This window comes from Cryobacterium sp. Y57, from assembly GCF_002929505.1.
Lineage (GTDB): Bacteria > Actinomycetota > Actinomycetes > Actinomycetales > Microbacteriaceae > Cryobacterium.
This window is the reverse complement of record NZ_PJJL01000052.1, coordinates 1-50,147: the sequence shown is the minus strand read 5'-3', so window position 1 is coordinate 50,147 and position 50,147 is coordinate 1. Positions and strand designations below refer to the sequence as shown.

The window sequence follows — 50,147 nt, the reverse complement described above, 5'->3', positions numbered from 1 at the left end:
CGGCGTGGCGGCGTGGCGGCGTGGCGGGGAACTGACCGACTATTTGCTCCCCAATCGAGAGCGCGTCGGGGTGCGTCGAGGCCATCGAGAGCGCTATTAGAAATCGGACTATGCATCTCTATATATATAGTGATAGTTTCACTTCATGGTTCCTCTCAGTCGTGTCACTCCGGCCACCGTCGATGTGCTGAATGCCTTTCTTAGTGGCGAAGCGCCCATCTGGGGGCTGTTCGTCGTGAAAAGGACGGGGCGTCCGGCAGGCAGTGTGTACCCCATTTTGGAGCGGTTGGAAGGATCAGGATGGGTGACATCAAATTGGGAGGACGATTCCGAACGGACTGGTCCACGTCGACGCCTTTACGAGTTGACTTCAGAGGGAGCTGCGGCCGCGAGGGAAGTGGTCGCCGCGGCTGAATTGCGCGATCACGCACGGGCGGCCCGAGTCGTTGCCGTCCCGAGTGAGATCGCGGCTGGGACTCTCGCATGAAGAGCGACGTGGTCCTTCGCATCATTGCGCTTATGCTGCCCGGCCCCGTACGAGCCCGCTATCTCGAGGAATGGCGCACAGACTCACTGGCCGCGGCGGATGCCGGTCTCCGGCGACGCGACATCGCTCGCGGCGCTGCAGTGCTCACTTTGACGATTGACCGCGATCTGCCCGCACACACACAGGAGCCTCGCGGCGCGGTGCCGCGCCGTCTCACACGCCGAGGACTTGGACTTTTCGCGGCCGCGGCGGTTGTTCTCACGGGAGCGTGGCTCACCAACGGTGGAATCGTGCCGGACGGACGCGATATCTCTGCGCAGGCGCTCGACACACTCAGCGCAGTTGCGTGGATCAGCCTTCGTCTGGCGATACTGGCCGTCTTGGTCGGCGTGCTGTACTTTAGCTGTGCTGCGGTCATGGCCCAATCAACCCTGGCCAGAATTGCTACAGCGGCTGCCGTGACAGGCCCCGTTACAATCGCCCTTGCCGTCACCTTCGACCCCCACTGGACCGTGATGCTGGCCGGAATCCTCTTGTTAGCATTCGGGTTCCTGGTGGGGCTCGTGGTGGTGACCGGGCAATCCCCGATCTCACTAGAACGACGTGTAGCCAGCCGTTCACAGAGGATCCCCGTCGCTGTGCTCGGTGTTGCTGCAGTTGGCGTGGTGATCGTGATTGGTGCGGTCGATCTTCTGGTGTGGAACCCGCAGGCGAAAGTGCCGGCGCTGAGTTTCGACGCTATCTCTGCGCGGATGATTGAGGTCGATCAGTTCAGTCCATCGACGGCAATAGTCGGCGTGACGTTGTGGGCGGCATTCTGGGCTGGTTTAGCGGTGACTGTCTTTATTCTCGCGGCACGACGGAGCCAGATGTGGATGATACCAAGACGAGTGTCGATGCTCTTGCTGAGCATCATCGGGGGCGCGGTCTTCTTCCGCTTCTCCGCGGGTTTCAGTATTGGGATGTCGATAGCTGACACCTTCGGAACGAATGGCGTTAGTTCGTCGATCGTTTCGGCAGTCCTGCCGTACGTCGGTCAATTGGCACTAGCTACTGCAGCCGTCCTCTCAGGATGGGCACCCAAGATTCGCAACGCCGATACCCCTGCAGCCGGCGACGTTGCGGTTGCGTAGCCCGGCGCGGACCGTCTCCGCAACCGATGTCAGTTCCCACGATTTGGTTCCAGTTCGTTGGTACCACCCAACGCCCATCGGCCCGACAGCGGCTGGGCCAACCGTGCTCTGGCTGCATGGAGGCGGTTTTTTCCGAGGCGGTCTCGATCAGCCTGAAGCACATGCCGTTGCACAGTCGCTCGCCCGGCACGGGATGACGGTCGCGACAGTGGACTACCGACTTGCTCCGCCTCCGGGTTTGAGCTGGATGAAGACACGTACGGGCCTGCCCAAGGGGCGCTTTCCGTTGCCCCTCAACGATGTGCTCGCCGCGTACCGCAAGGTGGGTGCGCGGTCACCCTAGGGAGTGATTCTGGGTGGAGCGAGCGCTGGCGCCTGCCTCGCCGCTGCCGCAACCCTGCGCGCCATCGACGACGGCCTACCCCCGGTCGGTGCCGTGCTTGCATACGGGTTCTTCCATGCCAGGCATCAGCGAACAGATGACGTCCAGCAGCGGGCTCGCGGTCACCGCCGGATCACACATTCCGTCTGGGGCCTGAATACGATGAATCGCAACTACGCCGGTTCAGAGGCCGCACTCGCCAATAGACTCGCGTTCCCCGGCGGTCACGACCTTCACCGGTTTCCGAGAACCCTCTCAATCAACGCAGAGAAGGACAACATGCGCGCGTCCGGCGACACATTCGCATTAGAACTTTCCACCTACGGAGTGGACGTACAGCACCACGTCCTGCAGGGCACTCGTCATGCATTCTTGAACAGACCCGATCACGATGCATTCGCGACGGCCGTCTCATTGATCGCGAAGTGGAGTCTCGGCGGGTAGCTTCATTCCGATTCGGTTCAGACGGGCGGTGTCTCGTGCCCTCAGTGTGGCGAAACACATCGGTGATAAAACAGATTGCACTTCGGGGACCGTGAGGAATATGACTGGTGTCCGACGCGCAACTACGTCGAAGTGTTTATCGTCTATCGGGGCTGTCTTCTGTCAATGATGGGGCAGCCCAAGTTTCGAGAGACGGGTTTCGGGACCATGGAATTTGATTCTCCTATTGTTGTCAAGCGCTGACTTTCGGTTGTTCACTGAGCCATGTGCGGTAGCGCTCAGAAAGGACGCGATCTTGGGTGGCGCCGCGTTCAATCCGCGAGATGGCTTTGGGCCAGGCGCTCAGTTCGAGTGCTACTGCGGTCTGGGTGAGGTGCAATGCGAGGCGCCGTGGACGCAGGTCGTTGGTTAGCAGGCCGGGCCGTGGGTTCTGCAGGACGCGGTATATTTCGCGGGCGACGTAGCGCCTGAGGCAGCGCCTGATCTCCTTTTTGCTTTTGCCCTCGCTGGTGCGTTTGACGACGTAATCCTGGGTGCGTTGGTCCTTCGCCATGCGCACTAGAACGATGCGGTGAATCGCGGAGTTCGCGGCGCGGTCGCCACCGCGGGAGAGCCGGTGCCGACATCTTTGATCAGGGTCAGGGCTGGGGCGTGCTCGGCGATAATGCGGGCGAGCTCGGCGTCGCAGTCATCGATCTCGGTGGTGAGGTAGGCATGGCGGGCGGCCATGCGTTTGAGCGTGATGGCGTTCGCGACGAGGGGGTCTGTGATGTCTCCGGTCGGGTGCGAGGTGGCCATCTTTTGGCACGGGATTCGCTGGTTTTGCCCCGATATTTGGCGTGGATACTCTCCGGGGCCGATGTCAGTACGGCGCTGATCTGCGTTAGTACCGCGGTGCGTGCCTTCATCGCGCTGGTGCGCGCGGTGCGCAGCACCCGGAGGGCTTCGACGTTACCGTCGCGGGCTTTTGGTGTAGAGGTGCCGCGGTGGGCGAGGACAGATTCGGCGGCCTGATAGGAATGCGTTTGATACAGGCCGCGGAACGGTGGACGGATCAAATTAAGGACAGCTTCAAGAAGTGTCAGTCAAGGTTGGAGTCACACCATTCCACGGCCTACTTCCATCATCACCGTCAAAGTGAATGTGACCAATGGGATTTTATGCGGCTAGTTCGAGGCGGTCATTCTCGGAGGGTTTATTGATCCATGCCGTTGGGGGAATGGACAGGATCACCGGTGCCTGGGTCGTGCTGAATCGCTGGGGAATCATGCGCGTGCCGCGTCTAGCGTCGCGCCCCATTCGACGGTCTTCGCCTCGGCGAGGCCGTAGTGGACGTCTGCTGGGGTGTTCGGGCCGATCCCAATCGCGACCACATTCCCAAATGAATTTGTGGTGCCACGCGCGGTGCGAGACTAAGACGACCACCGCGTTGATTTTTCATTACTGCGCATACTTCACAGAGAAAGCGACACCCCACCATGAACATCACCACAAAAGTGAGCGTTGCCACCATGGTGGTCCTTGCGACTATCCTGATCGCCGGCTGCTCCACAACCCCGTCCGTAAACGACACGGCGACTCCGTCCACTGACGGAGTCCACCCCACGTCCAACGCCGCGGCAGATGCGTCTGAAGCTAAGAATGGTGAAGAAGCCTTCGTTAATGCAATTGCTGAGGGCTATGTGGCCGTGAAGATCGTTGACTTCATCGACACTCACACGGCCCTCATCACGCCGAACCCTGCCGTACCGGGAAATGCCAAATTCTCAGGAGAAGCGACTGTCAAATTGTGGACATCACGCAGCATCGTCGTACCGAGTGTTGGTGAGTGCGGTTACGACGAGGCCCTCGCAGCAACGAAACAGTACTTCGCCGATACCAATGACGTCGCGTCGTCCCCCGAGGGACTTCAGTCGGTCGGTTATTGGTCGAACATGCTCCATGCGGGCCTTGCTTACATCGCAGATTCAGAGGACGGAGAGTTTAACCGTCAAGAGCTCATCAAGTCCAATCAAACTGGACTCTGGGGCACCTGCCCCGGTTTCGGCGTCTAACTGTAGCCTGTGGGCGCAGCCGGTCCACGCTGGCTCAACCCAGCACAAGTAACCCGAAGACGGAGAGGATGACTATGACTGACAAGATCACTTCCGGTCGCCCGAACGCGGCTGCTTCAGCAGCGTCCCAGACTGCTACCGCATCAGCAGATGTTGCGCTGGTTCTCGTTCAACACGCGGTACATCGTTGAAATGGAGTACAAGTACGTGCCGGCAGCCGGCAGCTGCGCGTAGATCTGGATCGGTGGCAGGTCCACGAACGACTCCGAATTGACGATGTCGAAAATTTGCCGGCGGTCGACACTACCGATCTTGTTCGCCGGGATCGACGCCGGCCCGGCCACCGGAATGCGTGGTTTTCGGGTCGCGGTCGCTCGAGGGATCCCGACCAGGTCGGCCGCGACGCGTGTCGAGATCCCTCGGCTGGCTAGTTCGCGGTAGGCGATCATTACGGCAACGCATGCGGTGTTTCGTCCCGCGAGCTGTTCGAAAGACTTACGAGTAGCTCGTGCATTTTTGACATGATCTCCAACGTCCCCCCCCCCGTCGTTTCGAGGCGCTGCTCGGTCTTGCTCAGCTGGCGGCGCAGCTGGGCGATTTCAGCTTGCTCCGGCGTTAACCGGCCAATCTTCTCCCCGGGTTTTTTCCCCGCAAGATTACCGGCGTCACGAAGCTTTCGCCACTCCGTGACCTGCGAGGTATAGAGCCGTTCGGTGCGCAGATACGCTCCGCCCGCGTTGTTCTTGTTCGCCGCGTCATACGCAGCCAAATGGGCAAGCTTCTGCACTGGGCTGAACGACCTTCTCGACGTCGGACCACCAGCTCGGGGTCCGGGACTACTCATAGGACTATCCACCACGTCGTCGTCTCACGCCTCGCGACCGACTCCCGTACGAGAGACTATGCGGCCCGACGAACGGCTCAAGGCGAGACCAAAAAGGAAATCATGCGCTGCCTCAAACGATACGTCGCCCGAGGGCTCTACCGTCAATTCACCAACCCACAAGCGGCGCCCTCGATCACCGACGCACGCACCGCGCGCGAAGACCTCCACATCACCCTCCGCGAAGCGGCCGGATACTTCAACACCTGGCCGGACACCCTCTCCCGACGAACGAGGACTCAGCCGAGACGACAGCCTCGCGAGCCAATTCCGGGACTGGCTCCACGAGCAAAAAGAAGCCCAAAAAATCAATTGACGACTATAAGAGCATCACGTGGAAACATCGCCAGGTGTGAAATTGCGGATGAGATGCAATCGACTGATGGCCCAGATAACTGCAGCAAAGACGACAGTTGCGATAGCAATGGCCAGAGCGTAGATCATGACGACGCCGTAGCCCTGTGTGGGATCGAGGAATGGGTAGGGCACCCATCCGTCGGTTGCCCCGCGAATGGTGACGACGATGATCCACACGATGGGGTAGACCAGCGCAACCCATATTTTATTGAGCGGAAGGGCACTGCGGTCGCTGAAAATCACCCAATCCAGTGCGGCATAGAGGGGCAGGATTACGTGCAAGACGGAGTTGGCCCACGCGAGGGACACGCCACCTTCAAGTCCAGCCAGCAAAACGTTATACACGACGCCGGTGATGACTATGTAGGTTGTTGCACAACCTCGCGCCAACATCAACGACCGGGATTGGGGTCGTCCGGAGAAGGACACGACCGCGGCGACCAGCAGCACAACGACCAGAATAATGTTGCTTTGCATGGTGAAAAACCCGAAGAAGTTGAACGGGTTGATCGTCGCGCGCGTGGCCGTGTCGAAAAATGTCGACAGAATCGCCACCGTGCCCAGTGCCGCGACAGATAGTCGGACCGTAGCTACAAGATATTTCACGATTTGCCTTCGATCAGTGGTGTCAGTAGCGGAAAATCCGTAATTCGCCTAAATCTTAGGGGTCCAATCTTTTTTTAAGTGGAAGATTCCCACGCCACGGAATCTGACACCGTTGGTGCCGAGAACACGGCCCGCTCTGTGTGTGCCGGATTCGAACCAGCCGGGGCGCCCTGCACGGTGGGCGAGAATGATTGGCCGCCGATCCCGTTCACAAACGCGATGCTCCCGGCAGAAATTTCCGTGCGAGACTGATCGTGACTGATGGTGGGTGTGCCGTCCCCGTCCTGACGCCCGTAGTCTCCGAAGAACGCGTGAACTCCGCCTTCCATCATGAGATAGCGGGCGGTGGCCGGGAGTGCCGGCTTCGCTGCAGCAATTTTGGCTGGGGTCGACAAGCCATCGTTCGACCCCGAGATCTACAACACGGCGACGTTCATCTGAGCTATGTTCATCGCTGGGTAGGATGCAAAGAGCAACAGCCCGACGACCGGGTCGCGAGCGGTCTCGGCAAAAGTTTCAGCGTCTGTCGCCGCCACAAGTCCGCCGAGGGAGTGACCGCCAACAACCCAGCGAGTGACCGGATGATGCGCGGTGCGGGTGAGGACCACGACCCCACTGCGGCAGCCAAACTCATGACGAGAGACGCCGCGAGCAGAACGATGTACGCCGGATGCCCGTGAATCAGCAGCGCTCCAGTTGCGAAGGCGGCGCCGGCGGTGACGATGACTCCGCAAATCGCCATAATACGCTTGACCCAGAGGTGCCAAGGTCAAACGTCGTGATCTATCACATGCAGATGATACCGACGACTTGGGATGGGATCAGAAAACGTGCTACAAATCCTGAGCAGTCGCGATGATGTGGGATCGTGCGCGCAAAATCCGTCAGATTTGAAAGCAATCACATATCGCGTATCCATGGGATACGAGACGCGATTCTCACCGGAGATACGCCGATGATATCGAGATCGCGAAGGATGTATTGATACCAGACTCGCTGCCTGTTAGAGTTTTGTCGGCGCTGGGGGAGTTGCTATGTCACACCCCTGGCCCGAAACAATTGGGCGATTTATCCGGGGGAACAACACGCGTGATTCACGTTAGTCATTTATCCAAGAGTTTTGGATCGCTCAAGGCCGTAAAAGACCTGTCTTTCTCAGTATCGAAGGGCAGAATATTTGCTTTTCTCGGCACAAACGGTGCTGGAAAAAGTACAACTATTTCGTGTTTGACGACGATGTCGTCTGCCGACTCCGGAACGATCAAGATCGCTGGCTTGACGGTTGGCCGTGATGATGATCAGATCCGTCGAAAGATCGGCGTCGTTTTTCAAGCGTCCCTTTTGGACCCCAGTCTGACAGTCCGGGAGAACCTCGCCGATCGAGCAGCCTTTTATGCAATGCGGAGAGTCGACCGCGCGCGACGAATCGCAGAACTCGCCGACATGATCGACCTGGGAGACTTCCTTGACCGCCCGTATGGGCTGCTCTCAGGCGGCCAGAAGCGCCGGGTCGACATTGCGCGAGCGCTCATACATGAGCCCGTTTTACTGTTCTTAGACGAGCCAACAGCGGGGCTCGATCCGCAAAGCCGCGAGCAGGTATGGGAGACAATCCGTTCCCTGCGTTCAACTCACGGTATGACTGTGTTTCTCACAACGCATTACATGGAGGAGACAGAAGAGGCGGATCAAATTTCAATTATTCATGCAGGCGAATTAGTTGTCCAGGGCACCCCTGCTGATCTCCGCAAGACGTACAGCTCGAGTATTCTTTCCGTTACGTCCGACGATGTGGAGCAACTGCACGAGGCGTGCGCAAGCCACGGATTTGCGGTCACCCGTGCAGCCGGAGCTGCGCGCATCGCGGTTGGCGGATCCGCGGAAGCTTTTAAATTTTTGCATGACAACCGACTGATCGTGGATGACTTCGAGTTCCGGCACGGAACGATGGACGATGTATTCCTGTCTGTGACCGCGAATCGAGCGACCGCATGAGTGCACTGATTCTCGCTCGCCGTAACTTGCGCATTTTTTTCCGGGATCGGACCGCGGTTTTCTTTTCGCTGCTTTCTGCGCTGATCCTCATCGGTCTTTATGCACTGGTTTTGGGCAGTCTGCAGGTCGACAACCTGCAATCGCGCTTTCCAACTGCAACAAATGCTCAGGTTCAGGCTTTCGTTGACGCGTGGGTCTTTGCTGGAATCACAATGATCACAATCCTGACGACCGGACTCGCTGCGTTGAGTGTTTTCATTGAAGATTCCTCGAGCGGTCGCTTCAAAGACTTTCTCGTCTCGCCTATTCGGCGCGCCAGCCTGATCTTCGGCTACATGACCTCTAGCTTCATCGTTGCTATCGTCATGACCGTGGTTGTCGTCGCGATAGCGCAGGGATATACGGCCATTCGCGGCAACGCTATGATGACGCCGACCGAACTGCTTCTTACCCTTGGCTATGTCGTTGTCGCTGCCGCCGCGTTCTCTGCTCTCTCGGGATTTATCGTGACGTTGGTTCGGTCCAATAGCGCCTTCGCAGCGATGAGCACCATTGTTGGAACAGTCATTGGTTTTCTGGCGGGCGCCTATATTCCTGCCGGCACTCTTCCGGCAGGCGTCGTGAATGTGATGAACGCGATGCCTTTCGCCCAGGCGGCGATGCTCCTTCGGCAGCCGTTCACCGCGCATTCGGCGGACGCCCTCACTGACGGGCAATCCGAGGCAGTATCCGCGCTGAACGATTTTTACGGAATAGCCATCTCTGTCGGGGACTTTGATGTTTCGAGCGCGGGAGCATCCACCGCGCTGGCCATAATATGCCTTGTTTTTGCATTGCTCTCGTCTTTCCGTCTCTCGCGGCGCATTCGCTGAGCGGCGGAATATCGAACAGGCCGACCGCAACAATTGCACCGTTATATACATGCCGAACCTACAATCTGAAATGTGAGGCAGTTGCTAAAATATATATAGGCTTTTTGAGTCCTGCCTTGTGTTCTAACCGTCAAGCGCAGGCCGCACAATTTCCATAAAACCACGCCGTGGGCGTGACCGGATCGATGGCACGAAAATCGAGTGCATGATGCACTCGGATTCACGGCATGACAGTGAACTTGCGACCGCGCGGTCGTCCTAAAGATCGCCACGCGCGGCTTGGACATGCCTGGTGGGTTTGATTGGGCGGTAGGTGGCCCATTCTGTGTGTTTCGATGACCGGGAGCGGCGCGTTTGCGGAAGATCATCGGTCGATGGTCCTCCGTGTTCTGCTATTTCAAAGGAACGATCTGTTGATAAATGCACGTGTTGTGACAGTTGTTCTTCGTCACGAGGAAGCCTCCCGCGCGCCCTCGATCGTTCTGGTCCGGGTCAACCAGTTCGGACACGTTCCTGCTGTGCTTATCGACCCGATAGACCGTAAGGGCCTTGTTGTTGACGGAATCTGGCTGGGCGCGGATCTCGACGACCATGCTCACGGCACCTTGTACATCAGAGTCCGAACTGGGAAATGGGGTCCGAGAAAGGCTAGGAGTGTTGCGCCCGAACTCATTCATCTAATTTGTCGGTGCAAAACATGCGGGAAAGAGGCGAGGTTCCGTCGGAATCCATTCTTCGGGCGCGGTTTATCTGTTCACGAATTCATTATTCAATGTTCGGTGTATTCCCATGTCGAACTCGTGCGGACACCCGCATCATCAACTCTTGCCGCACCTCTAGCGGTCGAAAACCAAACACGCCGAACACGGCGCCGTCGCTTTCTCTTCAGTCGCGCACGCGAGGTCGACTAACCCAGAATTCGATGGTGAAAATGTACCTGGCTGGTCGTGTTCACGTCTGGTTTCCACCAGTGGGCATCACGGCTTGAGTCAGCAGCCCAACCGGAGCGCTCTTATCTATCGCTGCGGGCACACTTTGCCTTTACCTGAATCGCACTGTCCTCGAGGCATCACCCTGTGGGCGGCGCGAGTCCGAGGCGCGGGTAGAGCACGGCGAATGCCTCGTCGAGACCGTCGGTGAAGGCAGGAAGTGCGTGCCCACCGTTGGGAGATTCCCAATACGTGACCGTCATACCTGCTGCCGAGGCAGCGGAGGCCATCCGTTGCTGTCCGGGTATGAATCCTGCATCGTTAGACCCCACGGTGAATACCGCGACCGTGTCGGAGAATTTCTTCGATGCGAGCAGGTTGAGAGGCTTCACCGCGTCATAGGCGGCTTGGTCACCATGGAAGACATCGGCCAGCGTCGATGCCTCAATCTCTGATCCGGGGAATTCTTCGCCGGAAATGTCCACGACGTTGGCAAAGAGATCTGGGTGCTTGACGGCGAGGGAGATAGCGCACTGTCCGCCGTTCGAGTACCCGGCGATGGTCCAATATCGAGGGTCGTTGATGACGTTCAGGTGCGCCCTCGCCCAGTTGACGACATCCGTCGTGATAAAGGTCTCGGCGCTGCCGTAGTTCGGGGTATCAAGACACAGCGGGTCTTTCGACGGTTCGCCAAGCTGGTCCGCGACGATGACTATCGGTGCCAGACCGCTGTGAGTGGCAGCCTCACGGTCGAGCGTCGCCGCGACGAAGGACGGATCGGGGTTACCGGGCTGCCCCATAAGGAGAATGACCAGTGGTAGCGCTGGCGCGTCGGAGATGAGCGCTGCGGGCGGCAGATAAATCCCGGCCGGCCGAGAGGTGAATCCTGAGACTATGTTTGGAATGACTTGGCTACCGGTAGTGCCCTTTACGGGTAGGCCAGCCGAAGCCACCCAGCGCTGATAGAGCGGCCCACTTCCCTTGGCCCCGCTGACGGCGGGTAGCGCAATTGCCGACTCTGTCGTGATCCCGAAGAGCGAACCCAACGTGCGGTTTAGCCCAAAGCCCGCATTGATTGCTAGCGTCCCAGCCGCAACGAAGAGCACCACGGAGGCCGCGGCGATGAACTTGCGATGAAGGCGCGACTTCCGAAGATTTGCCAGAGCAATTGCGACCGCCGTGCACGTCCCGGCAAACCAGAGGAAGCTGACCAGCCCGGGCGACATTCCGAAAGCGTCAACAATCGTCACCACAACGAACCATGTCACACCGGCGATACCGACGCCGCCGGCGATCGCGATCGCGACCGTCACGATCCACGTTCTGGTCGGGGCGCGGAGTAAAAGAAACACGAGCAGCACACCGGCCAGGCCGAGCACGACGTAGAGCAGTGGGCCAGTGACAATGTCGATGCGCAACAGGGCTGTACTGAGATCGTTCATGAGTCTCCTATCTGCGTTGTCGTTTGTGAGTTCAGTTCCCCTGGTTGAAAGATGGCTCGCGGGAACCCTACTGCCGTGCGCTGCAATTCAGGACTTTTCCATCGCAGACCAGGAGCAACCGTAAGGTCACTCGTTGGAGTTTGGTGTTGGGTTCGCATGGGCTTGGTCAGCTGACGTGCACATGGGGGCGGCGTTTGGCGTTGGGTTCCGATTCGCGCAGGACCTCGCGGGTTACCGGGGCGATCTCGCCATGGCCGGTGAAGAGGAATTTGAACATGTTGGAAATGGGGTTGTCCTGGGTCCATTCGAAGTAGATCTCCGGGATGGTCCCGGTCTGGTCGCGGATCTCCAGCAGTACGGCTGCGATCGTGTTGGGCACGTTACCGCTGGTCACTTGGAGGACCCGGTACCCGTGTTTCACCACGCCGCGTACGAGGAGGTCTTCTTCGAAGTCTGACGGGTCGGAGGGCAACACCTCCAGGAAGATGATGGGTGAGTTGCCCGGGATGTTGCCGAATCGGTGTTCATCGCGGCTCTTGTTGCGGTACTCGACTTCGGTGTCTTCGTCAGGTTCATGGGAGATGAGACGGATGACGTCGTAGTCCTCGGCGTCATTGGTCACGAAATCGAGAGCAGAAGGATCCAGAACGATGGACGTCGCCCTGAGCTCGAAGGATCGACGTACGCGCGAGATAAGGGAGGTCACCATGATGCCGAGGATGAAGAGCGCTGCGATACGCACCCCGTCAGGGCGTTCGACGACGTTCGCGACGGTCGTGTATGCCATGATCGCCGCGATGGCACCGAAACCGATGGTCGGCCAGCGCTGCCTTTTGCTCCGGGCCGAGAGGGTGACGGCGACCGAGGCAGACGTCATCAGCACGAGAACACCCGTTGCGTACGCGCCACCCTGAGCGTCGACGCTGGCTTGAAAGGCAATCGTGATCACGAAATCGATCCCGACGAACACCAGCACGAGGGGACCGGTGGCACGGGCCCATTGCGGAGCCAATCCATACCGCGGTAGATATCGGGGTACGAGGTTGAGCAGGCCGGCCAGGGCCGACGCCCCCGCGAACCAGAGGATACAGATGGTGCTGACATCGTAGGCGGATCCAAAAAGTGGCCCGAGGAATTCGTGGGCGAGGTAGGCCAGAGCGCGACCATTGGCTGGCCCACCGGGTTGGAAGTCGGCTAGCGGGATCAAAAGTGTGGTGACGATGCTGGAGGTGATCAGGAAACCGCTCATGATGAGTGCCGCCGTGGTGAGGAGCCGCTTCGTGCCGCGGATGCGGCCCGCCGGATCATCGTCAGTGTCGGTCGGGCTGCCTTTGATCTGCGGCATGACAGCCACCCCGGTCTCGAATCCGGACAGGCCAAGGCCAGTTTAGGAAACACCAGCAGCGCGATTCCCACCATGACGAGCGGATTTCCGTGCTGCACGGTCAGCGCCGCCCACCAGTCCGTGATCAGAACACTGTTCATGGCTACATGCGCGATTGCGACCAGGATGACGACGGAGTTGAGCAGTAGGTACACCGCGACGAGGATGACGGCGATGCCGATGGCGTCTTTGAAGCCACGGAGGAAGACAATCCCCAGCAACGCGATTATGAATAATGTGACGGGTACCTCCTGGCCCTGCAGCCACGGTGGTGTAAACGGATTCTCAATTGCGTGAGCCGTGGCGTCGGCCGCCGACAGGGTGATGGTGATCATAAAGTCTGTCGCAGCGAATCCGAGCAGAACCAGCACGAAGATCTTGCCGGACCACCACGGCAGCAGTTTTTCCAGCATATGAATGGAGCCGGATCCGCGGAAGCTTTCGGCAGCCACCCGCCGGTACACCGGCAAAGCACCGAACAGGGTGAGGGCGACCAGCACGATGGTGGCGATGGGCGAGACTAGTCCCGCGGCTAGCGCCGCGATCGCCGGCTGATAACCCAACGTGGAGAAATAGTCGACACCGGTCAGGCACATCACACGCCACCATGAATGAGTCTTGTCGGTCGTGGCCGCGTGGGGACCCACCTGGACACCCTGCCGGTCTCCACTGTCTTGCAGGAGCCAGGCTTTGAAGCTCCCGGCCGAAGCCCGCGGTATGTTCACGAGCACACCTTACGCCTCAAAAATTATTGTGAATTCCGACCGAACGTCATCAGCGCTCGTCGCATCTGGTCCTGGCATGCTGGGTGGATGCTTCTCGTGTCGTCGAGCGATTTTAGGGCTGGATTCTATCGGCGATCATGGATTGTCACCCGTCGCGTTTTTGACGATGACCGCATCATATCCGAAGCCGATCTGGGGTGTGAAAAAGCCCCACCGGAAGATTCCGGCGGGGCTTCCATCAGGATGTCGACATGGTTACCGTCAGCGGCCGAGCGTTGACAGGGTGAGCGAGGGCATCCTCAGCTGACTCGGAGAGTGGCGGTCAGGCCATTCAGCGTGACGTTTCCGACGATGGCGGCTGCCGCAATCGGGCTGTCGAGCGTGGACCAGTCGGTGGGAGAGGTTACCGCGGGCGTTCGTGCCTCGCATGCCTCCGATAAGGTTAAAAGCGTCCCCGCCATACCCGGCACCCGTCGATCGGAGGAGCTCCATGTCCACCACAGTCACCGGCGTCATCGCCCGCTCGAAGGGCGCGCCAGTCGAACTGGTCGAAATCGTCATTCCCGATCCCGGTCCCGGCGAAGTCATCGTGGACATCGAAACGTGTGGCGTCTGCCATACCGACTTCCACTATACAGAGGGTGGCATCAATGACGACTTCCCCTTCTTGCTCGGGCATGAAGCCGCCGGACGCGTCAGCGTCATCGGCGAAGGCGTCACGCACGTCGCGGTCGGCGACTTCGTGGTGCTCAACTGGCGCGCCGTCTGCGGCGAATGCCGAGCCTGTAAGCGGGCCGAACCCTGGTACTGCTTCAACACCTTCAACGCCACCCAGAAGATGACCCTCACCGACGGCACCGAGCTCAGCCCGGCCCTCGGCATCGGCGCTTTTGCCGAGAAGACCCTCGTACACGCCAAGCAGTGCACCAAGGTGAATCCGGATGCCGACCCTGCGGCCGTCGGCCTCCTGGGCTGCGGCATCATGGCGGGCATCGGCGCGGCCATGAACACGGGCAATGTCAGCCGAGGCGACTCGGTGGCCGTGATCGGCTGCGGCGGAGTGGGGGATGCTGCGATTGTGGGATCACGCCTGGCTGGCGCATCCGTCATCATCGCCATTGACCGCGACCCCAAGAAGCTCGCCCAGGCCAAACAGCTCGGGGCCACGCACGCCATCGATTCGTTGAACCTGGATGAGGCTGGCGTCGTCGCAGCCGTGCAGGCACTGACCGGTGGATTCGGCGCCAACGTCGTCATCGACGCGGTCGGGCGTCCCGAAACCTGGCGGCAAGCGTTCTATGCCAGGGACCTCGCCGGAACGGTCGTGCTGGTCGGGGTGCCCAACCCCGAGATGATGCTCGAAATCCCACTGATCGACGTCTTTGGGCGCGGCGGCTCGCTCAAATCGAGTTGGTACGGCGACTGCCTGCCGGAGCGCGACTTTCCCATGCTGACCGACCTGTACCTGCAGGGACGGCTACCGCTTGACGAATTCGTCAGCGAGAAGATCGGCATCGGCGAAATCGAAGCTGCATTTGAAAAAATGGCACGCGGCGACGTGCTGCGCTCGGTGGTGGTGCTCTGATGACCGCACGCGTCGACCACCTCGTCACCGTCGGCACCTTCAGCCTCGACGGCGGCACCTGGGACCTCGACAATAACGTCTGGATCGTCGGCGATGACACCGAATGCGTCGTCATTGATGCCGCGCACGACGCCGACGCGATCCTGAAGGCAGTAGGCGACCGTAAACTGCTGGCCATTCTGTGCACCCACGGGCACAACGACCACATCGATGCAGCCGTCAGCGTGAGCGCCGCAACGGGCGCACCGGTCTGGCTGCACCCAGCTGACACCATGCTGTGGGAGATGGTCTTTCCCGGGGATGCTGCTGCGGCGGCCACGCAACCGAACGCGCTGAAAAATGGCCAGCGCATCGCCGTCGCCGGCATCGAACTCGAAGTGCTGCACACACCCGGGCACTCGCCCGGAGCGGTCTGCTTCTCTGCGCCGGCACTCGGCACGGTATTTAGCGGCGACACGCTCTTCCACGGTGGGCCGGGTGCAACCGGCCGGTCGTTCAGCGATTTCCCGACGATCATCGACTCGATCACCACCACCCTGCTCACGCTGCCGGCTGCCACCGTGGTGCGTACCGGGCACGGTCAGTCCACCCTGATCGGCGACGAGGCGGGCCACGTCGAAGAGTGGATCGCCCGCGGGCACTGAGCAAGAAGGAACTCGCTCGAGTTCGCTTTGCACTTTGTGCGTCGTTGCACTTAGTGTAAGTACATGATGTCGCTTGACGCCGGACCCGATCGCCGCGCCGACCTCAAGGCGCGGTACCGCCAGGCCATTTTGGATGCCGCCGACTCGCTCATTCGCGAGCGGGGCAAACCACAATTCAGCGTCGACGAACTCGCGGAGCGCGCCGACGTCTCCCGGCGCACGGTTTTCAATCATTTCTCATCGCTCGACGATGTGATCATGACCACCTGCACGCAGGTGCTCAGTGCCACCGTCGACGAATTTCGGGCGGCAACGGCATCCACCCCACTCGGAGACGGACGTCGCGACGGCCTGTTCGACCAGATCACGACGGCACTGCGCGCCATCGACCTGCCGCCCGTGGTCGCCTACCTCGCCGGCGTGCTCACGGTCGAGGGCGAGAACGGTCGCTCCCGGCACAGTATCGGCGACGTCTTTACCCGCACGACCGAACAGCTCTCAGCGGAGATCGCCGGTCGCACGAGCGCGATCGACGATTTCGAGGTTTCCATCCTGGTCAGTTCGGTGATGAACGGCATCGCCATCGTATCGGCGCACTGGTTGGCTCGAACGGGCGGCACGCTCGACGCATCCTCCCGAACTGTCTGGTACGAACTGCTCGACCGCCTCATCGTCACGATCCGTATCGGATACGCCCCGTCCAACTGACCAAACGCATTCCGCTGGTGATCCACCACCTCGACTCCCGATGACGGGATGCACGACGCCACTTCGGTCATCCGACCACACCTTGCTCATACACAGAAATTGAGAATATGGCATCGCTTCTCTACCGACTGGGTCGGTTCTCCGCCCGCCGAGCGTGGTTGGTCATCGTTGCGTGGGTGGTCGTTCTCGGTTTCGCCGTCGGTGCATTCTCTGCCTTCGGCGGAACACTCACGTCGTCCGTCAGCATCCCCGGTACCGCCACCCAGAAGGTCAGCGACGAGCTCAAGGCTAAGTTCCCGGCGGCCAGCGGCGGGCGAGGAACGGTCCTGTTCACCACGACCGACAACTCCATCTTCACCGGCGCGCAGAAAACCGCCATCGGCGCCCTCCTGACACGCACGATCGGTCTCGACAGCGTGAAATCGGTGACGAATCCCTTCGACACCCAAGCCCAGATCGATGACCAGACGCAGCAGGTCGTCGACGGACGGCAGAAGATCGCCGCTGGAACGGCGCAGATCGATGCGGGGCAGGCGCAGATCGATGCGGCAACGGCTGAGGCCGCGGCGGCACAGAGCCAGCTCGATGCCGGCCGCGCGCAGGCCGAGGCGGCGGGTCAACTCGCTGGTGCTGGGCGGATGCTCGATGCCCAGCAGGCGCAGATCGATGCGGGTCGCACTGCGATTGCCGGGCAACAGACGGCACTCACGGCAAGCCGTAGCGAGCTCGAGGCCTCGAGCACCACGCTCGAACAGGGAGCCGACCTGCTCGACCTGGCCGCGGGCATCCGTCAGGTTTCGACTGACGAGACGACAGCAGTCGCGAGTATCCAGTTCGACACGTCGCTCAACCAGGTTTCGCCCGAGTCGAAGAAGGCGGTCGTTGCGGAGATGAACGATGCCGGCATTGCCGGCGTCAGGGCTGAGGTCTCCAACGACATTGCTGCGAGCCTCCCCGAGATCCTCGGTCCCGGAGAGATCGGCGGCGTCATCTTCGCGGCCATCGTGTTGTGGGTCATGCTGGGCACCCTGATCGGTGCAGGGCTGCCATTATTGAACGCGTTGATCGGCGTGGGCGTTGGCGTGCTCGCTTCACTCGCATTGTCCGGGGCCGTCGAAATGCTCTCCGTCACTCCGGTTCTGGGAGTGATGCTCGGGCTCGCCGTCGGCATCGACTACTCACTCTTCATTCTCAACCGGCATCGAACGCAACTGCGTAACGGGCTGCCCCTGCAGGAATCGATCGGGCTGGCCAACGGCACCTCCGGCAACGCGGTCGTGTTCGCGGGCGCCACCGTGCTCATCGCTTTGCTCGCCCTCAACCTCACCGGCATCCCCTTTCTCGGGCTCATGGGCACGGTCGGTGCCGTCTGCGTCTTCGTCGCCATTCTCATAGCGATCACGCTCACACCGGCGGTGCTGGGCCTGGTCGGCACAAAGATCCTCACGAAGAAGGCCCGCGCCCGGGTCGGCCACGCCAGCAACCATGCCCGGGTGCCGGTCAAGCCGATGAACTCCCTCCGCGCCGTCGTCACGGTGGTCGTAGGCATCGTCGTTCTTCTTGTCGTGGCCATCCCGGCGCTCTCGATGCGCCTCGGACTCCCTGCCGGTTCGTCCGAACCGCTGGGCTCGAGCGCGTACAACGCTTACAAACTCGCCGACGACAAATTCGGGCCGGGTGTGAACGGCCCGCTGCTCGTCGTTGCCGATCTTGAGACCGCCGTCACGGATGACGACCTGCTCGCTGAACAGGTACGCATCGGAACAGCGCTGCGTGCCGAGAACGACGTCGTCGCTGTCGCGCCGATCGGAGCATCCGATGACGACCTGCTTCTCGCTTTCCAGGTCATTCCCGCCGAGGGGCCGAACAGCGAATCGACCGAGCAGCTCGTACGTGACCTCCGAGGAATCGACCTCGTCGGAGTCGCTTCCCTCGGTGTCGCCGGCAACGCCTCCGGAAACATCGATGTGAGTGAAAAACTCGCCGCCGCGCTCCCGCTGTACCTTCTCGTTGTCGTGGGGCTCTCCCTGATTATTCTGATCTTCGTGTTCCGATCGATCCTGGTGCCCGTAACTGCGACGCTGGGCTTTGTCTTGTCGCTGTTCGCATCCTTTGGGGCGATCACGGCGGTCTTCCAATGGGGCTGGCTGGGTGCCGTGTTCGGCATCCATGATCCCGGGCCGATCTTGAGCTTCCTGCCTATTCTCGTTGTCGGGGTTCTGTTCGGGCTGGCGATGGACTACCAGCTATTTCTGGTTAGTGGGATGCGCGAATCGTACGTGCATGGTGCATCGGCGCGCCTCGCCGTGCAGCGCGGGGTGCACGCCGGGCACACGGTGGTCATCGCTGCCGCGCTCATCATGGCCTCGGTCTTTTCCGGATTCATCTTCTCGAACTCGGTCATGATCCAGTCGATCGGTTTCGGGCTCGCCGGCGGCGTGCTGCTTGACGCGTTCGTGGTGCGGCTGCTGATCATCCCGGCCGTGATGCACTTGCTGGGGGACGCAGCGTGGTGGTTGCCGAAATGGCTTGATCGCATGCTGCCCAACGTTGACGTGGAGGGTGCCTCGCTCGAACGAACGCACCCGGATGCCGCTCGGGGCGGCATTGAGCTACCGCCTATTCGGTGACCTGCACGTCTTTCGAGAACGCCACGTAGCCACTGAAGTCCTTGCCGACGCGTTCGAACGCCGTCGGGTACGGGTGCGGGTAGCTGAAGGCACGATCCTGCAGCACGGTGTCACCGTCTTTCACGCTGAAGTACTGGCATTCGCCCTTCCACGGGCAGGTGTACGGGGTGTCGCTCTCGACGAACAGATCGCTCTTCACGCTCGCGGGCGGAAAGTACCAATTTCCCTCGATGCGGATCAGATCCTGCTCGGGTGCCTCGGCGATGACGGTGTCGTTCAGTACGGCTTTCATGACAAACCTCCTAGTATTTTGCAACGTTACCCGCGGAAGCCGAATTCTCCCAGCATTGGAATCATTTCGCCCGGCGCAGCGGTTCCGCGACCGCACGGTACCTCGAGCTAGCACACGCTGGCGACATGACTGTCGGTGAAACGAATGCGACCCGCCACCGAGCACACGTCGACGACCGATGCTGTGAAAGTGCGATTCATCCGCTCTCCCGAGGGCCGGTGTATTAAACGGAAGAACGTGCTCTAAAATAAGGGCGTGCCGTAGTTTGCACCGAGCCGAGGAGACACCATGACCGCCGAACCGATCCGTATCACTGCCGGGCCGAACGCCCATGAGCGCGAACCCGCCGCGGCCCCATGTACCTGCGGTCACGACGACAGCGAATCGATTGTTCTTGACAGCCGCACCATCCCGCACGCGATCCGCCACGCCGCGATTTTCGGTGCATTGGAGGCGATTCAGCCCGGAATATCGCTCGACCTCATGGCGTCGCACGACCCGCTGCCGCTACTGGCCCAGCTCGAGCGAAACCACCCGAACGCTTTCAGCATCACCTACCTCGAGAGTGGTCCCGATGTGTGGACTCTGCACCTGACCCGCATTCTGTAGCGGTTCGAGATGAAACCGAGCCTCAAGCGCCGGCTGTGGCACCAGATCACCGGCATGCTCGTGCCCGTCTGGTTGATCCTCGGGATCGTCAGCGTCATCCTCTACCGAGGATCGTCGTTTGGCCCCTGGCTCATGGTGCATCTGCTGCTGGGGGCCCTCTCGACTGCGATCCTGGTCTGGAGCCAGCATTTCGCCGACAGCCTGCTGAAGAACGTGGCGCCCGGCGGCCGGTACTGGCTGGGCGTTCGACTGACCGTTCACACGGTCGGTGCGGCGCTGGTGATGATCGGGATCACCGGCGCGTGGTGGCATGTCGTACTCACCGGAGGAATCCTGGTCGGGCTCAATGCCGTCGTGCACGCCACCATTCTCGTGCGGCAACTGCGCGGCGCACTCCCGGCCCGGTTCGCTCCGCTCGTGCGGTACTACATTGCTGCAGCCGGATGCCTCGTGGTCGGTGTCACTCTCGGAATTTGGATGGCCCACCCCGACAGTGCGGCGTCGAGTGACTCTTACGACCGGCTCTACATCACGCATATCGGGCTGAACCTGCTCGGCTGGGTCGGCCTGACCGTCATCGGCACCGTCGCCCTGCTGCTCCCGACCGTGCTGCGTTCCCGAGTGCTGTCCGCCACGCGGGCGGCCGCACGCCCCACCCTGCCGACTCTTCTGGCCGGACTGGTGGTTTTGGGCGCTGGGGCCTACGCCGACTCGCGAATCATCACTGCGGCGGGTGTACTCATCTACCTGGTCGGCTTCGCCCGGGTGCTCGGGGAGTTGGCCGGGCACGTGCGCCGTTCGCCCGCCGTCAGCTACGCCGGGTGGTCTATCACCGCAGCCCTTGCCTGGTTTGCGGTGTGCGCGCTCGGTTTTGGCACCGTCGTCGTCACCGCTGCCAGCTGGGCGAATGCCGCGGCCGGCCTCAAAACGCTCGTGCCGTACTTCGCGGTCGGCTTCGGCGGCCAGATCATGATCGGCGCGTTGAGCTTTCTCATTCCGGTCGTGCTCGGCGGCGGACCGCGGGCGTCCAAGGCCACCGCGCACGAACTCGATCGGGCCGGCCTGTTCCGAGTCAGCGTCGTCAATGGCGCACTCGTTCTCACCCTTCTGCCGGTGCCCGACGTCGTCGCCGCTCTGCTCTGGGCCGTTCTGCTCACGACCCTTGCGGCGTTCATCATTCTGATGGTGCGGGCGCTGCGCATCAATCGAAAGAACCGCACCCCTCCGGGGGCGCAGCTTCCGCCCTTGGTGCGTGACGTCGCGGAGAGTCCCGCGCCGCAGCCGACCCCTCGCGCCAGCATGCTCATCGCGGCGGCGGCGACCCTGGCTTTGACCCTCGCCGTCGGCGTCGCCCTCGAGCCTTCCAACACGAGCCTCGGCTCGGGCGCGGGCGCGACCGGCCACACAACGACCGTCGATGTCACGATGATTGACACCCGGTTTAGTCCCGACACGATCAACGTTCCGGTGGGCGACAACCTGGTGATCACCCTCACCAACGCCGACGGCATGCTCCACGATCTGGTATTCGACAACGGAGTGGAGTCCGGCTCGGTCGAGCCCCAGGCCACGACGAGCGTCGACGTCGGCATGATCGGCGCCGACCTGGGCGGTTGGTGTTCCCTGGGGGGCCACCGGCTGCTCGGAATGCTGCTGACCGTGAACGCGATCGGTGCGGAGTCGACCGCCACTGCCGATTCGCACGCAAACCCACTGCATAGCGACGCGGCGGCATCCGACGAAATAGACCTCATGGCCGAGCCGGGAAACGATTTCGTCGCGCGTGATGCGCGACTGGCGCCCGTGGCATCCGCTACCGTGCACACGAGCACGATGACCGTCAGCAATACCGAGACCGAAGTTGCGCCGGGCATCACACAGATGCTGTGGACCTACAACCACACGGCGCCCGGGCCGACGCTGCACGGCACTGTCGGTGACGTCTTCGAGATCACCTTCGTCAACGCGGGAACCATTGGCCATTCGCTCGACTTTCACGCCGGCTCGCTTGCACCGGACAAGCCGATGCAGACCATCGACCCCGGGGAGGAGCTCACCTACCGGTTCACCGCCACGCGCTCGGGAATCTGGATGTATCACTGCTCGACGATGCCCATGTCGGTCCACATCGCGAACGGTATGTTCGGTGCGGTCATCATCGACCCGCCCGGACTGACCGCCGTCGAGCAGGAATATGTGCTGGTCCAGTCCGAGTTTTATCTGGGCCAGCAGGGCGAGGAAGGCGACCCGGTCAAGGTGCAGACGCAGCTGCCTGACCTGCTCACCTTCAACGGCTACGCGAATCAGTATGTCGCCGCGCCGCTGACTGCGACCGTTGGCGAGAAGGTGCGCATCTGGGTGCTCGACGCGGGTCCGAACGTTGGGAGCTCCTTTCACGTGGTCGGAGGTCAGTTCGATACCGTGTTCTCGGAGGGTGAATACCTGCTGCGGACCGGTGGCAGTACCGGAACGGGTGGGGCGCAGACGCTCGCGCTCGCACCCGCCCAGGGCGGCTTCGTCGAGCTCACGTTTACCGAAGCGGGTACCTATCCGTTTATGAGCCACGTGATGTCGGATGCAGAGAAGGGCGCGCGCGGGCTGATTGGGGTGACTGACTAACCCTGCTGGCGGCATCGAAGAGTCGGTGCCGCTGGGGTTGGTCGGCGTGAGCGCCATTACCCGACAAAGCCGTCGGTCGGGGCGGTCAACATGCCCGGGATATCCCAAGTGAGCCCAAGTCCCAGCACAATCTTCCTGATGAGTATCCGAGGGCACTGACCAGGACGCGGCGTCGCCATGCAGCAGTCGTACAAGGTCGGGATCAGCAACGGCAACCACGATGAGCCCCTTGCGCCGCCACCTACGACGCGGTGGGGGCAATGACCATGCGCCTGAGCGGCCGTGTTGATAACCCGAAGTGGATGACCCGGAAGTCAGGTACCCCTCGTCTGGGCATCCAAGATCGCGGGTATTCCGCTGAACAGCAGGACGGCCACGAGTACCGCGACAAAATTCAGGCCCCCTCCGGAGGCGCCATCGGTCAACAGCAGCCAATCGGGGCCAAAGGACTCCATCGGATGCCATAACGACGCAAACCAGCCCGTCGCATCCGCTGCCGCGACGTACGACAGCACGAACATACCGAATATGACCGGCAGGGCAAAAACGATGAGAAGCACGCCCAAGGGCGCCAGCCAGCAGAGGAGAAAGAGCGGGATCAGGAGCCAGGACACAGGATTGCGGAAACCGGGAGTGACGAAGCTCCCGTAGCGGTTGCCCCGGTTCTGAAGTCCCCATCCGGACACGAGCAGAAGGCTGCCCCCGACTACCCCGCCGACCAGGCCACCGAGCAGACTGCCGCTTTCAACAGACAGCCCGACAACGAACCCGATGAAGAGGAGGGCGAGCCCGACAAAGCCGATAAGGAAAGGTTGCCTCGCGACCAAACGCACTGCGAACCAGGTGAAGCGGCCCCAGAACCGGCCGGGGGCCGTGAGCCAAAAACCTATGCGCGCAGAGAGCGGATCTGTGTCATGGGTGATCACTCGGGCTGTGACCGGCACTCCGATGCTCACGAAGGGCCACAGCGGGGTGAGTATGAACAGCATCCACCTCTCCATGGCCGGTGCCGCGCCGGTCACGCCACCGAACAACGATCCGTAGGCCGCGACGATCGCGAAGCTGAGCAGAAACACTACCGCGACACTCACGGCGAACCATGGCGTGAACCCCAGCAGCGGCCCCCAGATACTGATTCCTGGGGCCTTCTTCAGCGCTCCAACGACGGTATACAGCCAGTTTCCCGAAACTCTGGGTGCATCGACGCTCACGGTCTGACCGCCTGCTCGGTGTCCTTGGTCCTGGTCTGTCGCGTCTGCAATGCAACGTGCACTACAGGTACTTCGTCAGGAAAAACTCAATGAGGGGAGGCACAATCGCCAGAGCCGCGCCTCCGGCAATGGCCCAGCGCTTGAGCGTCTTCGCGTTCTTCTCCCGCTCTTTCAGGAGGTATTCGTTGACACGCGAGCTCTCCAGCGCGTGCGTCTCCAACGCGACGAGGTATGCAAGCTCGGTGTGGTGCGCGAGCACATCGGGAGATGCCCCGCCGGATATGCCCAACTGCTTGCGCAGTTCTTCCGCGTCAGCCTGGTGCCGCTCCAGATCAGCGGCGAGCTTAGCCACTGCGTCCTCGGCGTGTTGTGCCGATGTGGAGATCACGGGCGCCGCCATTCCCGCAGCGTCGAGTGCCTGGCTCCACGAGCCGAAGACACGGTTGAACTCTTCGAGGGACGGCGGCGTGTTGACGGTATCGTCCTGCTGTCTGTTCCTGCGCCACACGACGTAGTCACCCGTGCTCCTGCTGCCCTCTGGAGCATTTAGAAATTCCCGGAGCTGGGCGACCGCAACCTCTTTGCGAGGCAAGATGAGGCTGGGTATCCGAAAGGGCAGCCCGGCGGATGTCATCGACTCCGACCATTGCTGGCTGAATTTGTTGTGGCGAGGGGGCCAGGTCACCCTCTTTCCGGAGTTCGCGCTGAATTCCTGCACGATCGTCTGTCGGGTCGGGATGTTGTAGGCCGTCGCCGTCCACGGTCGTGTATCGTCCTTCGGCAGTGCAGCCATCGCCTGGTTGGCCGCGAGAACGCACAGGGCGTCGGCTTCCGTGAGCCCTCGTTCGCGCAGAAGCAGGAGCAGCGACGGGTCCACGTCGGCGGGCGCGTCGGGCACCGTGATACGGAAAGCCCGCGCGTAGGCATACCGCAGACCCGCGTTCTCGATCTGCTCCGTCAACGTCAGATCAGGTGTCAGGGTTGTGTCCATGGGTACCATTGTGGGCCGAGCGTGTGCCCTGCTCGGGGCCGTGAGGGCAGCGGATGCCGTTCTCGGACAATCTCGGACACCTCGGCAGCGTCATTTCCGGCCAAGCCCGGGGCTGCGGCTCAGGCCCAATGGCAGCAGAAAACGGGCGAGCAGCAGGGCGATATACCCGGCGATAAGTTTGTCGAGGAGCGAAAGCATCAGGTTCGCCGAGAACACGGCGACCCAGAGTCCCTCGCCGATGGCCCCGATGGCGCCGATCGTCGACGCCACCAGATCACTGGCATGGCCGGCAACGCCGTTATAGACCAGCACGTTGATCGGCACCGCGACGAGCGTGCAGGCGACCGCGACCGCCACGTTGAGGAGCAGGAAACGTAGAGCGCCGCGGTTCCGGCGGAAGAGACGGTAGCCGTAGCCCCAGACGAGCGCCCCCACGACATTGACGGGCGCAAATGGCAGTGTCTCCGGGTTGCCTTGCAGCCCGCCGAGCAGGTTTGTCAGCACCCCTACGAGGGCTCCGTGCCACGGGCCGAGCGCGATCGCCGCGGTCGCCGTGCCGATCATGTCCAACCAGACCGGGAGGTGGAATTTGTCTACGACGCCGTCGCCAAACAGGTTCACGCCCACGCAACCGACCAGCAGGGCGACGGTGAGCGTGACGGTCAGGGTCCGGCTATCCGGGTGCGAGGTCAGCGGCGCGACCGGCGGATGCGGGGCAGCCGACTCTGCAGGCCCACCCGACGCATCCGGTCGGTCCATGCCTACCGAGCCGGCCGAACGCCGCGCGGAGAACTGGGCATCGAGGCACCGCTTGCGCCAGAGCGCGGCAGCGACGTCATCCTCTCCGAGGGCCCGCACGATCTCCTCGACCAGGACCGCGTTGATGCGTCGACGGCCCGTACGGAAGGCATCGAAGACCGACGAGCGGGCGATCCGGGCCGCAGCCGGGGTGGTCCCGTGCGCCTCACGCGTGCGCGCTATCAGTGCGGCGATCTCGGCGTATGAGACATCGCCCGCCGTGTTGCGCAGGCGCTGGAGGTCCTCGACGAGTCGGTCGAGCGGTTGCGACGATGTTTGGGTGCGCTCCAACTCCGACGTCACGTCCCCCGACCTGCCCCTCACAGCTGCCGGTCGCAACTTAAGGTCCAGACTACCGGGGCACCGCGCGCCCCGGGCCAGACTTGCCGTAGCCCCTGCTGCGGGGCTTACGCGCAGACCTCGTACAGGCTGGAGGGCACCGTGTTGACCGTGATCGCCACCACGCGGTCGGTCTGGTCCGCTTCGAAAATGATCGAGTTTTCGTTCTGCCCGGTGATGACCCATAAGTACATGCTCACCCATTTCTGTCACAACGCTCATTGGTTCCGGCCATCTGCACTGCAAGCTTCCGCTACGACTCGAGCGGTAAGCCTTGCTCGGAATTCACGTGCGCAAAGGCCGCGAGCGGAGCGTCAGACTGGGGCACAGGTCCTTTTTCAACCCAACGATTGGATTCGCTCGACTGGCTATACAGGAGTCCCTTACCCCACGCCGCGCCGGAATAAACACCAGCGACGTTGTGCATCTTGATCACGAATTCGCCGTCCAGCCGACCAGCGAAATGTTCGGCCAGCTCGTGTGCGGTTGGTTCGATGCGGCCCCACATCTGGCTTGCAAACCAGCCCTCGGGTGCGATTATCAGTTCGACGCTGGTCTCCGGTCCCAGAAAGAGGAGAGATTTTTCTCCGCCTACGGGGTTGAGTGAGATGCACGTTGTTGCGGTTTTGAGGGACTCAAGGATTTCAAGGATGCGCTGCAGGAAAACGACGCGCTCGGCTTCGCTCAGGAGCCTGGCGCGATAGAGCAAAAGCGACCGACCAAGGTCGACGTACTCAGGCGCGGCCAAAAACGGAGCAAGCTCAAGCTGTTCTGCGCTGAATTGCCCACCTGTGCCGCTTCGCGACAAATAGCCAGCTATTTCGGCAACGGAAACCAGTAGGTAGTTCTCACCGTCGGCGAGTTGTGCAGTCATCACTTACCCCAGTTCCACGGGAAAATTTTCTCGGCAGTAGTGTCCATCTTGTCGCTGATCATTGTCATCGCACCCCACACGCCTTCATATCGTCGACTCATTTGAGACGTCTGTTCTTGCGACAGGTTGTCAACGTCGACGTTTCTCCCGAAGAGGTGTTGCGCTCCCATCTCATATGTTTCGTTCTGCTCCGTTTGCGTTCTGGGAATCGTCATGTCCACGAATGTAACCAGCGCCGAGATGCCCAAAACAAGGGGAGACAGTCTCTGCAGCCCGGCGGTGAGCCCGGCAACTCCGCCAGCATGGGCCGCGCCAGGAGTGAAAGCCATAACATAACTGGTCAGGGAGACGGCTCCGGAGCCCAGGTGGCCGAGGGCTCCTCCGACATCGCCGGACTTGATGAGGTCAACAATTTCGTTGCCCTCCAGCACAAGAGCGATCGGGCCCAAGAGCTTTTGCAAGAACGTTGCGGTGGGTAGGTTCGACATCTCGCGTGCGATCGTCGCTAGATCAAGCAGTGTTAACGATCCACCGAGGAGATTCAGGAGCTTTTCGATAGTCTCGTCGGGTCTGCCACCGCCTATGAGATCCGCGATGGCCCTTCCTACAGCTGAGCCCTCGACGATCCGGCTACCAGCTGAGCCGTCGGCGGCGCTGGCGGCCTCTTGCTCGTCGGCGTTCTTGCGCAGTTGGGTCGCGTTTGCCTCCAATACTCGTGCAACCGTCGCGACGTGCAGGCTGTGCTCGGACTCCCACTGTGCCTTGAAGGTTGCTGCGAAGGGGCCGACCCACGCGCTGATTTTGATCTGGTTGCCGACGGTGAGTCGACTGCGGTCAAGCTTTTCGCTCGCATGGCTCATTCGTTCTGCCAGATCTCGAAGTTGCTCGACATCGGCCCCATATTTTCCTGCCATGGCAGGTCCCTTCTACTGTCGATCGGTAGTGGTGCGGTTTGTGCGGGCCGCCGGTCGAACCGGCGGCCTACACAAACTCGGCCGGTCAGGCGTTCGAGGTTTGCTCCTGCGCCTGAGCGTTCTGGGAGGCCTTCTGCGAGGCCTCATTCAGAGCATTGATGACCTGGCGGAGAGCAGCAGAGTGCTGGCCGTTCCAGTCACTGCGGAATCCTGAAGCATCCGGGCCGGTCCATTCCGTGTTGCCCAAGGTGTTGGTGAGGGTGCTCAGCACCCCTTCAATGTCGCTGGCTTTCTGCGAAAGCTGGCTGCTGAGTGTACGAACCTGTTCTACATCGAGACCCCATACGGCCATGATCTATTCCTTCGTTTCGGTAGTTCGTGAGGGTGGTGCTGGCCGAGATCGACGGTTCGATCTCGGTGTTTTGCCCCGGTGTGGTGCAACAGGGCAAATCTATGGCGGCGGCCAACAGCTGTCGATGGTGTCAATTCACCATCGCCGCCTGCAGGCGCGCTGCGTGGCCGTTGACGATGAGAAAACCCCGGCCAGAAGGAAATTCGCTGCGCTTCAGGCGCCCGAGCGGGGTTCCGAGCAGCATGTCGCCGTCCATCTCGCCCGGTACGAGCAACAGGCCCCTCCGGCCGGATTTGAACGGACCGGCGAGCGTGTATGCCTGGGACCAGGTGGAGCTCTCCGCCTCGCCGACCACAAACAGCTCGGCCCGCGCCGCCGCCTTTCTCGAGCTGGGCGAGCGGATGCTCCGCGTCGGTCCCGGTGAAATCGGTCACGCCCTCGATTACCACCGCGAGTTGCCCCGCCGTAAATGCACCCGCCTCAATGCGTTCCGTGAGCCGGGTTACCGCGGTCACGACCGCATCGATGGTGTCCGCCACGAGAACGAAACCGTCGGAGCCGTTGGAGCCGACTGTGCCGAGCTGCCCTGCAGACGCGCCGCTCAGCGCCGTGCGCCGCGGCGCGAACAATGCTAACTGCGGGTGCTGTCGTGATCGCCCGAGAGCTGCCACGAGAGTCGCGAGCGCTGTGGTGCGACCGCTGCCGGGCGGCCCGGAGATGATGAACGTTCCCCGCTGCTCGACCCCGATCGCGGCCAAGGTATCGTCGGCCAGTCCGATGACGGCGCGACCCTGAGCATCCGTTGTGGGTAGTGAGAGGAGAGAAACGTGTTCGGGGAGCCGCCCGATGCGTGGCGCCTCGATCGGCGACTGGCGACGCATGCTCGCGGCCAGGCGCTGAACCTCCCGCGACTGCACCGCGAGGTTCGAGCTGGCGCCCAGCACCGCGAGCTGTACCTCGTTGCCGTCGATGATGCCCCGGCCGGGAGGGCTCGTGACGCTCAACACGTCTTTCGGCGCGCCCAGAAGCATATAGTCATCTTCGGTGGCTTGCCGCAGTACGAGTCGCTTCTGCACGGTGGAGCTGATCGAGGTAGGAATTGAGTTCGGCCGGCCCCCGGTCATCACCACATGCACGCCGAGCTGCCGCCCGTCCGCGGCGATCTGGGCAAACACGGTGAACCACTGCGACGTGGAGGCGTATTCGTAGGCTTCTCGAAATGCCCCGATCCCGTCGACAAGCAAGAGGACGCGCGGCTCGGCTGGCCGGTTCGCCAGCTTGCGGTACTCGCCGATTGTGCCCGCTCGAACCTCCGCATACCGCACGGCTCGGTCGTCGACCAGATCACGAAGGGTGCGCAGCAGGCGCACGACGCGCTCGCCGTCGTCACCCGAGATGATCGCACCGACGTGGGGCAGGTCCTCGAGCATGCGCAGGCCGCCCGCACCGAAATCGAGACCATAGACCTGAATCGGGCCGCCGTTCAAGATGACCGCGGCGGCGATGGCGAGCAGGCGCAGGGCAGCGCTCTTGCCGGAACCCCCGGCGCCGAAGATGGCCATGTTGCCGTCGCGATCGGGTTCATAAAACATCGCTGGCTGCGACTGCGTCGCCGGATCGTCGATGACGCCGAGCAGCAATCGCTCGTCGGTGCGCGGATGCGGCTGTTCCATAAAGTCGTAGACGGCGGCGAGTTCGTCGAGCCACGGCTTGCGTGGGGGCGGCACTGCTGCCTGGGCCGCCGCTGCCTGGATGGTCGTCACCAGGCGGGCAATATCGGTCGGGCCGGGGTCTCGTATCTCGGCGACTTCGCCTTCGGGCACGTCCCACGTCGTGCTCGACCCGAAGTTCAAGTGCTGGAGGTCGATGCGGGGGCGTGGCGGAGTGTTCGTGGTGTAACCGCCGGCATACCCCGTCTGGAATGCCGCGATGCGCCCCGGCCCGGTCTTGGCCGCGCCGCGACCGGGAATCGACGGGTCGAAATGCGCGGCCTGGGGGGTGCCGAGAATGTCGTTGGAGTCTTCGGCGTCGGCCATGCGCAGGGCGATGCGCAGGTTCGTGTTCGCTCGCAGATTGTCCTTGATCACGCCGGCCGGCCGCTGCGTCGCCAAAAGGAGGTGCAGGCCGAGCGACCGGCCGCGCTGGGCCACATCGACGACGCCGTCGACGAACTCGGGCACCTCGGTCGCCAGCGCCGCGAACTCGTCCACGATGATGAGCAGGCTCGGCGGCGTCTCGGGGTCACCCGTTTTCTCAAGCGACACCAGATCCTTCGCGCTCTTGCGATTGAGCAGGTGCTCCCGGTAGCGCAGCTCGGCGCGCAGCGAGGTGAGGGCTCGCCGCACCAGGTGGGGCGACAGGTCGGTGACGAGTCCGACCGTGTGCGGCAGACCGACGCAATCGGCGAAAGCCGCACCTCCCTTATAGTCAACGAACAGAAAGGCGACCCGGTCGGGGCTGTGCGCGGCCGCCATGCCGAGCACCCAGGACTGCAAAAACTCGCTCTTGCCGGCCCCAGTCGTGCCACCAACCAGGGCGTGCGGTCCTTGGGCGCGCAGATCGAGGTGAAACGGTTCGGTGCCGGTGTGCCCCACGAGCGCTCGCAGAGTGCCTTCCTTCTTGCGACGCACCGGCGGGGAGCCGTCCCGCACGGTGAGCGAATGATTCTCCCGCCACCGGTCGATGACTGCCGTCGGTTCAGCGATGAGATCGAGCCCGCTCAAGGCGGCATAGGAGATTGCTCTCGGCAGGTCGGAATCGTCACTGATCGGCGTGCCGACATCGACGACCGGGGCCAGCGCCCTGGCAAGTCGTCGCGCGGTCTCCAGGTCGAGCGACTCGGTCTCAACCGGGATGGTCTGCTCGCCCCAGCGCACGTGGCCGGTCGACGCACCCGGGTCGGACCCCAGCACCAAGAAGGTGCGGCACACCGCCGGCAGCCGATCGAGCGATCCGGCACACCAGATCACGTGCACGTTGGCGTCGGCGCCGCGTTCGGCCAGTCGGGTGGCCCGGCCGCGGTCCAGGGGAGCATCGTTTTCGATCACGACCAGCACGGCCGGAACCAGCGCGGGCTGGCGGGCATTCGTCTGATCCTTTTCAGTCAGTGCACCACGCAACGAAGCGGATGCCTCCACCCTCGTTTCGACCAGCGCCTCCAATCGGGCGAGCAAGGCCTGCCCGCTTCCGGGGTTGTCGGCGAGGTGTTCACCGGCCAGCGGGCTGTGCGCTGAGCTGGTGTGCGGCAGCCATTCGAGCCAGTCCCAGCCGGGGCGCGAGGCGGGGCTGGTGAAGGCGGCGATCACTAGCTCAGCGGGGGAATGCAACCCGACGGCCTGGAATACCAAGCCGCGCGCGACGCCGTCCCGGGTCTCGCTCGGCCCGGCCAGCCCCAGAGCGCCCGATTCTCGCCAGTCCACGAGCACGGGCACTTTATCGATCAGGTGAAAGTCTGCGGCAGCGGCCTCGAGTCGCGCCCAATACTCGGGTAGCGAATCATTCGTGCCCGGCAGGGTGAATGTCGAGCGCGATGGCGCCTGGCCGAGGCCGAGCCGGGCGGTGACGAACGCCTCGTGTTCGGGGCGATGGGTCCAGAGCAGGGCACCGTGGCGCCGCACGGCGTCAACCACCTCGGCAAGGGCGGGAGTCTCGGCTGCGCGGACGAGCTGTTCCGCAGTGTGCGCCGCCGTGCGAGCGGTCTCCGAGACGCGCATTCCTTCGTCGAATTGTTTGATTTGTGCCTTGAGGACCCGCTTGGCGGTGACCGTGGCGTCGATGAATGCTCCGATCACCAGGAGCGGACTCAGGGCGATGAAAGCCAGGCTGAGAATGTTTTTGGTCACCAGGTAGAGCACGACGCCCATGATGATCGGCGCCACGATCGATAGGTAGGGAAACCGCATCGGCTGCGGTGTTTTCGGCGGTGTCGGCGCGAGCAGCTCGAGGCCGGGGAACCGCGCGACCACGCGCGGAGGGCGCACGAATTCGACGACCGGTGTGCTCGTGGGTGCGGTCCCGAGCTGCTGCAGTGGCGCGACGCTCAGGTCAGTGTCACCGAGCGACACAACGTCGGCGGGGGTTAGCACCGTGCGGGAGACGAGCAGGCCGCCCATGAGCAGGCCGTTCGCCGACCCGAGGTCGAGAATCTCCACGGTGTCGGCCACGTTGAGGCGAGCGTGTCGTTTTGACACGAGCGGGTCGCCAAGGCGTATCTCGGCGCCGTAGTCGCGGCCGATGGTGCTCGCTCCGAACGGAACGTCGAATTCGCGACCAGCATCAGGTCCGGCCAAAATCGTAATTCGGGCTGCGGCTGGCCCGCGGTTTTCGCCGGGACGGGTAAAGTCGTCGCTAGCCTGCACCAGCTCAACCACCGCGCCGGAGCGCAGCCCCGACTCGGTGAGGTCGACCGCGGGGTTGAGGACCCGCACGGGCAGGGGGGAGCCGTCTACGGTTTCACCACTGACCTGCAGGGTGAGTCGTTCGGGTAGCACTGAGCCGGCCCGAGCGGGGTCGGCCGCGAAGAGGGCGGAAGCGATGTCGCCGAGCAGAGCCGTGGCATCCGCGGTGATGGCAATGTTGATCGGAACCTGCCCGGCTCGCTGAAGGGTAACTTTGACGCGCATATCAGGCTTCCTGCTAGGGTAGGTCGGCCGCGTTCAGCGGATCCCCAGGGCGGGCCTCAGCGAGCAGCAGAAGGTCAACGCGGGTGACGATGCGTGAAGCGATGGCGTACTCCACGAGGCGGGCGCGCCGGTTGGTAGCATGGGTGCTGACGCCACCGTGTAACCCCTGCACACCGGCCCGGTCAAGCTTGTCGCAGACGTTGTCGAGTTTGCGATTGAAGCGAGTCGTCGCCCAGCCGAGACGCTTCGCCGCCGTGGCCGAGGTGGGGATATCACTGCGTCCGCTGCCCTCACGTGCCAGCATCGGTTCGGCGAGGGCGAGAATCAGCAGCTTTTGGGTGGGGGTGAACGAGATGGTGCCAACGGTCGTGATCCCGTTGCGGCTGTCGACCGGATCATTGTCCTGAAACGCGGGCTGACTGGAATGCACGGTGATCTCGTAGGTGGTCGGCCCGGCCGTGAAAATCACGGTGAGCAGGCCGAAGACGATCGGCAGGCGAGCTCCCGGCGCGAGCCAGGCCTGCACACGGCCGTTACCGTCGGTGACGGTCGCAGCGAGCCGCGACCCCACGTTGGCGAGCCACCACAAATCGTCGAATCGGCTGATCTCCAGAAAACGGCGGTGCAGAAACGGGTTGTCATCGACGCTCAGTTCGGCCTCCCGACCGATGCCGAACACCGCCTGCGGGTCTGCGCGAAACCACTCACCGCAGTACTCAACGCTCACGCCGTCGATCACCGTGGTCAGCGCTTGGTCGATCGCTAAGGGGAGCATCGCGTTGGTGCCGGTCACGGGGTGCACCCGAGCACGGCCTCGGCCCCGGAACGGCCGTCATCGCGGCGCAGCGACACCTCGATGCAGGTCGGGCGAGCCGGGCCTATCGGCACGGCCACGGTCGGTTCGTCGACGCTGGAGACCGCGTTGTCCTGCCCGGTTTCGACGACCCGCCACAGGTAGAGGTCGCCGGCTTCGGGCGCTGGGTTCGTCCAGGTGAACGCCACCTCGCTGCCCGAGACCGTACCCACGAGATCGGTTACAGCGGGCACCGACGCCTCCACGACGGCATCGACGGGCGCCGCCGGATCGGTTGGGGGGCGGCCGAACCTGGATCGGTGCCCCCCAGCGCGAGCGCAGCCGCGACCCCGCCACCTCCAATCAGCAGCAGTGCTCCGACGATCACCGGAGCGAGCCACCGGCGGCGACGGATGCGCATCGGCTCGCCCGGTACTGCCGGCGGCGGTATCGGGCGGCGGTAGGTCTCGTCGAGTGCGGCCCGTTGGGCGGCCGGGCCCCGGGTGAAGTCGAGGGCGTGGGGCGGGATTGTCGCGTCGAAACTGCCAGCTTCGACTGGCACGTCCAGGGGCGCCGTGGGCCAGGGGGTGGTCGCGGTGAGCTTGGGGGTGATGACCGCGGCGGGCTGAGCTTCCGGATCGATGCTGACAATGTTACGCACCCGGGTGAGGCCGTCATCGTCATCCCGGTCGTCTGGACCGTCGACGGCGTCGTCGATTACGTCGATCGTGGTGACCGACATCGCGAGCTCGATCTGCACCTTCTGCAGCGCCCGCGCGAAGTCGAGCGCGGAGGCGTACCGGTCACTCGGATTCTTGCTCATGGCCCGCGCGAACGCCACGTCGAGGGAGGCGGGCACGTCGGCGCGGCCGAGGGCCGGCAGTGCGTAGGCGCCGATGCGGTTGATGACGTCGGCGCTGGTGTTTGAAGCACCCGGCAGCTGGAATGGGGACCGGCCGGCGAGCAGGGTGTAGGTCGTCGCGGCCAGTGCGTAGACATCGCTGGCCGGCCCGCTCCACGGTGGGTTCGCAAACGATTCCGGCGGAGACCAGGGAATCGACATGCCCACGGGGGTCGACTCTTCGGCGCCGAAGGTTGCCGAGATACCAAAGTCGGTCAGGGCTGGCCGGTTGTATTCGGTCACCAGAATGTTCGCGGGCTTGATGTCGCGGTGCAGGATTCCGGCCCGGTGCGAGGTCTCCACGGCCCCGGCGACCTGGATTGCAATGCGGAGCGCTTCGCCCACATCGAAGCGTTCCCGACGGTAGCGCACCTGCAGGTTCGGCTTGGGGCAATACTCCATGGCGAGATAGGGGCGGCCGTCGCCACTCACCCCGGCCTGGTAGATCGTAACGATCGACGGATGCGTTGACAGCATCGCCATCACGTTGGCCTCGGCCGTGAACTCACCGGCCGATCCGGTGCGAAGCTGCTCGGCCAGCAGCACCTTCACAGCAACGCGGCGCCGCGGCATGTGCTGCTGGTACAAAAACACGTCGGCGAATCCGCCGGAACCGAGCAGTTCGACAAAGTCGAATCCGGGCAGGGTCGGCGGGGTGCTCGGTGCTCGTGCGGCACTCATGCGGGCTCCCGATAGGTCACGGTCACGGCATCGCCCAGCTCGAGCACGTCACCGTGCACGAGCATGGTGGGTTCCTGCGGGTGCAATCGCACCGGATCGACCCCGGCTCGCAGCAGTCTGGTGCCGTTGGTGGTGCCAAGGTCAACGGCGAGCACGTTTTAACCCTCGCAGCGCACCTCGAGGTGGCTGCGCGAGATGTCTTGCTGGGGGCTCGGCACCGTTACGAGGTGCGGCATGCGGTCCGCAGTGAACCTTGCAGCGCTCGGTTTGCGCCCGATCACTGCGCTTCGATCGAGCACCACCTCGGTGCCGCCCGAGACCAGCAGCCGACCGTAACGCAGGGCTGGTACACCCGCCCACGCCGGCACACCCGCCAAAACGGATGCTGCCGGCGCGGCCAGTCCGAGCGCCCGCAGCTGCTCGAGCGACAGGGTCTCCCCGTCGTGGTCGGGGTCGATCTCGGTGTGGAGATCGGGGTTGATTTCGGGGTCGATCTCGGTGTGGAGATCGGGGTTGATTTCGGGGTCGATCTGGGTGCGCGTCTCCGCGGTGGTGTGCATCGCAGTGGCGTGCATGGTAGTGATTGGACGGGCACTGGTTTGCGCGGCACTGGTTTGGGCGGCGCTACCTGGGGCGCCAGCGGCCGGTTTCTCCGGCACGGCGGCGTCCGCACCCCAGAGACCGTCGTAGTCCCGGCCCTGCGTGAATTCCGGCACCGCCAGCGTCTCGTTGTTCGAGTCGGCCTCCATGTGAATTGTGTGCTCCGCGTGGTCCAAGGCGGTCTCGGGCAGTGGCGGGAGGACCGTCGGCACCAGCCGCGAAACGTGTGGCAAATCGGTCGTCGTCGAGGTAACTATCCGCTCAGGCACATCTCGAACCGCTGGCGGCGGCGTGACGCCTGGGTCGGCTGCAGCAACGAGGTTGCTCGAATCGGTATAGTTTGAATCACTGCCGCCCGAATCAGCGACGTCCGTCTCAGTGCCGCCCACCCCGGCGCCGCGCGCACTCGCGGCGAGCTCGCCCGAATGCGCTTGAGCGTCCGGGCGCAGGGTGATCACGAGTGAGCTGCAGAGCACGACCCCCGCCACGATCGGCAGACTCTCTCCCGCGGATGTCGACGCGGAGTCTGCGGATGGTGCGAAATCAACGTGGGGGGTCGCGGCATCCGTTTCGACGGCAATGCTGCCGGGGGTGACTGAAACGCTTTCGCTCCAGGTAGTGACGCGGGTGCCCGAAACGCGCAGGTGGCCCTGCTCGGCGTCGCCCTCGGCCGTGACCGCAAGTGGGCCGCGCACCGCGAGGCGGGCTTCGTCGCCGACGAACGTGACGATGGCGAAGGCGGGCAAGCTGGCCAGACCGGTGCCGAATTCGGCGGTGAGGGCGTCGAGCAGGGCGCTGAGACCGTGGCCGGCCGTCAGATCGGTAAAGATGCGCTCGAGCAGGGCGGGGTCGATATCGCCGGGCAGCACGGCGATTCCGGCGTCGGTGACGACACCGAACCAGGTGCCGGGAACGTAGCGGCGCATCAGCTGGCCTCGGAGCGAGGAACGAGCGCGCGGGAAACAAGCGCGCGCGGAACAAGCACGGGAGCAACCGGACCGGGGGCAACCGGCGGGGGCAACTCATCGCGTGGGATTGTATCGTCGAAGTCGGCGATCAGACCCTCGGCATCCGTGGCGCCGCTCGGCGTGGTCTCATCGCCGGTCGCATCGATGGTGCTGAGCGCGTCGACGATGACGGTTGTCACGTTGTCACGCCCGCCGTGCAGCAGCGCCTCGTGAACGAGACGAGTCGCGGCGGCCTGAGGCGCGGTCTCGGTGGCGAGAATCTGGCGAATCTGGTCGTCGTCGAGCTCCCCGGTGAGTCCGTCAGAGCAGATGAGAATGCGGTCTCCGGGTGCGGCCGGCAGAAACCAGTAGTCCGGTTCGCCAGCGCTGCCCGCCCCGATAGCCCGGGTGATCACATTGCGCTCCCGGTGCAGGGCGGCCTGGGCGGGCGTGAGGTCACCGGTCTCCACCAATTCCTGCACGACGGAATGGTCGACGCTGATCTGCTCGAGTACCCCGCCAGCCATGCGGTAGGTGCGGGAATCGCCCAGGTTCAGGAGCAGCCAGTAAGCGTTCCCATCCAGCGCGGCGAGGGCGACCCCGCTGAGGGTCGTGCCGGCTCCGGCCCCGGCGCCCACTGGCAGCGCCAACACGCGGTTGATTGCTAGCGCTACGCCGGCCCGCAACTCATCGAGGGTCACGCTTGGTTGGTCGGCAAGTGCGGCGAACGCCTCGATGACCGTAGCGCTGGCAATCTCGCCGGCGGCATGCCCGCCCATGCCATCGGCCACGAGGTAGAGCGATCCCTGGGCGAGAAAAGCGTCTTCGTTGTTCGGCCGTCGTCGCCCGGTATCCGTTGCTGCGCCCGCACGCACCTGAATCGGCGCGACCGTGCCCGGCTCAGCGCTCGGGTGGCGGGGCGTCATCGGGTCTCCACGGTGATGCGTCGGTCGCCGAGGGCCAGCGTATCGCCGGCCTCCAGAAACGTCGGGCGATCGACATCCACGACTGTTTCCGGCTTTCCCGAACGGATGAGCTTGGTGCCGTTGGTCGATCGGCGATCCATCACCCACAGCCGGGTGCCGTCGAGGCCGAAGCTCAGATGCGTTTTGGAGATGGATTTGGTGTCGTCCGGGTACACCACGAGCTGGGCCGGACGGTCGTCCGGCGCGGTGGGATTGCGCCCGATGAAACCACTGTTCGCCACGTCGACGGGTTCACCGGTGTCCAGGCGGAGGGTCCACTGGGACCCGGCTGCCGGGGCAGCCGCGCGGGTTTCGTCGAGGTCCCGGTCGATGATCAGGGCGGGAAGAGCGGGGGAGCTGATCGGCCGGGCAGCGAAGTAGCCTCCAGCCGGAGGAGCAACAACCGGTGGCTGCGGCGGGTGAGCGGCGAATGCGGGAACGGCAGAGATGACGCCAACGGATGGCGGTACTGGCGGTGGCGTCGGGGCGCTCAGTGGAGAGGGAGAAGCGGGCGGTGGCGGTACCCGGCCAGCGCGGCCGCGCGCCGGCGCGATGACCGTCTCGAGTTGTGACTCCGACTCGACCAGTAGCGGTGCCCCCGGAACAGGCAGAGGCAGGTAGTCGACCGGCCGAGCTGGTGACACTGCCGGCGGCGCGGCTGGAGGTGGCGGAGGCGGCGGTAGCCACTGAGTGCTCGGTGCCGGCGGCAAACTCGGAGCCCTGACCTGGCCGAAGACGCGCTGCGCGGCATCCGTTCGCGCATCGATCATCCAGGTGCCGGATGCCTTGTCGTGCCAGCCGCGGTTGGCGCCGGTACCGTCGAACAGCGGGGAAAGCGGGCCGATGATGATGTAGCTGCTGAGTGTGAAGACAATGCTGCGGCCGAGCACAACGCCGAAGCCGGGACCGCTCGCGTCGATATCCATTCCCGGCTGCACCCGAATCAGGCGCACGCCGTTGGCCTTCATTCCCGGAGTTTGGCCACGACTTAAGCGGACCCAGTAGTAGATCGCCAGCGCGATCGTACCCAGCAGATAAATCAGGAAGCCGATGAATTCGCCGCCGAGCCCGTAGTAGATGAGGGCGAGAAGAACACCCAGGCCGCCAAAGATCAGACCGTCGAGCAGGTAGGCGCCGATGCGCGCGCCGATGCTGGCGTTCACCTGGCCGGTATGGGTAAAGGGGCCATCAAAGGCCGCGAGTTGCTGGGTCATGTCGTGCGTCTCCACTTCTTGGCGAGGGTGGTCAGGCGGGGCGATCGAGGTTTACGGAGGGCCGGTCTGAGTGGTCGAGCGCGGTGCTGTGTTCGGGCGCTCCAGCTGGCCAGGAATGACCGTACGGAATGCCGGGCACGCAGTCGGGCCCAGCCGCGGACTGAGCTATTGAGGGTGGCGACGATGCCGTCGACCTCAGTCCAGAACTCGGTGAGCTGCTGCTCGGTCGGGTCGACCGGGCCGAACACGCCCGAGTCGACGCGGGCGGCGAGCAGCGTCAGGCCAGCTGTCGGATAGCGTTCGGCCAGCGTCAGGGAACCTTCCCGGCGGGTCGCGCCGGGCGACAAATTCAGACCCAGGTCGGTCGCCGTGTCGACGACTTCGCTCCAGCCGCCGCTCAGCCGGTCGGCCGGCCTTGACGCGCGCGCGCGCGACCTCGACGACGACGCTTGCGCAGCGCCGCCACGAGCAGCCCCGGCCCGAGTAGAACTAGAAGCAGCGCGAATACCCCGCCGGCGATGCCAGCGACCACCCAGATCGTCGACTACCGGTCTGTGACGGGGTCGGTGGCCGAGTCGTCGGCAGCACGTCCGCCGGTAGCTCGACCGGGGCCAGTGGCGGCAGTGGCGGCTGCAAGACCTGCGCTTTCGGCTCACTCTTGGGTTTGGGCTGCTCAGCTTGCGGAACCTGGTCGATCGGCGGTGTCGGGTCAAAGCTCACCCAGCCAACCCCGTCGAAGGCCACCTCGACCCAGGCATGCAGATCGGCGCCGGTGATCGTGAGGGTGTCGGTGGTGGCGGCATCCGTTTCGGCGGGGTAGAAGCCCATGACCACGCGGGCCGGAATACCCAGCTGAGAAACCTGCAACGCCATGGCCACGGCGTACTGCTCGTCATCGCCGATCATCTGGTCGCTGCCAAGTAGCACGCCGATGCGTTCGGCGCCGTGCCCGGCTCGGGAGGCAGTTTCGCCCTCGAGGCCGTGGCTGAAGAATCCTCCGGTGTGCAGGGCCGTTTCAATGGCCCGCACCTGTTCGATGGGCGTCGCGGCGTCAGTGATGGCGGCATCCGCTGTGGTCGTCACAATTTCGGGAACCGGTGCTGACTCCGGCATGGCGAGGGTGGCGACCTGTCGGGCAGCCAGCTGCTCGTTGGTGTAGCTCGGCGGTAGAACGACCGTGACGGTGTAGCTGTCGCCCGACTGCAACCCGAGAGTCGAAACGGCCGCGCCGGTGGTGCGGTTGTAGTGCAGACTCGGGGCGAGCTGAGCGGCCCGAGCACTGGTCGGGGTGAGCGCGGTGAGATAGCCGGCGCCGGGAACCCACACGCCGGTGAGCTGGTCGATCGTGATCGTGAGGGTGGCCGCGTCGCCGGCCCGCGGGTCGGCGATGCTCGTGCCGACCCGCGCGAATGTGCCGGAGCCGGCGCTGCCGTCACCGGAAACGTTGTAGACCACGCCGTCGAACCGGTCCAGGGTGGCCAGTCGCAACCGGGCGCCCTCGGGTAGCCCGCTGACGGTGAACAGAGTCTCGTCCTTGAAATCGCGCACGTATTTGCGAAAGCCAACGAGCGGGCTGGCGTAGGCGTGCAGGTCGAGCGGCGGCACCACGGTGTCGCGCAGTACCTGGCGGGCGGTCGCGGGCTCGGCGACACTGCCGAGGCCAACCCCGACCAGCAGTGCACCGACCAGCAGGGCGGATCCGGCGGCCAAACGACGGGTGCACAGCCGGCGCGCGCTCGCCGGATCGGCAGTTTCGCCAGCGGATGCTGCGCTGCCATTGCCCGCGCCGACATCCGTTCCGTTTCGGGTTTCGGCAAGGCGCCACGCGCTCCACGCGATGGCGACGCCGGCGAGCAGCAGGCCACGCACCAGCGGCAGCACGGTTTCGTGCGTGCCGAAGCCGATCGACACGGCAAACAGGGCTGCTGCCGGCAGCAGCGCGAAAGCCGGCCGACGCAGACGCAGCGCGAAGCTTCCGGCCAGCACGGCGGCGAGTAGCGTGGCGAGGTAAGGAACGATCAACAGGGCTTCGAACCCGGCGACCGGCGCCGGGGCGGTGAGAAGTTGCTTCCAGGAGAAGACGATGCCGAGGGCCAACACGCGCAGCGTATCGAGAGTGGGAACGACACCGGCGATCGTGCTCGGGAGTACCGCGAGCGCACCGCCGAAGGCGAAGTAGGTGAGCGCGGTCGTCGCCGCGACCAAGAGCGTGCCCCAGCGCAGGCGGGCGCCGAGCGCGGCAACGCCCAGACCGAGGAACAGCCCGCCGAAGCCGGCCAGCAGGTAGTCGGTTCCGCCGAAGACCGGACCGAAGCCGAGCACGCCGAGACCAAATAACAGCACGAGCGCGAACACGTCGCCGAACTGCGCGGGCAGGCGGCGCCCGCGGCGAACGGTCAGGCCGGAGGCGCTCATTCGTTCACCCGACGCATTCCGAAGGGTAGATCCGGTAGCCTGCCAACCGTCAGCACGGTCGTCGCGGCGATCGACCGCCGCGACAGGGCGGCCCCGACCTCGCAGCGCACCGCGATCACGCGCACGCCGCTTGGCAGGTGGCTTGCCGCTGAACGAATGCGCCCCGGCTCCACCGTGCTGCCGAATACCAGCACCACAACGGATGCGTTCGGTACCCTGACCCCGGTCTGCCGCGCCAACTGCACGATGTCCGCCCGGGAACCACCGGGTTCGATCGCCGACAGCCCGTCGAGCAGGCGCTTACCGGTTCGGGTGGGGAGAACCTGCTCCTGCGCGAGCACGGTCAGTTGTTTCTCCTCGGTGAGGGCTTGCAGTCCGAGCGACCCACAGACCGAAACGGCGAGTTCGAACTCGTCGATCCCGGTCGGAAGGGCTGCGGCATCCGCTGTCATCGTTGAGGGCGAATAATCGAGCGGGTTGCGGCTGAGCGCGATGGCCAGGTGGGAGCGGCGGGTTTCTTCGAACTGACGCACCATGATGGTTCCGGTGCGCGCCGAGGAGCGCCAGTGCACGTTGCGCAGGTCGTCGCCCGGCAGATACTCGCGCAGGGCGTGAAACGACACGTCATCATTGCTGAGATCGCTCGTTGGCAGGCCCTCAAGGTCCCGCAGAAACCCGGAGCTGGATCCGTCGAGGTGCACGGTGCGCGGATGCACGAAGAGATCCTCGGCCGGAGTCCACTCGATCACGCGGCGAAACAGCCCAAGTGCGTCACCACGTACCGAGCGCACCGGACCGACCGACAGCACCGTACGGCGCTGCGTGGGAATCGTGAAGAGATCGTCGTGCTCGGCGCCGGGAGCGAGCCGCGGCAGGTGAAACGCGGCGAGCCCGGCGCCGACGGGCAGCTCGATGCGCGCCGGCAGCATGGTGTGGGCGGACGGGTTGGTCACGGTCACGCTGCCAACCGCACGGTCGCCGACCACCACATGGGTATTCGCAAGCCCCAGGCTGATCGCGTAGGCGCTGCGCCCCAGCATGAACGGCATCGCGAGTACGAGCAGCACGACGCCGACGAGCGCGAGCGCCGTGAATTCCTGCCAGCCGAATCGTTCGCCGAGCAGCCACGCCACAGCGGATGCCCCGAGCACGGCCCAGCCGAACCCGGTCACGACCGCGAGCAGCCGGCTCAGGCGCCGCCACACCGGTTTCAGTACTGGCCAGACCGCGTCGATCCAGAGCGTGCGAAGCGGATGCAGCCGGTTCAGTGGGTGCTGACCCGCCGCCGCGCTCATGCCGCCGGCTTTCTGGATAGTGGCGCGGCCACGTCGGCGAGCACTCGGCTGATGATCTTTTCCGCGGTCATGCCCGAGAACTCGGCCTCCGGGTCGAGCACGCGACGGTGGGTCCAGACCGCAGCGGCAAGGTCCTTGACGTCGTCGGGCAGCACGAAGTTGCGGCCCTGGGCGGCGGCCCAGACCTTGGCGGCCCGAATCATCGAGAGTGCCCCGCGCACCGACACCCCCACCCGGGTCTCGGCGGTAAATCGGGTCTCCTGGGTGAGCACGGCGACGTAGCGCAAAATAGCGGCGTCGGTGTGCACGCTCGACGCCAGGTCGGCCATGTCGGCCACCGCACTCGTAGTGATCATTGCGGTGAGGCCGGCGGCCGGGTTGCGGTTGGCCGCGCCGGCCAGGATTAGCTCAGTCGAGGCGAGGTCGGGGTAGCCGATCGACGTCTTGATGAGAAAGCGGTCGAGCTGGGCCTCTGGCAGTCGGTAGGTGCCGGCCTGCTCGATCGGGTTCTGGGTGGCGATCACCATGAAGGGCCGCCCAACTTCGTGGCCGATGCCGTCGACCGTGATGCGGCTCTCTTCCATAACCTCGAGCAGCGCCGACTGGGTTTTCGGGCTCGCCCGGTTGATCTCGTCGGCGAGCACGATCGACGCAAAGATGGGGCCCCGGTGAAACTCGAATTTGTGGCTCTGCTGGTCGTAGATGGTGACGCCGGTCACGTCGCTCGGCAGCAGGTCTGGCGTGAACTGGATGCGATTGTTGGTGCCCTGCACGGTCGCCGCGAGTGCCTTAGCGAGGGAGGTCTTTCCGGTGCCCGGGGCATCCTCGAGCAGCACGTGACCCTCGGCGAGCATCGCCGTAAGGACGAGTCGAATCACCTGGCTCTTGCCGAGCACGGCGAGACTCACATTGTCGACGAGACGGCCAAAGGTTCCGGCGAACCAGGTTGCTTGTTCTGATGTCATGGTCATGGTCGTTTCTCCACTTTCAGCATTGGGGCATCCCCGCAGGGATGGTCGTGTCCTGCCCGGCCTTGAGCGTGTACCGGGAGACATAGAAGCCATCATTCATTCGAAGCCAGGTACGGTCACCGTTTACGTTGATACTTGGTGAAGTCGCCCAGCAGGTCACGGTCACGGAGGCGTTGGCTGCTATCCAGTACCCCGGGGAGTTGCAGTTCCTGCCATCGAATCTGGTGGTCATCAACTGGTCCTGAGCGCACGACGCAGCGTTATCGACCGTCACCACCCAGCTCGTCGGCGGCGGCGGCGGCGGCGCACCAGAGGTGGCGGAGGCGGAATTAGTGTTCAGCCGACCGGCCGAGTCGGTTGCACGCACGGCAATCGTATGTGTTTCGCTGTAAGAACCGACGTTGCGATTGTTGCTGCCGAGCGCCACGTTTTCGTAGCGGCCGCCATCGATTGAAATTTCCAGTTTCGTGATATCCCGGCCATTGCGGCTGGGGAGACCCCAATACAAGTTGACCTGGGCGCCGCTACCGGAGGCACCGGCTACCGGTATGTTCGGTGCGCCGAACGGAGCGACGGAGTTGGACGACGCGCTGCCGGCTCCGTCGTACCGCTGGCCGTCCAGTTGGGTGACGGCCCGTACAGCAATGGTGTAACTGCCGTTGTTGTCGACCTGTCCATTGCCAATTGTTCCAGAACCGTTCCCGCCGTCGGCGACCCAGTCCGTGCGCCACCCCGTCCCGCTGACGTTGTACTCGTAAGTGAGCTCGCTGGACGTCGCGCCGTTTGCCGCCGCCGCGTTGTACGTCACCGAAACCGTGTTGTCGCCCTCGGTCGCCACCACATTGGTCGGAGCGCCCGGCGCGACGAATGCGCGGCGCGCGGCCGATTCCGCACTCGACGCGGAATCTCCAGCCTTGTTGCTGGCGACCACCGTAAACGTGTAGTCATTGGTCGAAGTATCGACGACGACGGCCTGTGAGGTCGTGCCGCCTGCGACCGAAACCGTTCGCGAAGTCGTCCCGCTCTTTATCGTGAGCACGTAACCCGTGATGGCGTCACCATTGTCGACCGGAGCGGTCCAGGACACCTGCATCTGGGCCTGCGCGCCAACGGGATCGAGACGGGTCGTGGTCGGCGCTGCCGCAGCATCGGGAACTCCGGCCGGCACCATCGCGGCCCCGAACGAACTCCAGTCGCTCGGCTCCGGGGCGCGGTTCACCGCCTGCACCCTCACCGTATAGGCGACCCCGTTCTCGAGGCCGTCCCAGGTGAGGGAGTTGCCCGTCGCGGTGCGCTGCAGGCCCCCAAACTGTGGCAGCGGCGAGATTTCGAGCAGGTACGACTCCACCGCGCTGCCCGTGCTGCCCGGCGTGGCCCATGACACGTCGAGGGCGCCATCGCCAAAGACCAGGGTGGGCGGCTGCGGAGCGTCGGGGCGGGCATCGGGCCGGGCCATGGCCGACGCCGTCGAAGGGTCGGACACCCCGACCATGTTCGTGGCCGTCACCGTGAAGCGGTACTCGGTGTCGTTGGTCAGGTTCGTGAGTGTGCAGGTTGTCGACGCGCACTTCTGGGAAAAGCCCGATGCCGACACGGTATAGCCGGTGATTTCGGCGCCGTTATTGCTCGGCGGCGTCCACGACAGCACAACCGTGCGGTCCTGAATCGAGGTGACGCTCGGCGTTGACGGCGCGTCGGGCCGGCCCTGCACGGTCAGGCGGATGCGGCCCTCGACCTCACGCTCGGTATCGTTCGTCGCGTCGGCTACCCGATACCGCACCACCATAGTGCCGATGAAATCACCCGCCGGTGTCACCTTCACGTCGCTTCCCACAACGGATGCCCTACCCGCGCCAGTCTCCACCGTCGCCGATACCAGCCGCAGCGGTTCATCAGGATATGGATTCGTATCATTGTCGAGCACCGACACCATCACGCTCTCGCCTTGATCGGCCTCCGGCACCGCGTCATCGGTCGTCGAAACCAGCGGACGAGTCGAGGCGATGACGCTCAGCTGCAGGGTCGCCGAGACGGGGGCGGTCGTGCCGTCGTCGATGAGTAACGCCAGCGAACCGGACTGGCCCTTGACGGTGCCGGATGGCGCGCTCGCCGACAGGGTCTGGCCCGTGATTATGGCTTTGAAGCCGGCGGGCACCTCCCCGTCGATGCGAAAAGCGAGCTTCTCCAGGTCACCGGGATCAGCATCTGTCGACATGGCAGCCAGGTCGACGGTGACCGCGTCTTCACCGGGCGCGACCTCGACCGTGCCGCCAACGAAGGCCGGCTGCTGATTCTCGGGGGCAAGTACGGTGATCGGGATCGCCAGGGTCGCCGTGCGTCCGTCCGGGTCATCGGGACCGCTGCCGTCGGTCACTTCGAAGCTCAGGGCCTCCGGGCCGAAATAGTCGGCCGACGAGGTGTACACGAGCGTGGTTTCGTTCTGAATGAGCGAATCGCCGTTGCCGTGCGTCGCCGAGACCTTGTCGGCCACGGTGATGCGGGGGCTCTTTCCGTCGGCCACCGTCACGAAATCGTCCAGGGTCAGGGTCACCGTCTCGCCGCTTTTCACTTCGACCGCCGCCACACCGGCCGTGAGCGTGGGACGCTGGTCTTCCACCCCAGGCACGAGCACGAACGCGCTGGCCTGTAGGCCGTCGGCGTCGGTGACCGTGTAGCGAACGATTTGGGTGGTCGCGGTGAGAGCCACCCGCACCGAGCCGTCGCTCGTGACCGTCGCTGCGGAGTTGTCGGTCGCGACGCGCAGTTCCGTGGCCGATCCGTCTGGGTCTTCGTCGTTGGTGAGCACGGGCACGTCGACGCTGGTCTGGCCGGCCACGTCGGCAGCGGCCACACGGTCGTCGCGGGCGATGGGGGTCAAGAGCGAGGCATCCGCTGTGATGCTCAGTTGCAGGGTGCCGATCGCGGTCGCACCCCACGGGTCGGAGGCGGTGTACGCGATGCTGAACTCGCCCGGCTGGGCGGGCGAGCGCAGCACGATGCGGTTGCCCGCGATCGTCGCGTCCAGCCCGTCGGGCACGGTCAGGCCGTCGGCGACCAGGGTGACGGGGTCACCGTCGGGGTCGGTGTCATTGACGAGCACGGGAACGGCCAGCTGGCGGTCGGGTCGGGCGCTGACGGCGTCTTTCACGGCGTAGGGCTTCTGGTTGGTGGAGCCGGGGCGGGCGATTCCGACGAGAATGCTGGCCCGGGCTTCGGCCCCGAGTTGGTCACGCACCACGTAGCTGAACGAGTCGGTACCGACCAAATCGGCGAAGGCTTGATAGCCCAGCCAAGAGTCGCCTACCTCCACGATGCGGCCTTTGGCGGGCGCGCTGCCCTGCCCCACGAGTTGCACGGAGTCGCCGTCCGGGTCGATCTGGCTCAGTGGAATGGGAATACGCACGGTGTTGCCCGAGAGTACCCGGGCGGTGAGGTCCTGCGGGCGCGGCGGGGAATTCGTCGCGGCATCGAGGGCGAGAACCTGAATGGTGACGTAGCCGGAGTCCTTCTGACCGAGACTGTCGACGACCTCATAGGTGGCGTAGACCGTCTTCGCGGTCGGTCCCGCCTGAAATCGCAGCATGTTTTCCGACACGAAGAGATCGCCGTCTGCCGGGTCCACGAGCGGTTCTACGAGGGCGGGCGCGAGCGTCATCGTGTCGCCATTGGGGTGCGAATCATTGGCTAAGACCGGGATCGACACGATGTCGCCGGCGCGCACGGTCACGGTGTCGTCCACCGCGACCGGCGGCAGCAGCTTTGCCGGCGCGGGCACCGGAACGACCAGAACCTCGCCTTCGGCGCTCAGTGACCCGTTCGAGACGGTGTATCCGATTGTGACCGGCGCCTTCAGACCGCTCTGGTCGATCACGTGCAGCACCCGGTGTTCCAACACCGCAACCGTGATGCCAAGGTTGTCGGGAATGGTCAGCGACTGCACCACGAGAATTCCACCTGCCGGGTCGGTGTCGTTGGCGAGTACGTCCACGAGCACATCGCGCCCCACCGGCAACAGGGCCACGTCGCGAACCGCGACGGGCGGAAGGTCGCTCGCCGCTGCATCCGTCACGTCGACGCGCACCAGACCGAGCACGGTATTGGGGCCGTCAGTGGCCAGATACTGCAGGTAATAGGTGCGTGATTCGGCTGCGCTGAAGGTGAAAGTACCGGTGACAAAATCCGGCACGATGGTGGCGCCGGGCACATCATCGATTTTCGCGAGGCGCAGGGGAGCGCCACCAGAGCTCGCATCGTTGAGCAGTGGTGACACGGTGACGGTCTGGCCGACGGTAGTCGAGACATGGTCGGGGTTGGTGACCGGTTTGGTGCTTTCGGATGCCCGCACATCGACCCGCACCAAGCCCTCGCCGGTATCGACCCCATCCGATACGACGATGAACACGTCTTTGCGACCGAGGTTCTGGCCGATTGCCGCGTAACTGAGCACGCCATCGGCAGTGAACTGCACGGTATCGTCATCGGCGGGTGCGGCGGCCTGCAATAACAGGTCGTCGCCATCGGGGTCGATCCAGTCGGGCAGCACATTGTGAGTGGTTGAAGCGCCCTGCTCCACCACGAAACTGCTCGTGCGTTTCTGCACGGGCGGGCTATTCGTACCGGCCGCGCTCACCGTCAAAACGACGGTTGCCTCGGCCGTTTCGCCACGTACGTCGCTCACTGCATAGCGAAAACTCTCGGTGCCGGTCGCCTCGTCGGCCACGGTGATCTGCAGCGCCGCACCACCGAAGATCGGTTGCACCCTACCCAGCGCGGGGGTGTCTCCGACAATGGTCGCGGTGAGAATGTCGCCATCGGCATCCGTGTCATTGTCAAGTATGGGCAAAATCACGCTGCGGCCAGCCCGCACCCCCAACGCGTCATCGACGGCCACCGGTGCCGTGTTCTCTTCGGTGCGTTCGGGCAGCACGTTCTCGACCGACTCTGTGACAGCGTCCTGGTCGTCTTGCTCATCGCTTTCGTCGGGCGGGGGCGTGATGTCGGCCCAATTTTCGATCACGACCATGTCCTGATCGACCAGCCAGACGAGACCCGTGCTGAGGTCATTAAGCACGACGACGTTGCGGTTGACGCGAAAAGTGAGGGGCGCGGTAGTGGTGCTGCGGTCGATGTCCCGGGCTGCATCGTCGTCGGTTCCGGGGCAGTCGCGCACATAGCGTGCACTGGTTGACCAGGCTGCGTAGGCGCATTCGTTCAAAAAGACTGGGGCAACGGGAATGCCATCACCACCGGCCTCGATGCGGGTGGCGTCGCTACCGTCGAGGGGCTGGATCAGCAGGGCGTCGGGAGTGCCCACGAGCAGGTCGTGGTTGCCGTACCGGTGGTACTTTGCTGCAACGCAGAACCCGGAGCGATCTTGACCCTGCGTCCTCCCGGCAGGATCAGGGTTCCTGAGGTGCTCTCCAGCACGACGGATGCCTCACCCACCGCTGCAATTGTCAGTTTCGGCCGGTCCGGGAGGTTGTTGAAAACCGACTGGTCGCTGATAACGGGGGCGTTGAAACGGGTCGTCCCGGCGCTGCGCGTCACCGTGACCAGTTGCCCATCGCCGACGGCGACAGCGTGCACCGTGCCGTTGGAACCGACGGTGACGGCGCCGCCGGCCCCCAACTGGACCACCGGTTCGCTGTTCTCGAGACTGAAAGTTTCTATGTCTGCCACGGTCAGAGCGAAGAGGGCACCGGTGGAACGATCCAGGATGGCGACGGTGTCGGCACCGAGTGCGACCTCGGCATCTGCCGGCAGCGCCACGTCAGCACCGAAAGTCACATTGGCCGGATCGACCAGGCTGAGCGTCGCATTGGCACGATCATGCGTGAGCACGATGTTGCCCGACTGCAGAATGTCAAAGTCGTTTGTCTTGGCGCGCAACCCGGTATCGAGAACCTGAGCTTGGTAGTTGAGGTGGCCCACTAGCAGCCCGCTGGGTTTGGTAACCCAGACGCCGCCGTCATTGAGTCGCACGTCGGCGGTGCTTATGCCCTGATAGGCGAAGGCCAGCAGGGATACCGCGAGAGTCGCCGATGTGACGATGCCCACGCCCATGAGCGAGCGATGTTGGCGCACAATGCGTCGAAACATCCCGTTCCTCCCCGTTCAAAAGCAACCCTAATGGTGGATAGAGTGCCCGAAATGAAGGGACAAGGCGATGGGGAGAATTCCCCAAGCGGGGGTGATGATCGAGCAATTGCACCGATAACAGTGCTCTGGACGGTGCCGGGACCACGGAGTAAGCGCTGGGAGTGCGTTTCAGTTGTGCGATCGAGGGCGCTTCGGCTCAAAGAATGCTCGCATTGAGCCTATAATTTTCCATTACCCCCATTACTGGGGTGTGACGTTATCTCACTAATGGGTCAGGGTGCGACGCTCGTGCTAGTGCTCGCAGCAAGCCGCTCAGGATGTTGGCGACGCCCTGGCCCCAGGTCTCACGGGTTTTGTTGGAGTGGGTGTCGGTGATCTCGTCGAC

The 50,147-nt window shown here is 63.7% G+C and carries 39 protein-coding genes and 4 pseudogenes; 12 read left to right on the top strand and 31 right to left on the bottom strand.

All coding sequences use genetic code 11. From position 1 onward, the window contains the following. Positions 1-145 precede the first annotated feature (145 nt). From CXY72_RS03525 to CXY72_RS03510, 3 genes and pseudogenes are all read left to right on the top strand, one after another. On the top strand, positions 146-487 hold the full coding sequence (locus CXY72_RS03525; protein ID WP_104126326.1) for a PadR family transcriptional regulator: 342 nt from the start codon (positions 146-148) through the stop codon (positions 485-487). Next, a complete protein-coding gene (locus CXY72_RS03520; protein ID WP_104126325.1) occupies positions 484-1,620 on the top strand; it encodes a hypothetical protein in 1,137 nt (378 codons plus the stop codon). Before CXY72_RS03525 ends, CXY72_RS03520 begins: the two co-directional genes overlap by 4 nt. A gap of 103 nt (positions 1,621-1,723) precedes the next feature. Beyond that, positions 1,724-2,446 (top strand): annotated as a pseudogene (locus tag CXY72_RS03510) (alpha/beta hydrolase). 232 nt (positions 2,447-2,678) lie between these two features. Here CXY72_RS03510 and CXY72_RS19155 read toward each other — a convergent pair. Continuing rightward, on the bottom strand, positions 2,679-2,999 hold the full coding sequence (locus CXY72_RS19155) for a hypothetical protein (RefSeq protein WP_146071040.1): 321 nt from the start codon (positions 2,997-2,999) through the stop codon (positions 2,679-2,681). A gap of 5 nt (positions 3,000-3,004) precedes the next feature. Further along, positions 3,005-3,244 carry a hypothetical protein gene (locus CXY72_RS03500; RefSeq protein ID WP_104126322.1) on the bottom strand — a complete coding sequence of 80 codons (240 nt, stop codon included), beginning with the start codon at positions 3,242-3,244 and terminating at the stop codon, positions 3,005-3,007. Between the two features lie 680 nt (positions 3,245-3,924). On the opposite strand from CXY72_RS03500, the gene CXY72_RS03495 reads away from it, so the two are divergent. Beyond that, positions 3,925-4,500, top strand: a complete 576-nt coding sequence (locus CXY72_RS03495; RefSeq protein WP_104126321.1) for a hypothetical protein — start codon at positions 3,925-3,927, stop codon at positions 4,498-4,500. 143 nt (positions 4,501-4,643) lie between these two features. Here CXY72_RS03495 and CXY72_RS03490 read toward each other — a convergent pair whose 3' ends face one another. The 4 genes and pseudogenes from CXY72_RS03490 to CXY72_RS03475 form a co-directional block, all read right to left on the bottom strand. Further along, positions 4,644-4,949 carry a hypothetical protein gene (locus CXY72_RS03490; protein ID WP_104126320.1) on the bottom strand — a complete coding sequence of 102 codons (306 nt, stop codon included), beginning with the start codon at positions 4,947-4,949 and terminating at the stop codon, positions 4,644-4,646. Then, entirely contained in the window at positions 4,949-5,287 is a 339-nt protein-coding gene (locus tag CXY72_RS03485) for a hypothetical protein (protein ID WP_104126319.1), read from the bottom strand. Before CXY72_RS03485 ends, CXY72_RS03490 begins: the two co-directional genes overlap by 1 nt. Before the next feature lie 426 nt (positions 5,288-5,713). Then, the gene (locus tag CXY72_RS03480) at positions 5,714-6,346 is read right to left on the bottom strand and encodes a Pr6Pr family membrane protein (RefSeq protein ID WP_199183945.1); all 633 of its coding nucleotides are present in this window, start codon (positions 6,344-6,346) and stop codon (positions 5,714-5,716) included. A 74-nt stretch (positions 6,347-6,420) separates the two neighbouring features. Continuing rightward, positions 6,421-6,954 (bottom strand): annotated as a pseudogene (locus CXY72_RS03475) (alpha/beta hydrolase). A 481-nt stretch (positions 6,955-7,435) separates the two neighbouring features. On the opposite strand from CXY72_RS03475, the gene CXY72_RS03465 reads away from it, so the two are divergent. Beyond that, positions 7,436-8,341 carry an ABC transporter ATP-binding protein gene (locus tag CXY72_RS03465; RefSeq protein ID WP_233197631.1) on the top strand — a complete coding sequence of 302 codons (906 nt, stop codon included), beginning with the start codon at positions 7,436-7,438 and terminating at the stop codon, positions 8,339-8,341. Then, on the top strand, positions 8,338-9,213 hold the full coding sequence (locus CXY72_RS03460; RefSeq protein WP_104126314.1) for an ABC transporter permease: 876 nt from the start codon (positions 8,338-8,340) through the stop codon (positions 9,211-9,213). The genes CXY72_RS03465 and CXY72_RS03460 overlap by 4 nt, the downstream gene beginning before the upstream one ends. Before the next feature lie 392 nt (positions 9,214-9,605). Here the strand turns inward: CXY72_RS03460 and CXY72_RS03455 are convergent, their stop codons facing one another. The 3 genes and pseudogenes from CXY72_RS03455 to CXY72_RS03445 form a co-directional block, all read right to left on the bottom strand. Then, the gene (locus tag CXY72_RS03455) at positions 9,606-9,806 is read right to left on the bottom strand and encodes a hypothetical protein (protein WP_158252451.1); all 201 of its coding nucleotides are present in this window, start codon (positions 9,804-9,806) and stop codon (positions 9,606-9,608) included. A gap of 476 nt (positions 9,807-10,282) precedes the next feature. Further along, entirely contained in the window at positions 10,283-11,584 is a 1,302-nt protein-coding gene (locus CXY72_RS03450; RefSeq protein ID WP_104126312.1) for an esterase family protein, read from the bottom strand. Between the two features lie 166 nt (positions 11,585-11,750). Then, positions 11,751-13,564, bottom strand: a pseudogene (locus CXY72_RS03445) (amino acid transporter). 619 nt (positions 13,565-14,183) lie between these two features. Between CXY72_RS03445 and CXY72_RS03440 the strand changes: the two are divergent. The 4 genes from CXY72_RS03440 to CXY72_RS03425 all read left to right on the top strand — a co-directional run bounded on the left by CXY72_RS03440 (position 14,184) and on the right by CXY72_RS03425 (position 19,260). Further along, a complete protein-coding gene (locus CXY72_RS03440; protein WP_104126311.1) occupies positions 14,184-15,278 on the top strand; it encodes an S-(hydroxymethyl)mycothiol dehydrogenase in 1,095 nt (364 codons plus the stop codon). Further along, positions 15,278-15,922: an MBL fold metallo-hydrolase gene (locus CXY72_RS03435; protein ID WP_104126310.1), complete on the top strand. Its 645-nt coding sequence runs from the start codon at positions 15,278-15,280 to the stop codon at positions 15,920-15,922. Before CXY72_RS03440 ends, CXY72_RS03435 begins: the two co-directional genes overlap by 1 nt. Positions 15,923-15,985: 63 nt before the next feature. After that, on the top strand, positions 15,986-16,630 hold the full coding sequence (locus CXY72_RS03430) for a TetR/AcrR family transcriptional regulator (protein WP_104126309.1): 645 nt from the start codon (positions 15,986-15,988) through the stop codon (positions 16,628-16,630). 107 nt (positions 16,631-16,737) lie between these two features. Continuing rightward, positions 16,738-19,260: an MMPL family transporter gene (locus CXY72_RS03425; protein ID WP_104126308.1), complete on the top strand. Its 2,523-nt coding sequence runs from the start codon at positions 16,738-16,740 to the stop codon at positions 19,258-19,260. Here the strand turns inward: CXY72_RS03425 and CXY72_RS03420 are convergent. Next, positions 19,250-19,552, bottom strand: a complete 303-nt coding sequence (locus tag CXY72_RS03420; protein ID WP_104126307.1) for a DUF427 domain-containing protein — start codon at positions 19,550-19,552, stop codon at positions 19,250-19,252. The genes CXY72_RS03425 and CXY72_RS03420 overlap by 11 nt on opposite strands. Before the next feature lie 288 nt (positions 19,553-19,840). Between CXY72_RS03420 and CXY72_RS03415 the strand changes: the two genes are divergently transcribed. After that, the gene (locus tag CXY72_RS03415; protein WP_104126306.1) at positions 19,841-20,161 is read left to right on the top strand and encodes a DUF2249 domain-containing protein; all 321 of its coding nucleotides are present in this window, start codon (positions 19,841-19,843) and stop codon (positions 20,159-20,161) included. Positions 20,162-20,170: 9 nt separating this feature from the next. Beyond that, complete coding sequence (locus CXY72_RS03410) at positions 20,171-22,780, top strand: multicopper oxidase domain-containing protein (RefSeq protein WP_104126305.1); 2,610 nt, start codon at positions 20,171-20,173, stop codon at positions 22,778-22,780. 314 nt (positions 22,781-23,094) lie between these two features. On the opposite strand, the gene CXY72_RS03405 is transcribed toward CXY72_RS03410, so the two are convergent. The 21 genes and pseudogenes from CXY72_RS03405 to CXY72_RS03320 form a co-directional block, all read right to left on the bottom strand. Beyond that, positions 23,095-23,991 carry a hypothetical protein gene (locus tag CXY72_RS03405; protein WP_104126304.1) on the bottom strand — a complete coding sequence of 299 codons (897 nt, stop codon included), beginning with the start codon at positions 23,989-23,991 and terminating at the stop codon, positions 23,095-23,097. A gap of 61 nt (positions 23,992-24,052) precedes the next feature. After that, entirely contained in the window at positions 24,053-24,982 is a 930-nt protein-coding gene (locus tag CXY72_RS03400; protein WP_104126303.1) for a hypothetical protein, read from the bottom strand. 90 nt (positions 24,983-25,072) lie between these two features. Further along, positions 25,073-26,083 carry an ECF transporter S component gene (locus CXY72_RS03395; RefSeq protein WP_146071038.1) on the bottom strand — a complete coding sequence of 337 codons (1,011 nt, stop codon included), beginning with the start codon at positions 26,081-26,083 and terminating at the stop codon, positions 25,073-25,075. A 104-nt stretch (positions 26,084-26,187) separates the two neighbouring features. Beyond that, positions 26,188-26,313: a hypothetical protein gene (locus tag CXY72_RS20320; protein WP_255409249.1), complete on the bottom strand. Its 126-nt coding sequence runs from the start codon at positions 26,311-26,313 to the stop codon at positions 26,188-26,190. A gap of 59 nt (positions 26,314-26,372) precedes the next feature. Next, positions 26,373-26,993, bottom strand: coding sequence for a hypothetical protein (locus CXY72_RS03390; RefSeq protein WP_104126301.1), 621 nt, complete (start codon positions 26,991-26,993; stop codon positions 26,373-26,375). Further along, entirely contained in the window at positions 26,993-27,907 is a 915-nt protein-coding gene (locus tag CXY72_RS03385; RefSeq protein WP_104126300.1) for a hypothetical protein, read from the bottom strand. Before CXY72_RS03385 ends, CXY72_RS03390 begins: the two co-directional genes overlap by 1 nt. 85 nt (positions 27,908-27,992) lie before the next feature. Continuing rightward, the gene (locus CXY72_RS03380) at positions 27,993-28,259 is read right to left on the bottom strand and encodes a WXG100 family type VII secretion target (protein ID WP_104082183.1); all 267 of its coding nucleotides are present in this window, start codon (positions 28,257-28,259) and stop codon (positions 27,993-27,995) included. Positions 28,260-28,389: 130 nt separating this feature from the next. Then, positions 28,390-32,881: pseudogene (locus CXY72_RS03375) on the bottom strand (FtsK/SpoIIIE domain-containing protein). Positions 32,882-32,894: 13 nt separating this feature from the next. After that, positions 32,895-33,617, bottom strand: a complete 723-nt coding sequence (locus tag CXY72_RS03370) for a hypothetical protein (protein ID WP_104126327.1) — start codon at positions 33,615-33,617, stop codon at positions 32,895-32,897. A gap of 53 nt (positions 33,618-33,670) precedes the next feature. After that, complete coding sequence (locus CXY72_RS20525) at positions 33,671-33,928, bottom strand: hypothetical protein (protein ID WP_370446199.1); 258 nt, start codon at positions 33,926-33,928, stop codon at positions 33,671-33,673. Beyond that, positions 33,916-35,256 (bottom strand): serine/threonine-protein kinase, encoded by a 1,341-nt coding sequence (locus CXY72_RS03365; protein ID WP_370446198.1) that lies wholly within the window; start codon positions 35,254-35,256, stop codon positions 33,916-33,918. The genes CXY72_RS20525 and CXY72_RS03365 overlap by 13 nt, the downstream gene beginning before the upstream one ends. After that, the gene (locus CXY72_RS19150; protein ID WP_146071036.1) at positions 35,253-35,411 is read right to left on the bottom strand and encodes an FHA domain-containing protein; all 159 of its coding nucleotides are present in this window, start codon (positions 35,409-35,411) and stop codon (positions 35,253-35,255) included. Before CXY72_RS19150 ends, CXY72_RS03365 begins: the two co-directional genes overlap by 4 nt. Positions 35,412-35,414: 3 nt before the next feature. Continuing rightward, positions 35,415-36,782 (bottom strand): hypothetical protein, encoded by a 1,368-nt coding sequence (locus tag CXY72_RS03360; protein WP_104126299.1) that lies wholly within the window; start codon positions 36,780-36,782, stop codon positions 35,415-35,417. Further along, a complete protein-coding gene (locus CXY72_RS03355) occupies positions 36,782-37,729 on the bottom strand; it encodes a PP2C family serine/threonine-protein phosphatase (protein ID WP_104126298.1) in 948 nt (315 codons plus the stop codon). Before CXY72_RS03355 ends, CXY72_RS03360 begins: the two co-directional genes overlap by 1 nt. Beyond that, positions 37,726-38,982, bottom strand: a complete 1,257-nt coding sequence (locus CXY72_RS03350) for an RDD family protein (RefSeq protein WP_104126297.1) — start codon at positions 38,980-38,982, stop codon at positions 37,726-37,728. The genes CXY72_RS03355 and CXY72_RS03350 overlap by 4 nt, the downstream gene beginning before the upstream one ends. Then, positions 38,979-39,329: a hypothetical protein gene (locus tag CXY72_RS03345; protein ID WP_104126296.1), complete on the bottom strand. Its 351-nt coding sequence runs from the start codon at positions 39,327-39,329 to the stop codon at positions 38,979-38,981. Before CXY72_RS03345 ends, CXY72_RS03350 begins: the two co-directional genes overlap by 4 nt. A 142-nt stretch (positions 39,330-39,471) precedes the next feature. Then, positions 39,472-41,397 (bottom strand): transglutaminase family protein, encoded by a 1,926-nt coding sequence (locus CXY72_RS03340; protein ID WP_104126295.1) that lies wholly within the window; start codon positions 41,395-41,397, stop codon positions 39,472-39,474. Then, the gene (locus CXY72_RS03335) at positions 41,394-42,692 is read right to left on the bottom strand and encodes a DUF58 domain-containing protein (protein ID WP_104126294.1); all 1,299 of its coding nucleotides are present in this window, start codon (positions 42,690-42,692) and stop codon (positions 41,394-41,396) included. Before CXY72_RS03335 ends, CXY72_RS03340 begins: the two co-directional genes overlap by 4 nt. Next, the gene (locus CXY72_RS03330) at positions 42,689-43,663 is read right to left on the bottom strand and encodes a MoxR family ATPase (RefSeq protein WP_104126293.1); all 975 of its coding nucleotides are present in this window, start codon (positions 43,661-43,663) and stop codon (positions 42,689-42,691) included. Before CXY72_RS03330 ends, CXY72_RS03335 begins: the two co-directional genes overlap by 4 nt. Before the next feature lie 16 nt (positions 43,664-43,679). Then, complete coding sequence (locus CXY72_RS03325; RefSeq protein ID WP_104126292.1) at positions 43,680-48,977, bottom strand: Ig-like domain-containing protein; 5,298 nt, start codon at positions 48,975-48,977, stop codon at positions 43,680-43,682. Beyond that, positions 48,953-49,762: a hypothetical protein gene (locus CXY72_RS03320; RefSeq protein WP_104126291.1), complete on the bottom strand. Its 810-nt coding sequence runs from the start codon at positions 49,760-49,762 to the stop codon at positions 48,953-48,955. Before CXY72_RS03320 ends, CXY72_RS03325 begins: the two co-directional genes overlap by 25 nt. Positions 49,763-50,147 lie beyond the last annotated feature (385 nt).

Bases quoted from the DNA above. Each gene is read 5' to 3' on its own strand.
- CXY72_RS19155 (WP_146071040.1), bottom strand. From the start codon at position 2,999: ATGGCGAAGGACCAACGCACCCAGGATTACGTCGTCAAACGCACCAGC.
- CXY72_RS03495 (WP_104126321.1), top strand. From the start codon at position 3,925: ATGAACATCACCACAAAAGTGAGCGTTGCCACCATGGTGGTCCTTGCG.
- CXY72_RS03380 (WP_104082183.1), bottom strand. From the start codon at position 28,259: ATGGCCGTATGGGGTCTCGATGTAGAACAGGTTCGTACACTCAGCAGC.
- CXY72_RS03460 (WP_104126314.1), top strand. From the start codon at position 8,338: ATGAGTGCACTGATTCTCGCTCGCCGTAACTTGCGCATTTTTTTCCGG.
- CXY72_RS03335 (WP_104126294.1), bottom strand. From the start codon at position 42,692: ATGAGCGCGGCGGCGGGTCAGCACCCACTGAACCGGCTGCATCCGCTT.
- CXY72_RS03330 (WP_104126293.1), bottom strand. From the start codon at position 43,663: ATGACCATGACATCAGAACAAGCAACCTGGTTCGCCGGAACCTTTGGC.
- CXY72_RS03490 (WP_104126320.1), bottom strand. From the start codon at position 4,949: ATGATCGCCTACCGCGAACTAGCCAGCCGAGGGATCTCGACACGCGTC.
- CXY72_RS03365 (WP_370446198.1), bottom strand. From the start codon at position 35,256: ATGAGTGCCGCACGAGCACCGAGCACCCCGCCGACCCTGCCCGGATTC.
- CXY72_RS20320 (WP_255409249.1), bottom strand. From the start codon at position 26,313: ATGTACTTATGGGTCATCACCGGGCAGAACGAAAACTCGATCATTTTC.
- CXY72_RS03525 (WP_104126326.1), top strand. From the start codon at position 146: ATGGTTCCTCTCAGTCGTGTCACTCCGGCCACCGTCGATGTGCTGAAT.
- CXY72_RS03430 (WP_104126309.1), top strand. From the start codon at position 15,986: ATGATGTCGCTTGACGCCGGACCCGATCGCCGCGCCGACCTCAAGGCG.
- CXY72_RS03320 (WP_104126291.1), bottom strand. From the start codon at position 49,762: ATGTTTCGACGCATTGTGCGCCAACATCGCTCGCTCATGGGCGTGGGC.
- CXY72_RS03340 (WP_104126295.1), bottom strand. From the start codon at position 41,397: ATGAGCGCCTCCGGCCTGACCGTTCGCCGCGGGCGCCGCCTGCCCGCG.
- CXY72_RS03435 (WP_104126310.1), top strand. From the start codon at position 15,278: ATGACCGCACGCGTCGACCACCTCGTCACCGTCGGCACCTTCAGCCTC.
- CXY72_RS03390 (WP_104126301.1), bottom strand. From the start codon at position 26,993: ATGACTGCACAACTCGCCGACGGTGAGAACTACCTACTGGTTTCCGTT.
- CXY72_RS03420 (WP_104126307.1), bottom strand. From the start codon at position 19,552: ATGAAAGCCGTACTGAACGACACCGTCATCGCCGAGGCACCCGAGCAG.
- CXY72_RS03520 (WP_104126325.1), top strand. From the start codon at position 484: ATGAAGAGCGACGTGGTCCTTCGCATCATTGCGCTTATGCTGCCCGGC.
- CXY72_RS03425 (WP_104126308.1), top strand. From the start codon at position 16,738: ATGGCATCGCTTCTCTACCGACTGGGTCGGTTCTCCGCCCGCCGAGCG.
- CXY72_RS03355 (WP_104126298.1), bottom strand. From the start codon at position 37,729: ATGACGCCCCGCCACCCGAGCGCTGAGCCGGGCACGGTCGCGCCGATT.
- CXY72_RS03360 (WP_104126299.1), bottom strand. From the start codon at position 36,782: ATGCGCCGCTACGTTCCCGGCACCTGGTTCGGTGTCGTCACCGACGCC.
- CXY72_RS03385 (WP_104126300.1), bottom strand. From the start codon at position 27,907: ATGGCAGGAAAATATGGGGCCGATGTCGAGCAACTTCGAGATCTGGCA.
- CXY72_RS03350 (WP_104126297.1), bottom strand. From the start codon at position 38,982: ATGACCCAGCAACTCGCGGCCTTTGATGGCCCCTTTACCCATACCGGC.
- CXY72_RS03500 (WP_104126322.1), bottom strand. From the start codon at position 3,244: ATGGCCACCTCGCACCCGACCGGAGACATCACAGACCCCCTCGTCGCG.
- CXY72_RS03440 (WP_104126311.1), top strand. From the start codon at position 14,184: ATGTCCACCACAGTCACCGGCGTCATCGCCCGCTCGAAGGGCGCGCCA.
- CXY72_RS03400 (WP_104126303.1), bottom strand. From the start codon at position 24,982: ATGGACACAACCCTGACACCTGATCTGACGTTGACGGAGCAGATCGAG.
- CXY72_RS03410 (WP_104126305.1), top strand. From the start codon at position 20,171: ATGAAACCGAGCCTCAAGCGCCGGCTGTGGCACCAGATCACCGGCATG.
- CXY72_RS03455 (WP_158252451.1), bottom strand. From the start codon at position 9,806: ATGGTCGTCGAGATCCGCGCCCAGCCAGATTCCGTCAACAACAAGGCC.
- CXY72_RS03450 (WP_104126312.1), bottom strand. From the start codon at position 11,584: ATGAACGATCTCAGTACAGCCCTGTTGCGCATCGACATTGTCACTGGC.
- CXY72_RS03415 (WP_104126306.1), top strand. From the start codon at position 19,841: ATGACCGCCGAACCGATCCGTATCACTGCCGGGCCGAACGCCCATGAG.